General features: G+C 71.6%; 57 protein-coding genes (2 of these 57 only partly in view). 48 read left to right on the top strand and 9 right to left on the bottom strand.

Annotated features, from left to right (window positions below; genetic code table 11):
- The 4 genes from ACZ6JT_RS26730 to ACZ6JT_RS26715 all read left to right on the top strand — a co-directional run.
- Positions 1-546 carry the 3' portion of an MBL fold metallo-hydrolase gene (locus ACZ6JT_RS26730; RefSeq protein WP_469213536.1) on the top strand. It extends 168 nt beyond the left edge of the window, so only the last 546 of its 714 coding nucleotides appear in the window; its start codon lies off the left edge, out of view; its stop codon occupies positions 544-546.
- 10 nt (positions 547-556) lie between these two features.
- The gene (gene hisS / locus ACZ6JT_RS26725) at positions 557-1,810 is read left to right on the top strand and encodes a histidine--tRNA ligase (protein ID WP_469213534.1); all 1,254 of its coding nucleotides are present in this window, start codon (positions 557-559) and stop codon (positions 1,808-1,810) included.
- 121 nt (positions 1,811-1,931) lie between these two features.
- Positions 1,932-2,546: a vitamin K epoxide reductase family protein gene (locus ACZ6JT_RS26720; RefSeq protein WP_376615517.1), complete on the top strand. Its 615-nt coding sequence runs from the start codon at positions 1,932-1,934 to the stop codon at positions 2,544-2,546.
- Between the two features lie 40 nt (positions 2,547-2,586).
- On the top strand, positions 2,587-3,945 hold the full coding sequence (locus ACZ6JT_RS26715; RefSeq protein ID WP_376615519.1) for a replication-associated recombination protein A: 1,359 nt from the start codon (positions 2,587-2,589) through the stop codon (positions 3,943-3,945).
- A 38-nt stretch (positions 3,946-3,983) separates the two neighbouring features.
- On the opposite strand, the gene ACZ6JT_RS26710 is transcribed toward ACZ6JT_RS26715, so the two are convergent.
- Positions 3,984-4,892: a DUF2470 domain-containing protein gene (locus tag ACZ6JT_RS26710; protein ID WP_469213531.1), complete on the bottom strand. Its 909-nt coding sequence runs from the start codon at positions 4,890-4,892 to the stop codon at positions 3,984-3,986.
- A 55-nt stretch (positions 4,893-4,947) separates the two neighbouring features.
- Between ACZ6JT_RS26710 and rpsD the strand changes: the two genes are divergently transcribed.
- Positions 4,948-5,559: a 30S ribosomal protein S4 gene (gene rpsD / locus ACZ6JT_RS26705; RefSeq protein WP_008740451.1), complete on the top strand. Its 612-nt coding sequence runs from the start codon at positions 4,948-4,950 to the stop codon at positions 5,557-5,559.
- A 13-nt stretch (positions 5,560-5,572) separates the two neighbouring features.
- On the opposite strand, the gene ACZ6JT_RS26700 is transcribed toward rpsD, so the two are convergent.
- Complete coding sequence (locus ACZ6JT_RS26700) at positions 5,573-7,870, bottom strand: ATP-binding protein (RefSeq protein ID WP_469213528.1); 2,298 nt, start codon at positions 7,868-7,870, stop codon at positions 5,573-5,575.
- Positions 7,871-8,029: 159 nt separating this feature from the next.
- Between ACZ6JT_RS26700 and ACZ6JT_RS26695 the strand changes: the two genes are divergently transcribed.
- The 14 genes from ACZ6JT_RS26695 to nusB all read left to right on the top strand — a co-directional run bounded on the left by ACZ6JT_RS26695 (position 8,030) and on the right by nusB (position 21,196).
- Positions 8,030-8,473: a DUF948 domain-containing protein gene (locus ACZ6JT_RS26695; RefSeq protein ID WP_469213526.1), complete on the top strand. Its 444-nt coding sequence runs from the start codon at positions 8,030-8,032 to the stop codon at positions 8,471-8,473.
- 8 nt (positions 8,474-8,481) lie between these two features.
- Positions 8,482-8,826, top strand: a complete 345-nt coding sequence (locus ACZ6JT_RS26690; protein WP_469213525.1) for a DUF6167 family protein — start codon at positions 8,482-8,484, stop codon at positions 8,824-8,826.
- On the top strand, positions 8,826-11,495 hold the full coding sequence (alaS, locus tag ACZ6JT_RS26685; protein WP_469213523.1) for an alanine--tRNA ligase: 2,670 nt from the start codon (positions 8,826-8,828) through the stop codon (positions 11,493-11,495). Before ACZ6JT_RS26690 ends, alaS begins: the two co-directional genes overlap by 1 nt.
- A gap of 2 nt (positions 11,496-11,497) precedes the next feature.
- The gene (gene ruvX, locus ACZ6JT_RS26680; protein WP_469213521.1) at positions 11,498-11,968 is read left to right on the top strand and encodes a Holliday junction resolvase RuvX; all 471 of its coding nucleotides are present in this window, start codon (positions 11,498-11,500) and stop codon (positions 11,966-11,968) included.
- A 128-nt stretch (positions 11,969-12,096) separates the two neighbouring features.
- Positions 12,097-13,839 (top strand): endolytic transglycosylase MltG, encoded by a 1,743-nt coding sequence (mltG, locus tag ACZ6JT_RS26675; RefSeq protein ID WP_469213520.1) that lies wholly within the window; start codon positions 12,097-12,099, stop codon positions 13,837-13,839.
- 6 nt (positions 13,840-13,845) lie between these two features.
- Positions 13,846-14,670, top strand: a complete 825-nt coding sequence (locus ACZ6JT_RS26670) for a shikimate dehydrogenase (protein WP_469213518.1) — start codon at positions 13,846-13,848, stop codon at positions 14,668-14,670.
- 201 nt (positions 14,671-14,871) lie between these two features.
- Complete coding sequence (gene aroC, locus ACZ6JT_RS26665) at positions 14,872-16,056, top strand: chorismate synthase (RefSeq protein WP_469213517.1); 1,185 nt, start codon at positions 14,872-14,874, stop codon at positions 16,054-16,056.
- A complete protein-coding gene (locus ACZ6JT_RS26660; RefSeq protein ID WP_365477510.1) occupies positions 16,053-16,571 on the top strand; it encodes a shikimate kinase in 519 nt (172 codons plus the stop codon). Before aroC ends, ACZ6JT_RS26660 begins: the two co-directional genes overlap by 4 nt.
- The gene (gene aroB, locus ACZ6JT_RS26655) at positions 16,568-17,659 is read left to right on the top strand and encodes a 3-dehydroquinate synthase (protein WP_469213515.1); all 1,092 of its coding nucleotides are present in this window, start codon (positions 16,568-16,570) and stop codon (positions 17,657-17,659) included. The genes ACZ6JT_RS26660 and aroB overlap by 4 nt, the downstream gene beginning before the upstream one ends.
- Positions 17,656-18,096, top strand: a complete 441-nt coding sequence (aroQ, locus tag ACZ6JT_RS26650) for a type II 3-dehydroquinate dehydratase (protein WP_362803104.1) — start codon at positions 17,656-17,658, stop codon at positions 18,094-18,096. Before aroB ends, aroQ begins: the two co-directional genes overlap by 4 nt.
- A 92-nt stretch (positions 18,097-18,188) precedes the next feature.
- Positions 18,189-18,959, top strand: a complete 771-nt coding sequence (locus tag ACZ6JT_RS26645) for an AAA family ATPase (protein WP_469213513.1) — start codon at positions 18,189-18,191, stop codon at positions 18,957-18,959.
- 72 nt (positions 18,960-19,031) lie between these two features.
- Complete coding sequence (locus tag ACZ6JT_RS26640) at positions 19,032-20,138, top strand: M24 family metallopeptidase (RefSeq protein WP_376615540.1); 1,107 nt, start codon at positions 19,032-19,034, stop codon at positions 20,136-20,138.
- A gap of 59 nt (positions 20,139-20,197) precedes the next feature.
- Positions 20,198-20,764: an elongation factor P gene (efp, locus tag ACZ6JT_RS26635; protein WP_030706328.1), complete on the top strand. Its 567-nt coding sequence runs from the start codon at positions 20,198-20,200 to the stop codon at positions 20,762-20,764.
- 3 nt (positions 20,765-20,767) lie between these two features.
- Positions 20,768-21,196, top strand: coding sequence for a transcription antitermination factor NusB (nusB, locus tag ACZ6JT_RS26630; protein WP_469213511.1), 429 nt, complete (start codon positions 20,768-20,770; stop codon positions 21,194-21,196).
- Positions 21,197-21,355: 159 nt separating this feature from the next.
- On the opposite strand, the gene bldD is transcribed toward nusB, so the two are convergent.
- Positions 21,356-21,856, bottom strand: a complete 501-nt coding sequence (gene bldD / locus ACZ6JT_RS26625; RefSeq protein ID WP_215018902.1) for a transcriptional regulator BldD — start codon at positions 21,854-21,856, stop codon at positions 21,356-21,358.
- A gap of 289 nt (positions 21,857-22,145) precedes the next feature.
- Between bldD and pyrR the strand changes: the two genes are divergently transcribed.
- The 14 genes from pyrR (at position 22,146) to ACZ6JT_RS26555 (ending at position 38,702) form a co-directional block, all read left to right on the top strand.
- Positions 22,146-22,721, top strand: a complete 576-nt coding sequence (pyrR, locus tag ACZ6JT_RS26620; protein ID WP_030706334.1) for a bifunctional pyr operon transcriptional regulator/uracil phosphoribosyltransferase PyrR — start codon at positions 22,146-22,148, stop codon at positions 22,719-22,721.
- 111 nt (positions 22,722-22,832) lie between these two features.
- Positions 22,833-23,816, top strand: a complete 984-nt coding sequence (locus tag ACZ6JT_RS26615; RefSeq protein ID WP_469213509.1) for an aspartate carbamoyltransferase catalytic subunit — start codon at positions 22,833-22,835, stop codon at positions 23,814-23,816.
- A 2-nt stretch (positions 23,817-23,818) separates the two neighbouring features.
- Entirely contained in the window at positions 23,819-25,105 is a 1,287-nt protein-coding gene (locus ACZ6JT_RS26610; protein WP_469213508.1) for a dihydroorotase, read from the top strand.
- Positions 25,102-25,683 (top strand): PH-like domain-containing protein, encoded by a 582-nt coding sequence (locus ACZ6JT_RS26605; protein ID WP_469213506.1) that lies wholly within the window; start codon positions 25,102-25,104, stop codon positions 25,681-25,683. Before ACZ6JT_RS26610 ends, ACZ6JT_RS26605 begins: the two co-directional genes overlap by 4 nt.
- Positions 25,680-26,843, top strand: a complete 1,164-nt coding sequence (gene carA, locus ACZ6JT_RS26600; RefSeq protein WP_469213504.1) for a glutamine-hydrolyzing carbamoyl-phosphate synthase small subunit — start codon at positions 25,680-25,682, stop codon at positions 26,841-26,843. Before ACZ6JT_RS26605 ends, carA begins: the two co-directional genes overlap by 4 nt.
- A complete protein-coding gene (carB, locus tag ACZ6JT_RS26595) occupies positions 26,836-30,144 on the top strand; it encodes a carbamoyl-phosphate synthase large subunit (protein ID WP_469213502.1) in 3,309 nt (1,102 codons plus the stop codon). The genes carA and carB overlap by 8 nt, the downstream gene beginning before the upstream one ends.
- Positions 30,145-30,234: 90 nt before the next feature.
- A complete protein-coding gene (locus ACZ6JT_RS26590) occupies positions 30,235-31,344 on the top strand; it encodes a quinone-dependent dihydroorotate dehydrogenase (RefSeq protein WP_469213500.1) in 1,110 nt (369 codons plus the stop codon).
- Positions 31,341-32,183, top strand: coding sequence for an orotidine-5'-phosphate decarboxylase (gene pyrF / locus ACZ6JT_RS26585; protein WP_469213498.1), 843 nt, complete (start codon positions 31,341-31,343; stop codon positions 32,181-32,183). Before ACZ6JT_RS26590 ends, pyrF begins: the two co-directional genes overlap by 4 nt.
- Positions 32,184-32,487: 304 nt before the next feature.
- Positions 32,488-32,811, top strand: coding sequence for an integration host factor (locus ACZ6JT_RS26580; protein WP_030008746.1), 324 nt, complete (start codon positions 32,488-32,490; stop codon positions 32,809-32,811).
- Between the two features lie 61 nt (positions 32,812-32,872).
- Positions 32,873-33,436, top strand: a complete 564-nt coding sequence (gene gmk, locus ACZ6JT_RS26575) for a guanylate kinase (protein WP_030706348.1) — start codon at positions 32,873-32,875, stop codon at positions 33,434-33,436.
- A gap of 73 nt (positions 33,437-33,509) precedes the next feature.
- Entirely contained in the window at positions 33,510-33,782 is a 273-nt protein-coding gene (gene rpoZ, locus ACZ6JT_RS26570) for a DNA-directed RNA polymerase subunit omega (protein WP_004948662.1), read from the top strand.
- 107 nt (positions 33,783-33,889) lie between these two features.
- Positions 33,890-35,104 carry a bifunctional phosphopantothenoylcysteine decarboxylase/phosphopantothenate--cysteine ligase CoaBC gene (gene coaBC, locus ACZ6JT_RS26565; RefSeq protein WP_469213495.1) on the top strand — a complete coding sequence of 405 codons (1,215 nt, stop codon included), beginning with the start codon at positions 33,890-33,892 and terminating at the stop codon, positions 35,102-35,104.
- Between the two features lie 196 nt (positions 35,105-35,300).
- Entirely contained in the window at positions 35,301-36,509 is a 1,209-nt protein-coding gene (gene metK, locus ACZ6JT_RS26560; RefSeq protein ID WP_319721164.1) for a methionine adenosyltransferase, read from the top strand.
- A gap of 54 nt (positions 36,510-36,563) precedes the next feature.
- Positions 36,564-38,702, top strand: coding sequence for a primosomal protein N' (locus tag ACZ6JT_RS26555; RefSeq protein ID WP_469213493.1), 2,139 nt, complete (start codon positions 36,564-36,566; stop codon positions 38,700-38,702).
- A gap of 129 nt (positions 38,703-38,831) precedes the next feature.
- Here the strand turns inward: ACZ6JT_RS26555 and ACZ6JT_RS26550 are convergent, their stop codons facing one another.
- The gene (locus ACZ6JT_RS26550) at positions 38,832-39,380 is read right to left on the bottom strand and encodes a hypothetical protein (RefSeq protein ID WP_469213491.1); all 549 of its coding nucleotides are present in this window, start codon (positions 39,378-39,380) and stop codon (positions 38,832-38,834) included.
- Between the two features lie 295 nt (positions 39,381-39,675).
- Here ACZ6JT_RS26550 and fmt point away from each other — a divergent pair, with 295 nt between their 5' ends.
- The 7 genes from fmt to ACZ6JT_RS26515 all read left to right on the top strand — a co-directional run bounded on the left by fmt (position 39,676) and on the right by ACZ6JT_RS26515 (position 45,802).
- Positions 39,676-40,620: a methionyl-tRNA formyltransferase gene (gene fmt / locus ACZ6JT_RS26545; protein ID WP_469213489.1), complete on the top strand. Its 945-nt coding sequence runs from the start codon at positions 39,676-39,678 to the stop codon at positions 40,618-40,620.
- A gap of 191 nt (positions 40,621-40,811) precedes the next feature.
- On the top strand, positions 40,812-42,272 hold the full coding sequence (locus ACZ6JT_RS26540) for an RsmB/NOP family class I SAM-dependent RNA methyltransferase (protein WP_469213487.1): 1,461 nt from the start codon (positions 40,812-40,814) through the stop codon (positions 42,270-42,272).
- A gap of 434 nt (positions 42,273-42,706) precedes the next feature.
- The gene (rpe, locus tag ACZ6JT_RS26535) at positions 42,707-43,393 is read left to right on the top strand and encodes a ribulose-phosphate 3-epimerase (protein WP_469213485.1); all 687 of its coding nucleotides are present in this window, start codon (positions 42,707-42,709) and stop codon (positions 43,391-43,393) included.
- A gap of 138 nt (positions 43,394-43,531) precedes the next feature.
- Positions 43,532-44,548, top strand: coding sequence for a sugar-binding transcriptional regulator (locus ACZ6JT_RS26530; protein ID WP_469213906.1), 1,017 nt, complete (start codon positions 43,532-43,534; stop codon positions 44,546-44,548).
- 114 nt (positions 44,549-44,662) lie between these two features.
- The gene (locus ACZ6JT_RS26525; RefSeq protein ID WP_030012151.1) at positions 44,663-44,884 is read left to right on the top strand and encodes a CarD family transcriptional regulator; all 222 of its coding nucleotides are present in this window, start codon (positions 44,663-44,665) and stop codon (positions 44,882-44,884) included.
- Positions 44,885-44,933: 49 nt separating this feature from the next.
- On the top strand, positions 44,934-45,392 hold the full coding sequence (locus tag ACZ6JT_RS26520) for a guanyl-specific ribonuclease (RefSeq protein ID WP_469213483.1): 459 nt from the start codon (positions 44,934-44,936) through the stop codon (positions 45,390-45,392).
- The gene (locus tag ACZ6JT_RS26515) at positions 45,389-45,802 is read left to right on the top strand and encodes a barstar family protein (RefSeq protein WP_469213481.1); all 414 of its coding nucleotides are present in this window, start codon (positions 45,389-45,391) and stop codon (positions 45,800-45,802) included. Before ACZ6JT_RS26520 ends, ACZ6JT_RS26515 begins: the two co-directional genes overlap by 4 nt.
- A 158-nt stretch (positions 45,803-45,960) precedes the next feature.
- Here ACZ6JT_RS26515 and ACZ6JT_RS26510 read toward each other — a convergent pair whose 3' ends face one another.
- The 5 genes from ACZ6JT_RS26510 to ACZ6JT_RS26490 all read right to left on the bottom strand — a co-directional run bounded on the left by ACZ6JT_RS26510 (position 45,961) and on the right by ACZ6JT_RS26490 (position 49,389).
- Positions 45,961-46,431: a group II truncated hemoglobin gene (locus tag ACZ6JT_RS26510; RefSeq protein ID WP_469213479.1), complete on the bottom strand. Its 471-nt coding sequence runs from the start codon at positions 46,429-46,431 to the stop codon at positions 45,961-45,963.
- Positions 46,428-46,757 carry a putative quinol monooxygenase gene (locus tag ACZ6JT_RS26505; RefSeq protein ID WP_388836446.1) on the bottom strand — a complete coding sequence of 110 codons (330 nt, stop codon included), beginning with the start codon at positions 46,755-46,757 and terminating at the stop codon, positions 46,428-46,430. The genes ACZ6JT_RS26510 and ACZ6JT_RS26505 overlap by 4 nt, the downstream gene beginning before the upstream one ends.
- A 73-nt stretch (positions 46,758-46,830) precedes the next feature.
- On the bottom strand, positions 46,831-47,340 hold the full coding sequence (locus tag ACZ6JT_RS26500) for a hypothetical protein (protein WP_469213477.1): 510 nt from the start codon (positions 47,338-47,340) through the stop codon (positions 46,831-46,833).
- Between the two features lie 55 nt (positions 47,341-47,395).
- Positions 47,396-49,120, bottom strand: coding sequence for an FAD-dependent oxidoreductase (locus tag ACZ6JT_RS26495; RefSeq protein WP_469213474.1), 1,725 nt, complete (start codon positions 49,118-49,120; stop codon positions 47,396-47,398).
- Positions 49,117-49,389, bottom strand: coding sequence for a UBP-type zinc finger domain-containing protein (locus tag ACZ6JT_RS26490; RefSeq protein ID WP_388836452.1), 273 nt, complete (start codon positions 49,387-49,389; stop codon positions 49,117-49,119). Before ACZ6JT_RS26490 ends, ACZ6JT_RS26495 begins: the two co-directional genes overlap by 4 nt.
- A gap of 281 nt (positions 49,390-49,670) precedes the next feature.
- On the opposite strand from ACZ6JT_RS26490, the gene ACZ6JT_RS26485 reads away from it, so the two are divergent.
- The 8 genes in view from ACZ6JT_RS26485 to ACZ6JT_RS26450 are tightly spaced (at most 53 nt apart) and all read left to right on the top strand, a layout consistent with a single transcriptional unit that may run on beyond the window.
- Positions 49,671-50,495, top strand: a complete 825-nt coding sequence (locus ACZ6JT_RS26485; protein ID WP_469213471.1) for a type 1 glutamine amidotransferase domain-containing protein — start codon at positions 49,671-49,673, stop codon at positions 50,493-50,495.
- Between the two features lie 53 nt (positions 50,496-50,548).
- Complete coding sequence (locus ACZ6JT_RS26480; RefSeq protein WP_469213470.1) at positions 50,549-52,186, top strand: thiamine pyrophosphate-binding protein; 1,638 nt, start codon at positions 50,549-50,551, stop codon at positions 52,184-52,186.
- A 50-nt stretch (positions 52,187-52,236) separates the two neighbouring features.
- On the top strand, positions 52,237-52,671 hold the full coding sequence (locus ACZ6JT_RS26475; RefSeq protein WP_365477452.1) for a nuclear transport factor 2 family protein: 435 nt from the start codon (positions 52,237-52,239) through the stop codon (positions 52,669-52,671).
- 23 nt (positions 52,672-52,694) lie between these two features.
- Entirely contained in the window at positions 52,695-53,150 is a 456-nt protein-coding gene (locus ACZ6JT_RS26470) for a nuclear transport factor 2 family protein (RefSeq protein WP_351297091.1), read from the top strand.
- A gap of 14 nt (positions 53,151-53,164) precedes the next feature.
- A complete protein-coding gene (locus ACZ6JT_RS26465) occupies positions 53,165-53,536 on the top strand; it encodes a nuclear transport factor 2 family protein (protein WP_469213467.1) in 372 nt (123 codons plus the stop codon).
- A 9-nt stretch (positions 53,537-53,545) separates the two neighbouring features.
- On the top strand, positions 53,546-55,165 hold the full coding sequence (locus ACZ6JT_RS26460; protein ID WP_469213465.1) for a GMC family oxidoreductase: 1,620 nt from the start codon (positions 53,546-53,548) through the stop codon (positions 55,163-55,165).
- Positions 55,158-55,769, top strand: coding sequence for a DJ-1/PfpI family protein (locus tag ACZ6JT_RS26455; protein WP_469213463.1), 612 nt, complete (start codon positions 55,158-55,160; stop codon positions 55,767-55,769). Before ACZ6JT_RS26460 ends, ACZ6JT_RS26455 begins: the two co-directional genes overlap by 8 nt.
- A protein-coding gene (locus ACZ6JT_RS26450; RefSeq protein WP_469213461.1) for a VOC family protein crosses the window boundary here: on the top strand, positions 55,769-56,036 show its 5' portion. The gene runs 176 nt beyond the window's last position; only the first 268 of its 444 coding nucleotides appear in the window; the start codon lies at positions 55,769-55,771; its stop codon lies beyond the right edge, outside the window. The genes ACZ6JT_RS26455 and ACZ6JT_RS26450 overlap by 1 nt, the downstream gene beginning before the upstream one ends.

Below are 56,036 nucleotides of genomic sequence, written 5' to 3'. Positions count from 1 at the left end.
CATGGCCACATCGATCATGTGGCCTCGGTGGTCCCGGTGTGCGGAGCACACGACGTACCGGCCTGGATCCACCCCGAGGACCGCTACATGATGAGCGACCCGGAGAAGGCCCTCGGCCGCTCCATCGGGATGCCGCTCATGGGCGAGCTGACCGTGGGCGAGCCGGACGACGTCCGCGAACTGGCCGACGGCGCCGCGCTGAGATTGGCCGGAATGGACTTCTCCGTGGCGCACGCGCCCGGGCATACGAAGGGGTCGGTGACCTTCCGGATGCCCGAGCTGGCGGACATCCCGCCGGTCTTCTTCTCGGGCGACCTGCTCTTCGCCGGCTCCATCGGACGTACCGACCTGCCCGGCGGCTCCCACGCCGAGATGCTCGAGTCGCTGGGCCGCGTGTGCCTGCCGCTCGAGGACTCGACCGTGGTGCTGTCCGGCCATGGTCCCCAGACCACCATCGGCCGCGAGCGCGCGACCAACCCGTACCTGCGGGAGGTCGCGGCCGGCCTGGCAGCGGACCCGACAGCCGCTCCACGACGAGGAATGTGACGAGAGTTTCGTGGCTACTTTTCAGGCCCCCAAGGGCACGTACGACCTGATCCCGCCGGTATCCGTGAAGTACCTGGCGGTGCGCGAGGCCATCGCGGCGCCCCTGCGCAACTCCGGATACGGCTACATCGAGACCCCGGGCTTCGAGGACGTGGGCCTCTTCGCCCGCGGCGTCGGCGAGTCCACCGACATCGTCTCCAAGGAGATGTACGCCTTCGAGACCAAGGGCGGTGACCAGCTCGCCCTGCGCCCCGAGGGCACCGCCTCCGTGCTGCGCGCGGCCCTGGAGGCCAGCCTGCACAAGAAGGGCAACCTGCCGGTCAAGCTCTGGTACTCCGGCTCCTACTACCGTTACGAGAAGCCGCAGGCGGGCCGCTACCGCCACTTCTCGCAGGTCGGCGCCGAGGCGATCGGCGCCGAGGACCCGGCCCTGGACGCCGAGCTGATCATCCTTGCCGACCAGGCGTACCGCTCGCTGGGCCTGCGCGACTTCCGGATCCTGCTGAACTCCCTGGGCGACAAGGAGTGCCGCCCCGTGTACCGGGAGGCGCTGCAGTCCTTCCTGCGGGGCCTCGACCTCGACGCGGAGACCATGCGCCGCGCCGAGATCAACCCGCTGCGCGTCCTCGACGACAAGCGGGCCGACGTACAGAAGCAGCTCGTCGGCGCCCCGCTGCTGCGCGACTACCTGTGCGACGCGTGCAAGGCCTACCACGAGCAGGTCCGGGTCCTGGTGACCGCGGCCGGCGTCGCCTTCGAGGACGACGACAAGCTGGTGCGCGGCCTGGACTACTACACCCGCACCACCTTCGAGTTCGTCCACGACGGCCTGGGCATCGCGGTCGGCGGCGGCGGCCGCTACGACGGCCTGTCCGAGATGATCGGCGGCCCGGCGCTGCCGTCGGTGGGCTGGGCGCTCGGCGTGGACCGCACGGTCCTCGCGCTGGAGAAGGAGGGCGTCGAGCTCGACATCCCGGCGTCGACCTCGGTGTTCGCGGTGGCGCTGGGCGAGGCCAAGGCGACCGTGTTCGGCCTCGTGACGCAGCTGCGCAGGGCGGGCGTCGCGGCGGACATGTCGTACGGCGGCAAGGGCCTCAAGGGTGCCATGAAGGACGCGAACCGCAGCGGCGCGCGCTTCGCGGTCGTGGTGGGCGAGCGGGACCTCGCGGAGGGCGTCGTCCAGCTGAAGGACATGGAGTCCGGCGAGCAGACGGCCGTGCCCGTCGACGGGCTGGTCGACACGGTCCGGGCCCGCCTCGCCTGACGGCGGCGGCAAGGGAGCACACAGGACGGGGCCGGGGATCTTTCCCCGGCCCCGTCCGTTCACAGGCTCGTACGGCACAATGGCGCGTGCTTGATCACCTGGCAGATGTGGAGCGGGCGGTATGACGACACGAAGCACGGACGCGGAGACCGCCCGGGGGACCGTCGGCGGCAGCCGGGCGCTGGCCCTGCTGCTGGTGATCACGGGGGCCGCGGGCCTGCTGGCCGCCTGGGTGATCACGATCGACAAGTTCAAGCTGCTGGAGGACCCGAACTTCACGCCGGGCTGCAGCCTGAACCCGGTCGTCTCCTGCGGCAACATCATGAAGAGCGACCAGGCGGCCGTCTTCGGCTTCCCGAACCCCATGCTCGGACTGGTCGCCTACGGCATCGTGATCTGCGTCGGCATGAGCCTGCTGGCCGGAGCCCGGTTCCGCCCCTGGTACTGGCTGACGCTGAACGCGGGCACCCTCTTCGGCGTGGTGTTCTGCGCCTGGCTCACCTACCAGTCGCTCTACAACATCAACTCGCTGTGCCTGTGGTGCTGCCTGGCCTGGGTCGCCACGATCTTCATGTTCTGGTACGTCACCTCGCACAACGTCCGCGAGGGCCTGCTGCCGGCTCCGGGCTGGCTCAAGGGCTTCCTCGACGAGTTCACCTGGGTACTGCCGGTGCTGCACGTCGGGATCATCGGCATGCTGATCCTCACCCGCTGGTGGGACTTCTGGACCTCGTAGTCCCGCCGGCCCTGTCGGTGGGCTCGCTTAGGCTTCCTGTGTGGAACCAGACCTGTTCACCGCAGCTGCCGAAGAACGCCAGGAGAAGGACCCCGCGAGTTCCCCGCTCGCCGTCCGGATGCGCCCGCGCACCCTGGACGAGGTCGTCGGCCAGCAGCACCTGCTGAAGCCCGGATCGCCGCTGCGGCGGCTGGTCGGGGAAGGGGCCGGCGGCCCGGCCGGTGCCTCGTCGGTGATTCTCTGGGGCCCGCCCGGCATCGGCAAGACCACCCTCGCGTACGTGGTCAGCCAGGCCACGCAGAAGCGCTTCGTGGAGCTGTCCGCCATCACCGCGGGCGTCAAGGAGGTACGGGCGGTCATCGAGGGCGCCCGGCGCGCGGCCGGCGGCTACGGCAAGGAGACCGTCCTCTTCCTCGACGAGATCCACCGCTTCAGCAAGGCCCAGCAGGACTCGCTGCTCCCGGCCGTGGAGAACCGCTGGGTCACGCTGATCGCGGCCACCACCGAGAACCCGTACTTCTCGATCATCTCCCCGCTGCTGTCGCGATCGCTGCTGCTGACGCTGGAACCGCTGACCGACGAGGACCTGAGCGCGCTGATGCGGCGCGCGCTCGCCGAGGAGCGGGGCCTGGGCGGGGCGGTGACCCTGCCGGCGGACGCCGAGGCACACCTGCTGCGGATCGCCGGCGGCGATGCCCGGCGGGCCCTGACGGCGCTGGAGGCCGGTGCGGGCTCGGCCATCGCCAAGGGCGAGGCGGAGATCACCCTGGAGACGGTCGAGGAGGCGGTCGACCGCGCCGCCGTCCGCTACGACCGCGACGGCGACCAGCACTACGACGTGGCGAGCGCCCTGATCAAGTCGATCCGGGGCTCGGACGTGGACGCGGCGCTGCACTACCTCGCCCGCATGATCGACGCGGGGGAGGACCCCCGGTTCATCGCGCGCCGCCTGATGATCTCGGCGAGCGAGGACATCGGCCTCGCGGATCCGACGGCCCTGCCGATCGCGGTGGCCGCGGCGCAGGCGGTGGCGATGATCGGCTTCCCGGAGGCCGCGCTGACCCTCTCGCACGCGACGATCGCGCTGGCGCTGGCCCCGAAGTCGAACACCGCCACGACCGCGATCGGCGCGGCGCTGGCCGACGTACGGGCCGGGCTGGCGGGGACGGTCCCGGCGCACCTGCGGGACGGGCACTACAAGGGCGCGGCGAAGCTGGGGCACGCGCAGGGGTACGTGTACCCGCACGACGTCCCGGGCGCGATCGCGGCGCAGCAGTACGCGCCCGACGAGCTGCACGGGAAGCGGTACTACGAGCCGACGCGGTACGGAGCGGAGGCGCGGTACGCGGACGTGGTGGAAAAGGTCCGCGAGCGGCTCCGGGGCGCCGGGCCGTCCTGACCCGCGGCGCCGCCGTCGAGGGGGACGGCCGCCCGCCCTCAGTGAGAGGCCGCCGAGAAGAGCGTGCGCATCGCCCGGCGCAGGCCGCAGACGTCCGCCACCGGCTCCGGGAAGTCGAAGCGGGCGTCGAAGGAGCCGGCGGCGCCGCCGGTGAAGCGGACGCGCAGGCCCAGGCGGTCCAGGGCGAGCGGGACGGCGGTCATGCCCCCGGCCCCGCGCGGGCCGAGCAGGCCGCACAGTTCGCCGATCCGGTCCCCGTGGGCCGCGTGCAGGTGCTGCAGCAGCTCCGTCTCGTGGGCGACCATCGGGTCGGGCTCCGCCGCGGCCAGGTCCTCCGGGTCCACGTGCTCGGCGCCCCACAGGTCGTCCACCGAGATCTCGCCGACCTCCAGCCGCAGCATCATCCACGCCGGGCGGGCCGGGTACGGCAGCTCCGAGGCCTCCGACAGACCCAGCAGCTCGCCCACCGGGTGGCGCTCCGCGAGCAGCGCCGCGCAGGCCGCGCGGTCGTCACCGCGCACCGGGGTGAGCCACCCGGCCAGCCAGGCGCGACCTCGGATACGATGTGGAACGGACACCGGCGCCACATCCGTGATCTCGATCACGGCGGTGAGGTCGTCGTCCTGGGCGTGAGCGGCTGCTCTGGCAGCCGCGGATTCCCCGGAAACAAGGAGAATCACGTCCCCGTCCGGGGTGACGGTCCGTGCGGCCGGCATCCCTGTCCCGAACTCCTCGTGCTCGTGACTGTCACGAGCACCGATGAGCGTGAGGGATACTGAGGCGTTGGACTCTACGAGGGTTCGTACGCGTTCGGCTCCGGTGAGCTGCCGAACGCCTTCCCTGGGACGCGGCTGACCTTGCTTATCGTCGGCGCAAGCGGATTCTGTTTCGTCTGAATCCGAACTGCGCTGCGCACTGGGCAGGGGGATCCCATGTGGTCGAGACATTACGTCCTCCTCGCTAAGGTAAGCCTCACCTAACTTACATGGAGGTAGGTTCCACGTGAACCAGAAGCGACCCAAGGTCAAGAAGTCGCGTGCCCTCGGCATTGCGCTGACCCCGAAGGCCGTCAAGTACTTCGAGGCCCGCCCCTACCCGCCGGGCGAGCACGGCCGTGGCCGCAAGCAGAACTCGGACTACAAGGTTCGTCTGCTGGAGAAGCAGCGTCTGCGCGCTCAGTACGACATCTCCGAGCGTCAGATGGCCCGCGCGTACGACCGCGCCAAGAAGGCCGAAGGCAAGACGGGCGAGGCGCTTGTCGTCGAGCTCGAGCGTCGTCTCGACGCCCTGGTCCTGCGTTCGGGCATCGCCCGCACCATCTACCAGGCCCGCCAGATGGTCGTTCACGGCCACATCGAGGTCAACGGTGACAAGGTCGACAAGCCGTCGTTCCGTGTCCGCCCGGACGACGTCATCACCGTGCGCGAGCGCAGCCGCGAGAAGGTTCCGTTCCAGGTTGCCCGTGAGGGTGGCTACGCAGGCGAGGGCGAGACCCCGCGCTACCTGCAGGTCAACCTGAAGGCCCTGGCCTTCCGCCTGGACCGCGACCCGAACCGCAAGGAAATCCCGGTCATCTGCGACGAGCAGCTCGTCGTCGAGTACTACGCCCGCTGATGCAGGCCTAGTCTCACTGGCTGGTCAGCCCGCCGTCCCCTCCGGGGGGCGGCGGGTTTTCCCGTTCCCGGGCCCACCCGGCCCCCGGACCACGGCGGTCCGCCGCCGCCGCGCGGCGCGGCACCGGGGGGCCGCCCGTCCCGCCGTCCCGTCCCGCCTGCCGGGACACCCGGCGCCCGCGCCCGCGCTCACCGGGGCCGCGCCGGGCCCGCCCGACCAGGGCCTCGCGGCTCAGCTGCCGCCCCTGCGCCGCGTACGCCTCGTACCGCTCGGCGCCCAGCAGCTCGCCGGCCCGCTCCCGGCACATCAGCCGCGGGGCGTTGAAGTACCCCGAACCGAACAGCCGCAGCCCCACCCCGCCCCACATCGGCTCCGCAGCTCCCTGCAGCAGCGCCGCCTCGGCCGGATCGCCCTCCGCGACCGTCACCAGGGCCAGCAGCTCCAGCGCGAGCACCAGCCCGACCAGGTCGTGGAAGGCGTGGTTGATCGCGACGCACTCCTCGAGCAGCCGCCGGGCCTCCTGCGCGTCCCCCGCGTCGAGGGCCGCGTAGGCGAGCACGTACAGGGCGTACGCCTTCGTCCAACGCTCCCCGCGCTCCTCGCAGATCTCCCGGACCTCCCGGCACAGGGTGAGCGCGCCCGGCAGCTCCCCCTGGAAGGCCAGCGTCATCCCCAGCTCCACCTGGCACATCAGCACGTTGCTGTTCAGCTCGCCGACCGCCCGGTACTGCTCCAGGGCCGAGCCCAGCAGCTCCCGGGCCCGGGCCATGTCGTCCGAGACGAGCGCCAGGCAGCCCAGCCGGTGCACCGCGTAGGCCGTGGCGAGGGGGTTCCCGCTGTGCGCCGCCGCCTCCCGGCACTCGTACAGGGCACCCATCGAGGCCGCCGCGTCCCCCTGCAGGGCCGCGACGTAGCCGAGGACCCACAGGGCCTTCAGCCGGGAGCTCTCGTACTCCGTCACCGCACGGCCGGTGGGCTCCAGGACCCGGTCCAGCCAGTGCCGCCCCTCGGTCAGGCGCCCGCACCCCGCCCAGTAGAACCACAGGGTGCCCGCCAGGTACTGGCCCAGGTGCACCTCGTCCGGCTCGTCGAGGCAGCACTCCAGCGCGAGCCGCAGGTTCGCCAGCTCCGTCTCCACCAGCACGGCCACCTCCTGCTGGCGCGGGCTGAACCAGTCCAGCTCGCACCAGGTGGCCAGCCCCATGTACCAGTCCCGGTGCCGCCGCCGCAGCCGCCGGGCGTCGCCCAGCGACTCCAGCCACCCCGCCCCGTACACCCGTACGGTCTCCAGCATCCGGAAGCGCACCCCGGCAGCCGTCTCCTCGCGGACCAGCAGGGACTGCTCCTGGAGCTCGCCCACCAGGTCCAGTACGTCGTCCACCGGCAGGTCCGGACCCGCGCACACGTATTCGGCGGCGTCGAGGTCGAACCGCCCCGCGAACACCGACAGTCGCGCCCACAGCAGCCGCTGCGCGGGCGTGCACAGCTCGTGGCTCCAGCCGATGGCCGTACGCAGCGCCCGGTGCCGGGGCAGCGCCCCGCGCGCCCCGCCCGTCAGCAGCGCGAAACGGTCCTCCAGCCGGGCCAGCACCTGCTCGGGGGACAGGGTCCGCAGCCGGGCCGCCGCCAGCTCCAGGGCGAGCGGGATCCTGTCGAGGCGCGCGCACACCTCGACCAGGGCCTCCCGGTTCGCCTCCGTGACGGCGAAGTCCGGGTCGGCCGCCGCGGCCCGCGCCGCCAGCAGGGCCAGGGCCTCCTCCGGGGGCGGCGGGGCCAGCGGGAAGGCCAGCTCCCCGTCGAGGGCGAGCGGGCGCCGGCCCGCCGCGAGCACCCGCAGCCCGGGGCAGCGGCGCAGCAGCTCCCGTACCAGCTCGGCGGTCTCGTCGACCAGTTGCTCGAAGCCGTCCAGGACCAGCAGCAGCCGGCGCCCGGCCAGGTGCTCGGCCAGGACGGTCCGGGGCGGCCGGGTGGTGTGGTCGGTCAGCCCGAGCGCCTCCGAGACGGTCAGCTCCAGCAGCGCGGGATCCCGTACGCGGGCCAGCTCGGCCAGCCACACGCCGTCGCCGTGCCGCTCCTGCGCCGCCCGCGCGGCGAGGGTCCCCTGCGACCCCTGCGCCGCCTCGGCTGCCGACCAGGCCGCCGCGAGGGCCAGCCGGGACTTGCCCACCCCGCCCACGCCGGTCACCGTGACGAGTCGGGAGGACGCCAGGAGCCGCCCCAGCTCGGCGAGTTCGGCACCCCGCCCGATGAACCGGCCCGGCTCCGAGGGAAGATTGCCCCAGGGCCGCTCTCGCAGGGGTCTGTGTCGCATGGGACACGGAGGGTACTGGTCCGGATGCGCTGCGTTCAAGGCGGTGCCCTCCGACCGCCATTCGGGTACGGCCGGGGATCCCCGGCGCGATAGGGTCGGAGGACCAAGGGGGGAATCGGTGCAGCCGGCAGTTCAGGCGCAGACAGAGAGCGGTGTGACGTGTCCGGTGTAGAGGTGGCCGGGATCATCGTGGCCGTCTTCTGGGCCATCCTGATCTCGTTCCTCGCCGTGGCGCTGGCGAGGCTGGCCCAGGTGCTCAGGGCGACCACCAAGCTGGTGGCCGACGTGACCGACCAGGCCGTCCCGCTGCTCGCGGACGCCTCCACCACCGTCCGCTCCGCGCGCACCCAACTGGACCGGGTCGACGCCATCGCGAGCGACGTCCAGGAGGTCACCTCCAACGCGTCCGCGCTGTCCTCCACCGTGGCGACCGCCTTCGGCGGGCCGCTGGTGAAGGTCGCGGCCTTCGGCTACGGCGTCCGCAAGGCGCTGGGCAAAGGGGATGCCGCGACGTCGGGCGGCGTGCCGCCGAAGACGTCCCGACGTAACGTGATCGTTGGCCGTACGGTGCCGTCCGCCCGGCGCCGGAAGCAGAAGGGCTGAGACCGCCGATGTTCCGCCGAGCCTTCTGGTTCACCGCCGGCGCAGCCGCCGGCGTGTGGGCCACCACCAAGGTCAACCGTCAGCTGAAGAAGCTGACACCGGAGAGTCTCGCGGCCCAGGCGGCCGACAAGGCCGTCGAGGCGGGCCACCGCCTCAAGGACTTCGCCCTCGACGTCAAAGCGGGAATGACGCAGCGCGAGGACGAGCTGAACGACGCACTGGGGCTGCACCAGGACCCCGACCGGCCCGACAACGTCACCGCCCTGCCCGGGCCGCGGCGGCTGCGGGCCATCGAGAACGACCACACCACCCACCGACCAACGTTGTCGTACGACCGGAATGAGGACCACTGATGGAGTCGGCTGAAATTCGCCGCCGCTGGCTGAGCTTCTTCGAGGAGCGCGGTCACGCCGTTGTCCCTTCGGCGTCGCTCATCGCGGACGACCCGACTCTGCTGCTGGTCAACGCGGGCATGGTCCCCTTCAAGCCGTACTTCCTCGGCGAGACCAAGCCGCCGGCCCCCCGCGCCACCAGCGTGCAGAAGTGCGTCCGTACGCCGGACATCGAAGAGGTCGGCAAGACCACCCGCCACGGCACGTTCTTCCAGATGTGCGGCAACTTCTCCTTCGGGGACTACTTCAAGGAAGGCGCCATCAAGTACGCCTGGGAGCTGCTCACCAGCTCCGTGGCGGACGGCGGCTACGGCCTGGAGCCCGAGAAGCTCTGGATCACCGTCTACCTCGACGACGACGAGGCCGAGCAGATCTGGCGCGAGAAGATCGGCGTCCCCGCCGAGCGCATCCAGCGCCTGGGCAAGAAGGACAACTTCTGGTCCATGGGCGTCCCCGGCCCCTGCGGCCCGTGCTCGGAGATCAACTACGACCGCGGCCCGGAGTTCGGCGTCGAGGGCGGCCCGGCCGTCAACGACGAGCGCTACGTGGAGATCTGGAACCTGGTCTTCATGCAGTACGAGCGCGGCGCCGGTGACGGCAAGGAAGACTTCCCGATCCTCGGCGACCTGCCGTCGAAGAACATCGACACCGGTCTCGGCCTCGAACGCCTCGCGATGATCCTGCAGGGCGTGCAGAACATGTACGAGACCGACACCCTGCGCGTGGTCATGGACAAGGCCACCGAGCTGACCGGTGTCCGGTACGGCGCCGCCCAGGGCACCGACGTGTCGATGCGCGTGGTCGCCGACCACATCCGCACCTCCGTCATGCTCATCGGCGACGGCGTGACCCCCGGCAACGAGGGCCGCGGCTACGTGCTGCGCCGCATCATGCGCCGCGCCATCCGCAACATGCGCCTCATGGGCGCCACCGGCCCGGTCGTCCAGGACCTCGTCGACGTCGTGATCAACACGATGGGGCAGCAGTACCCGGAGCTGGTCACCGACCGCAAGCGCATCGAGACCGTCGCGCTCGCCGAGGAGGCCGCCTTCCTCAAGGCCGTCAAGGGTGGCACCAACATCCTCGACACCGCCGTGACCGAGACCAAGGCCGCCGGCGGCACGGTCCTCTCCGGCGACAAGGCGTTCCTGCTCCACGACACCTGGGGCTTCCCGATCGACCTCACCCTGGAGATGGCCGCCGAGCAGGGCCTCTCCGTGGACGAGCCCGGCTTCCGCCGCCTCATGCAGGAGCAGCGCGACCGCGCCAAGGCCGACGCCAAGGCCAAGAAGACCGGTCACGCCGACGTCTCCTCGTACCGCGAGATCGCGGACAGCGCCGGGGCCACCGAGTTCACCGGCTACGCCACCAACCAGGGCGAGTCCACCATCGTCGGCCTCCTGGTCAACGGCGTCTCCGCGCCGGCCGCCTCCGAGGGCGACGACGTCGAGGTCGTCCTCGACCGCACCCCCTTCTACGCCGAGGGCGGCGGCCAGCTCGCCGACCAGGGCCGCATCAAGCTCGACTCGGGCGCGGTCATCGTCGTCCGCGACGTGCAGCAGCCGGTCCCGGGCGTCTCCGTACACAAGGGCTCCGTCCAGGTCGGCGAGGTGACGGTGGGCGCCTCCGCGTACGCCGCCATCGACGTCAGCCGCCGCCGGGCCATCGCCCGCGCCCACTCGGCCACGCACCTGACCCACCAGGCGCTGCGCGACGCCCTCGGCCCGACCGCCGCCCAGGCCGGTTCGGAGAACTCGCCCGGCCGCTTCCGCTTCGACTTCGGTTCGCCGAACGCCGTTCCCGGCTCGGTCCTCACCGACGTCGAGCAGAAGATCAACGACGTGCTCTCGCGCGAGCTGGACGTCACCGCCGAGATCATGAGCATCGACGAGGCCAAGAAGCAGGGCGCCATCGCCGAGTTCGGCGAGAAGTACGGCGAGCGCGTGCGCGTCGTCACCATCGGCGACTTCTCCAAGGAGCTGTGCGGAGGCACGCACGTCGGCAACACCTCCCAGCTGGGTCTGGTGAAGCTGCTCGGCGAGTCCTCCATCGGCTCCGGCGTGCGCCGCGTCGAGGCCCTCGTCGGCGTGGACGCGTACAACTTCCTCGCCAAGGAGCACACGGTCGTCGCCCAGCTCCAGGAGCTGGTCAAGGGCCGTCCGGAGGAGCTGCCGGAGAAGATCGCCTCCATGCTCGGCAAGCTGAAGGACGCCGAGAAGGAGATCGAGAAGTTCCGCGCGGAGAAGGTCCTCCAGGCCGCCGCCGGGCTCGCCCAGAACGCCCAGGACATCCACGGCGTCGCCCTCGTCGTCGGCCAGGTGGCGGACGGCATCGGCGCCGACGACCTGCGCAAGCTGGTCCTCGACGTCCGCGGCCGCATCCCGGGCGACCGCCCGGCCGTCGTGGCCCTGTTCACGGTGGCGGGCGACCGCCCGCTGACCGTCATCGCCACCAACGAGGCCGCCCGCGAGCGCGGCCTCAAGGCCGGCGACCTGGTCCGTACGGCCGCCAAGACCCTCGGCGGCGGCGGTGGCGGCAAGCCGGACGTCGCCCAGGGCGGCGGCCAGAACCCGGGCGCCGTCCCGGAGGCCATCAGCGCCGTCGAGCGCCTCGTCGTCGAGACGGTCTGACGATGACGCTGCGCCGCGGCCGCCGGCTCGCCATCGACGTCGGGGACGCCCGGATCGGGGTCGCCTCGTGCGACCCCGACGGGGTGCTCGCCACTCCGGTGGAAACCGTTCCGGGCCGGGACATCCCCTTCGCCCACCGGCGGCTGCGGCAGCTCGTCGAGGAGTACGAGCCCCTCGAAGTCGTGGTCGGCCTCCCCCGCTCGCTCAGCGGGCGGGAGGGGCCGGCCGCGGTCAAGGTGCGCGCCTTCGCCAGCGAACTGGCCAAGGGCATCAAGCCGGTGACGGTCCGTCTGGTGGACGAGCGGATGACCACGGTCACCGCCGCCCAGGGGCTGCGGGCCTCCGGGAAGAACGCGAAGAAGGGCCGGTCGGTCATCGACCAGGCGGCCGCTGTGGTGATCCTTCAGAACGCTCTTGAGACCGAACGGGTATCAGGTAATCCGCCTGGTGAGTGCGTCGAAGTGGTTGTCTGATCGCGATACGGTAACGTTCCGCGCGATGAGACGGCATTCGAACAGCCGTCGCCCACCGTCAAAGAGGCGGAACCGGGTGCCGCGGACGACGGAGTCCGTGGCCTCCGTCTCGCGGCTCTAGGGGACCGATGACTGAGTATGGCCGGGGCCGTGGCCCCGAACCCTGGCACCCCGAGGATCCCCTTTACGGGGACCAGGGGTGGACCGGGCACCAGACCCAGCAGGGCCAGGCGCCCTACGGCGGTGACCCGCAGCAGGAGTACCCGCAGGAGGCCCGGTACCAGCAGCAGTACCCCGAGCAGTACCAGCAGTACCCACAGCAGTACCCGGAGTACGAGCAGCAGCAGTACCAGCAGCAGTACTCCGACCAGCAGTACGCCGCGCAGCAGGAGGCCTATGCCCCGCAGCAGGCGTACGCCCCCCAGCAGCAGGTCTACGCCCCTCAGCAGCCCCAGCAGCCCCAGCAGCCGGTCTACGACAACCAGGGCTGGGACACCGGCCAGGGCCAGTACGTGGCCGCGGTGCAGGCCGACCCCTACGTGGGCGCGGACCCTTACGCGCAGCAGACCGTCGCCGGCTACCCCGGCGAGGCCCCCGACCTCTACACCACGCCCGAGGCCTACCCGCCGCCGCAGCCGCCGGGCCGGCGCCACCTGGAACCGGAACCGGTCGAGGAGGAGACGGAGGAGCCCGAGACCGGCTTCCTCGCGGGCGGCGGCGACGGCGACGACGATGGAGACGAGCCCGGCCGCCGGGGCGGGCGTTCGAAGAGCGGCAAGCCGAAGAAGCGCAGCGGCATGGCCTGCCTGATCGCGGCCGTGGTCATCCTCGGCGTGGTCGGCGGTGGCGGCTACTACGGCTACTCGTACATCAAGGCGAGGTTCGGCGCGGCCGAGGACTTCGCGGGTGAGGGCACGGACGAGCTGGTCGACGTGGAGATCCCCAAGGGCGCGCTCCTGGGGCAGATGGGCCGGATCCTCAAGGACGCTGGCGTGGTCGCCAGCGCCCAGGCCTTCGTCGACGCCGCGAACACCAACCCCAGGAGCAAGCTGATCCAGCCCGGCATCTACCCGATGAAGAAGAAGATGTCGGGTGCCGCCGCCGTCGCGCTGATGATCGACCCGAGCAAGCTGAACGTCATCACCGTCACCGAGGGCATGCGCAACGCCAAGGTGTACGAGGCGATCGACAAGAAGCTCGGCAAGCCGGAGGGCACCACCCGCGAGATCGCCCTGCGCGACGCCAAGAGCCTCGGCCTGCCGGCCTGGGCCGGCAACAACCCGAAGCTCATGGACCCCCTCGAGGGCTTCCTCTACCCGATGCGCTACGACCTCAGCAAGGACAGCACCCCCGAGTCGCTGCTCAAGGTGATGGTCAAGAACGCGACCGACAAGTACGCGGAAGCGGGCGTCGAGGCCAAGGCCAAGGAGCTCGGCCTGGACAACCCGCTCCAGGTGATCACGGTCGCCAGCCTCGTCAACGCCGAGGGCAAGAACCACGACGACTTCCGGAAGATGTCCGAGGTGGTCTACAACCGCCTGAAGAAGACCAACGACGTCACCAACCAGAAGATCGAGTTCGACTCGACGTACAACTACGCCAAGGGCCAGAGCGAGATCAACTTCAACCTCAAGGAAGCCCAGGCCTTCAACAACCCGTACAACACGCACTTCATCAAGGGACTGCCCGTCGGCCCGATCGGCAACCCCGGCCTGGACGCGCTGACCGCTACGCTCAACCCGGATCACGGCGGGTGGATGTTCTTCGTGTCGGTCGACGGCAACACGACGACCTTCACCAAGACCTACGACGAGCACCTCAAGCTCGTCGCCGAGTTCCAGGAACGGCAGAAGCAGAAGAACGGCGGGTAGCAGGACATGTCACGGATACGGGCCGCGGTGCTGGGTTCGCCCATCGAGCACTCCCTCTCACCGGTGCTGCACCGCGCCGCCTACCAAGAGCTCGGCCTCGACGACTGGTCGTACGACCGCTTCGAGATCGACGAGGCCGCGCTCCCGGAGTTCGTCGCCGGACTCGGCCCCGAGTGGGCCGGGCTGTCGCTGACGATGCCGCTCAAGCGGGCGGTCATCCCGCTGCTGGACGGCATCAGCGACACGGCCGCGTCCGTCGAGGCGGTCAACACGGTCGTCCTCACCGAGGACGGCCGGCGCCTCGGCGACAACACCGACATCCCCGGCATCGTCGCCGCGCTCCACGAGCGCGGCGTCGAGAAGGTGCCCTCGGCCGCCGTCCTGGGCGCCGGGGCCACCGCCTCCTCGGCGCTCGCCGCGCTCTCGCGGATCTGCACCGGCGAGGTCACGGCGTACGTCCGCTCGCGGGCACGCGCCGACGAGATGCGGCAGTGGGGCGAGCGGCTCGGGGTGCCCGTCCGCACCGCCGACTGGTCCGAGGCCGCCGGGGCACTGTCCGCGCCCCTGGTCATCGCCACCACCCCGGCCGGGGCCACCGACGAACTGGCCGCCGCCGTGCCCGATGCCCCGGGCACCCTCTTCGACGTCCTCTACGACCCCTGGCCGACGGCCCTCGCGGCCGCCTGGTCGCGGCGCGGGGGCAAGCTCCTCGGCGGCCTGGACCTCCTGGTGCACCAGGCGGTCCTCCAGGTCGAGCAGATGACCGGGCGCACCCCGGGCCCCCTCGCCGCCATGCGGGCCGCGGGAGAACGGGCGCTCGCCGCCCGCTAGGCCCCGCGGACGATCCTCGCAGTGTGTCAGAAAACGGTCAATTCCGGGCGTCCGGCCGGGAACCGGGGGGATCAGGCGTCCGATAGCTGGACCGGGGCCCGGCAAACCCGTCCGGACATGGGAGGATCGGGGTGAGGCGGGTCCGGGCCGCGCACCCCGATCGCGCCGTCGCTGTACCAGGCGCGAGCATGAGGAGCATCGTTGAGCAGGTTGCGTTGGCTGACCGCCGGGGAGTCGCACGGACCGGCGCTGGTTGCGACGCTGGAGGGCCTTCCCGCCGGCGTCCCGGTCACCACCGAGCTGGTGGCCGACCACCTGGCCCGGCGCCGGCTCGGCTATGGCCGCGGTGCCCGGATGAAGTTCGAGCAGGACGAGATCACCTTCCTGGGCGGTGTCCGGCACGGCCTGTCGCTGGGTTCGCCCGTGGCCGTCATGGTCGGCAACAGCGAGTGGCCCAAGTGGGAGACGGTCATGTCGGCCGACCCGGTGGACCCCTCGCTGCTCAAGGACACCGGCCGCAACGCGCCGCTCACCCGCCCGCGGCCCGGCCACGCCGACCTCGCCGGCATGCAGAAGTACGGCTTCGACGAGGCCCGGCCGATCCTGGAGCGCGCCAGCGCCCGTGAGACCGCCGCCCGCGTCGCCCTCGGCGCGATCGCCCGCTCCTTCCTCAAGGAGGTCGCCGGCATCGAGATCGTCTCGCACGTGGTGGAACTGGCCGCGGCCAAGGCCCCGTACGGCGTCTACCCGACCCCCGCCGACGTCGAGAAGCTCGACGCCGACCCGGTGCGCTGCCTCGACGCCGACGCGAGCAAGGCGATGGTCGCCGAGATCGACCAGGCCCACAAGGACGGCGACACCCTCGGCGGCGTCGTCGAGGTGCTGGCCTACGGCGTCCCCGTCGGCCTCGGCTCGCACGTCCACTGGGACCGCCGGCTCGACGCCCGCCTCGCCGCCGCCCTCATGGGCATCCAGGCCATCAAGGGCGTCGAGGTCGGCGACGGCTTCGAGCTCGCCCGCGTGCCCGGCTCGAAGGCCCACGACGAGATCGTCTCCACCCCCGAGGGCCTCAAGCGCACCTCCGGCCGCTCCGGCGGCACCGAGGGCGGTCTGACCACCGGTGAGCTGCTGCGCGTACGCGCCGCGATGAAGCCCATCGCGACCGTCCCGCGCGCCCTGGCGACCGTGGACGTGGCCACCGGAGAGGCGACCGTGGCCCACCACCAGCGCTCCGACGTGTGCGCCGTGCCGGCCGCCGGGATCGTCGCCGAGGCCATGGTCGCCCTCGTCCTGGCCGACGCCGTCGTCGAGAAGTTCGGCGGCGACTCGGTCCCGGAGACCCGCCGCAACGTCCGCTCGTACCTCGACCACCTGCAGATCCGGTGACGGGCGGACCGCTGGTCGTCCTCGTCGGCCCCATGGGGTCCGGCAAGTCCACGGTGGGGGCGCTGCTCGCCGAGCGGCTCGGCGTCCCCTACCGGGACACCGACGCCGACATCGTCGCGGCCGAGGGCCGGGAGATCTCCGACCTCTTCGTCGACGAGGGCGAGCCGTACTTCCGTGAGCTGGAACGGCGGGCGGTCGCCGCCGCCGTCGCCGAGCACACCGGAGTCCTCGCCCTCGGCGGCGGCGCCGTCCTCGACGAGGGCACCCGCGAGCTGCTCGCCGGCCTGCCCGTCGCCTACCTGTCGATGGACGTCGAGGAAGCCGTACGGCGCGTGGGCCTCGGCGCCGCGCGCCCGCTGCTCGCCGTCAACCCGCGCCGCCAGTGGCGCGAGCTGATGGACGCGCGGCGCCCCCTGTACACCGAAGTCGCGCGCGTCGTGGTGGCCACCGACGACCGCACCCCCGAAGAGGTCGCCCAGGCGGTCCTCGACGCTCTGGAGTTGAAGGACGTATGACAGACCAGGTGACGCGGATCCAGGTCGGCGCCAGCGCCGGACACGACGCGTACGACGTGCTCGTCGGCCGGCAGCTGCTCGGCGAGCTCGGCTCCCTGATCGGTACGAAGGCCCAGCGGGTCGCCGTGATCCACCCCGAGGCGCTCGCGTCGACGGGTGAGGCGCTGCGCGACGACCTCGCCGAGCAGGGACACGAGGCGGTCGCCATCCAGGTGCCGAACGCCGAGGAGGCCAAGACCATCGAGGTGGCCGCCTACTGCTGGAAGGCCCTCGGCCAGTCCGGCTTCACCCGCACCGACGTCATCGTCGGCGTCGGCGGCGGAGCCACCACGGACCTCGCGGGCTTCGTCGCGGCCTCCTGGCTGCGCGGGGTGCGCTGGATCGCCGTACCGACCACCGTCCTCGCGATGGTGGACGCGGCCGTCGGCGGCAAGACCGGCATCAACACCGCCGAGGGCAAGAACCTGGTGGGCGCCTTCCACCCGCCGGCCGGCGTGCTGTGCGACCTCGCCGCGCTGGACTCGCTGCCGGTCAACGACTACGTCAGCGGCCTCGCCGAGATCATCAAGGCCGGATTCATCTCCGACCCGAAGATCCTCGACCTGATCGAGGCGGACCCGGCCGCCGCCCGCACGCCCGACGGCCCGCACACGGCCGAGCTCATCGTGCGCTCCATCCAGGTCAAGGCCGACGTGGTCTCCAGCGACCTCAAGGAGTCGGGCCTGCGGGAGATCCTCAACTACGGCCACACCCTCGCGCACGCCATCGAGAAGAACGAGCGCTACAAGTGGCGGCACGGCGCGGCCGTCTCGGTCGGCATGGTCTTCGCCGCCGAACTCGGCCGGCTCGCGGGCCGGCTCGACGACGCGACCGCCGACCGGCACAAGGAGATCCTGGCCGCGGTCGGGCTGCCGCTCACCTACCGCGGCGACCAGTGGCCCAAGCTGCTCCAGACCATGCAGGTCGACAAGAAGTCCCGCGGCAACCTGCTGCGCTTCATCGTCCTCGACGCACTGGCCAAGCCGACCGTCCTGGAGGGCCCCGACCCGGCGCACCTGATCGCCGCCTACGGCGAGGTGTCGGCGTGAGCCGCCCGGTGCTCGTGCTGAACGGACCGAACCTGGGCCGGCTCGGCTCGCGCGAGCCCGACGTGTACGGGGCCACCTCGTACGCCGGACTGGTCGAGAGCTGCCGCACGCTGGGCGAGGAGCTCGGCTTCGACGTCGAGGTCCGGGAGACCAACGACGAGGGGGAGCTCGTGCGTTGGCTGCACGAGGCGGCGGACGGGAAGATCCCCGTGGTCATCAACCCGGGGGCCTTCACCCACTACTCGTACGCGATGCGGGACGCGGCCGCGCAGCGCACGGCGCCGCTGATCGAGGTGCACATCTCGAACCCGTACGCCCGCGAGGAGTTCCGGCACACCTCGGTCATCGCGGCCGTGGCGACCGGCACGGTGGCGGGCTTCGGGATCGGTTCGTACCGGCTGGCGCTGCGCGCACTGGCGGAGGAGATCTCCGCCTGACACCCTGCCCGGCGGTGCTGGTGGACGGTCTGGCCTCCGTGGTCATATAACGTTCTCGCATCAGTCGCCGGAACGAGACGGAGTGGCAGCGGATGCAGCAAGGAGTGGGGGGCGGGGGAGCGGGCTGGGGTCAGCCGGGACCGCACCCGGCGGCGCCCCCGCAGCCGCCCATAGCCCCGGCGCAGGGCTGGCCGGGCCAGCCCCAGCACCAGCCCCCGCCGCAGCACGGGCACCAGCCCCCGCCGCATCCGATGCCGTCCCTGTCGGAGGCCACCGGTCACATCCCGCTGCCGCCCGCGGTGGCGGGCACCGGAGGGGCCGTCCTCGCCGTGCTCCTGATCGGCCCGGCGGGCGCCGGCAAGACCACCGTGGCCCGGCACTGGGCGAGCACCCGGCCGGTGCCGACCGCCCACGTCAGCCTCGACGACGTCCGCGAGTGGGTGTGCTCGGGCTTCGCCGACCCGCAGGCGGGCTGGAACGAGCACTCCGAGGCCCAGTACCGGCTCGCCCGCCGCACCTGCGGCTTCGCCGCACGCAACTACCTCGCGAACGGCATCTCCTGCATCCTGGACGACGCCGTCTTCCCCGACCGGCCCGTGGTCGGGCTGGGGGGCTGGAAGCGGCACGTGGGCCCCACGCTGCTGCCCGTGGTGCTGCTGCCCGGCCTGGAGATCGTGCTGGAACGCAACGCGGCCCGCTCCGGCAACCGCCGGCTCTCCGACGAGGAGGTCGCGCGGATCCACGGCCGGATGGCCGGCTGGTACGGCTCGGGCCTGCCGATCATCGACAACTCCCACCTCGACGTCGAAGGCACCGCGCGCGCCCTCGACGAGGCGCTGGCCCGGGCCCTGACAGGGCCGTAGGCACGGCCCCGCACGCCCCGTCCGGACGCGCTCACCAGGCCGGATCCGCGGCGCACTCGTACGCTCGAAGACATGTCAGACGTGTACGCCGCCCGCCGGGGCCTGCTTCGCGACCGATGCGCCGCTGCGGGAAACGCCGCCGCACTGATCACGCGTCCGGCGAACGTCCGCTACCTCTCGGGGGCGTCCCCGCTCGGTGCCGTACTGCTGGTCGGGCCCACCGATGACGTGCTGTTCTGCGCCGGCGCACCCACCGGGGAGGCCGACGAGGGGCGGCTCGACGAGCACCTGAGGGTCTCCGTGCTGGGGAACCCCGGTGCCGACCCGGCGGTCGCGGCCGCCGACATGGCCGCCGGAGTACGGGCCGACTCGCTCGCGGTGGAGGAACACCACATCACGGTCGGCCGGCACCGCGCCCTGCGCTCGGTGGCGCCCAGGCTGCGCCTCGCCGACCTCGGCACCGCGGTGGAGCAGCAGCGCCTCGTCAAGGACGAGGAGGAGATCGCCTGCCTGCGGATCGCCGCCGAGATCGCCGACCAGGCGCTCGGCGAGCTGCTGGAGTCCATCCTCGTCGGGCGCACCGAACGGCACCTGGCCCTGGAGCTGGAGCGCCGGCTCGTCGACCACGGGGCGGACGGCCCCGCCTTCCCCACCTCCGTCGGCACCGGCCCCCACTCGGGCCGCTCCCGCCACCGGCCCTCCGACCGACGGGTGGAGGAGGGCGACTTCCTCTCGGTCTGCCTCGGCGCCAACTACCGCGGCTACCGCTGCGAGATCGGCCGCACCTTCGTGATCGGCACCAGCCCCGCGGACTGGCAGATCGCGCTGTACGACCTCGTGTTCACCGCCCAGCGGGCCGGCCGCGAGGCCCTGCTGCCCGGTGCGGCGTACCGGGACGTGGACCATGCCGCACGTTCCGTCCTGGACTCCGCGGGCCACGCGGAAGCCCTGGCTCCGTCGACCGGACACGGTGTGGGCCTCGAAATCGACGAGGACCCGCAGCTTGCACCTACGGCAATGGGTAAACTGGACGCTTGCGTGCCGGTCACCGTCGAACCGGGGGTTCACCTCCCGGGCCGGGGAGGTGTCCGGATCGATGACACGCTCGTCGTGCGCCCCGAGGCGGACGGCGGTCCAGAGCTACTCACCATTACGACCAAGGAGCTGCTCGCGCTCTAGCCCGCTCCGCCGGGCTGTGCGCGCACCCGTGGTCTTCCAGTGCAGGAGATTCCGCAACCGTGGCTTCCACGAACGACCTCAAGAACGGCATGGTGCTGAAGCTCGACGGGGGCCAGCTCTGGTCCGTCGTCGAGTTCCAGCACGTCAAGCCCGGCAAGGGCCCGGCCTTCGTGCGCACCAAGCTCAAGAACGTGCTCTCGGGCAAGGTCGTCGACAAGACCTTCAACGCCGGCGTCAAGGTCGACACGGCCACCATCGACCGCCGCGACATGCAGTTCTCGTACATGGACGGCGACTACTTCGTCTTCATGGACATGGACACCTACGACCAGCTGATGGTCGACCGCAAGGCCGTCGGCGACGCCGCCAACTTCCTGATCGAGGGCTTCACCGCCTCCGTGGCCCAGCACGAGGGCGAGGTGCTCTACGTCGAGCTCCCGGCCGCGGTCGAGCTCAAGATCCAGCACACGGACCCGGGCGTCCAGGGCGACCGCTCCACCGGCGGCACGAAGCCCGCCACGCTGGAGACCGGCTACGAGATCCAGGTCCCGCTCTTCATCACCACCGGCGAGACGGTCAAGGTCGACACCCGCACCAGCGACTACCTCGGCCGGAAGAGCAACTAACCCGTGGCTGCTCGGAGCAATGCGCGCAAGCGCGCCTTCCAGATCCTTTTCGAGGCCGACCAGCGCGGGGTGCCCGTTCGCGAGGTCCTCGCGGACTGGATCCGCCACGCGCGGTCGGACGACCGTCAGCCGCCGGTCAGCGCCTTCACGATGGATCTCGTCGAGGGGTACGCCGACAAGGTGAACCGCATCGACGACCTGATCGTCACCTACGCCGTGGACTGGGAGCTCGACCGCATGCCGGTCGCGGACCGGAACATCGTGCGGCTCGGTGCCTACGAGCTGATCTGGGTGGACGACACCCCGGATGCCGTGGCCATCGACGAGGCCGTGCAGCTGGCCAAGGAGTTCTCGACGGACGAGTCCCCCTCGTTCGTGAACGGGCTGCTGGCCCGGTTCAAGGACCTGAAGCCGAGCCTGCGCCGCGAGTAGCCTCCGGCGGTTCGGCACAGCGGAGGGGCCGCAGCGCATGCGCTGCGGCCCCTCCGCTTTTCTCGTCCTCCCCCGCACGCGAAAACCGGCGGGGGCCGGGAACCCTCTCGGGCTCCCGGCCCCCGCCGGTAACGTTTCTGCTGGTCCTGGAACCGGGGACTAGATGTCCTCGTGCGCCACCGCGCGGCGCGCGTCCGCGTCCAGCACGCCCCAGTTGATCAGCTGTTCGGTCAGGACCGAGGGGGACTGGTCGTAGATGACGGCCAGGGTGCGCAGGTCGTCCTGGCGGATCGACAGCACCTTGCCGTTGTAGTCGCCGCGCTGGCTCTGGATCGTCGCCGCGTAACGCTGCAGCGGGCCGGCCTTCTCGGCGGGAACGCCCGCCAGGCGCTCCAGGTCGAGACGCAGCTTCGGCGGCGGCTCGGCCGCTCCGCCGGGAGTCGTGCCCGGCAGCAGTTCCTGCACCGGAACCCCGTAGAAGTCGGCCAGCTCGGCAAGACGCTGGACGGTCACGGCGCGGTCCCCGCGCTCGTAGGACCCGACCACCACGGCCTTCCACCGGCCCTGGGACTTCTCCTCGACACCGTGGAGGGAAAGGCCCTGCTGGGTGCGGATGGCGCGGAGCTTGGCCCCGAGCTGTTTGGCGTATTCGCTGGACATAACGCTCCCGGACGCTGTGACGCTGTGACGACATGGACGCTGTGACGACATTGACCACGTGCGGCTCCGCCGCGCGGCTGGTAACTCACTGTGAGGTTACGCAGCGTTACTTGGATGCGTCAAGCCGAATGGTCCTCGTCGCCCCCTCACGCGGGGCCCCAGCGGCCCCGTGGGAGCCCCTGCGCCCCAGGCCGGTGCCCGACGACCGGCCGCACCCTGGTACCGTGGGACGCGTACATCAGACGTCCTTTAAGGTCCGTCCCGTGAGGCGGAGAAGGAGGTCCTTTTCATGGACACCCAGCAGCAGCCCGATTCCATGCGCCCGGTACTGGAAGCGCAGGACATCGCGCGGGTCCTGACCCGCATCGCCCACGAGATCGTCGAACGCGCCAAGGGCGCCGACGACGTGGTGCTCCTCGGCATTCCCACCCGCGGTGTGTACCTCGCCCGCCGGCTGGCCGCCAAGCTCGAAGAGATCACCGGCACGAAGATCCCGGTCGGCTCCCTCGACATCACCATGTACCGCGACGACCTGCGGATGAAGCCCGCCCGCGCGATCGGCCGCACCGAGATCCCCGGCGACGACCTCGACGGCCGCCTCGTCGTCCTCGTCGACGACGTGCTCTTCTCCGGCCGCACGATCCGCGCCGCGCTCGACGCCCTCGGCGACCTCGGCCGCCCGCGCGCCGTGCAGCTCGCCGTCCTGGTCGACCGGGGCCACCGCGAACTGCCGATCCGCGCCGACTACGTCGGCAAGAACCTCCCCACGTCGCTGCGGGAGACCGTCAAGGTCCAGCTCCAGGAGGAGGACGGCCGTGACGCCGTGCTGCTCGGCCAGCGGACCGCCCAGGCAGCAGGCCTGTAGCCCGCACGGAGAACGGGCCCCCGACGGGGGTCCGCGCCCGAGCCTGCCCTGCCCGCTCGCACCCGCACGTCAGTCCGCCTGCCTGCCCTCCCGACCTACGGAGCCATCCAGATGAAGCGCCACCTCATCTCGGCCGCCGATCTCACGCGCGACGACGCCGTCCTGATCCTCGACACCGCCGAGGAGATGGCCCGCGTCGCGGACCGGCCGATCAAGAAGCTGCCCACCCTGCGCGGTCTCACGGTCGTCAACCTCTTCTTCGAGGACTCGACCCGCACCCGGATCTCCTTCGAGGCGGCCGCCAAGCGGCTCTCCGCGGACGTCATCAACTTCTCCGCCAAGGGTTCCTCCGTTTCCAAGGGCGAATCCCTGAAGGACACCGCGCTGACCCTGGAGGCCATGGGCGCCGACGCGGTCGTCATCCGCCACCACGCCTCCGGCGCGCCCTACCGGCTCGCGACCTCCGGCTGGATCGACTCCGCCGTGGTCAACGCCGGCGACGGCACCCACGAGCACCCCACCCAGGCCCTGCTGGACGCCTTCACCATGCGCCGCCGCCTGGTCGGCCGCGACGCCGGCCTCGGCAAGGACCTGAACGGCCGCCGGATCACCATCGTCGGCGACGTCCTGCACAGCCGCGTGGCCCGCTCCAACGTCCACCTGCTGCACACCCTCGGCGCCGAGGTCACCCTCGTGGCCCCGCCCACCCTGGTCCCCATCGGCGTCGAGACCTGGCCCTGCGAGGTCTCGTACAGCCTCGACGACGTGCTGCCGAAGTCCGACGCGGTCATGATGCTGCGTGTGCAGCGCGAACGCATGAACGCCGCCTTCTTCCCGACCGAGCGCGAGTACTCCCGCCGGTACGGGCTCGACGGCGACCGCATGGCGAAGATGCCCGAGCACGCCATCGTGATGCACCCCGGCCCGATGAACCGCGGCATGGAGATCACCGCCCAGGTCGCCGACTCCGACCGCTGCACGGCCGTCGAGCAGGTCGCCAACGGCGTCTCCACCCGGATGGCCGTCCTGTACCTGCTGCTCGGAGGCTCCGAGCCCGCCGTCACCACCACCGCCCGCACCCAGGAGAGCAAGTAACCATGAGCAAGATCCTTATCCGTGGCGCGAAGGTACTCGGTGGCGAGGCGCAGGACGTCCTGATCGACGGCGAGACCATCGCCGAGGTCGGGCAGAACCTCTCCGCGGACGGCGCGACCGTCATCGAGGCCGCCGGCCAGGTCCTCCTCCCCGGCCTCGTCGACCTCCACACCCACCTGCGCGAGCCCGGCCGCGAGGACTCCGAGACCGTCCTGACCGGCACCCGCGCCGCCGCCTCCGGCGGCTACACCGCCGTGTTCGCCATGGCGAACACCTTCCCGGTCGCCGACACCGCCGGCGTCGTCGAGCAGGTCTGGCGCCTGGGCAAGGAGTCCGGCTACTGCGACGTCCAGCCCATCGGCGCCGTCACCGTCGGCCTGGAGGGCAAGCAGCTCTCCGAGCTGGGCGCCATGCACGACTCCGCCGCCCGCGTCACCGTCTTCTCCGACGACGGCAAGTGCGTGGACGACGCCGTGATCATGCGCCGCGCCCTGGAGTACGTGAAGGCCTTCGGCGGCGTCGTCGCCCAGCACGCCCAGGAGCCCCGCCTCACCGAGGGCGCCCAGATGAACGAGGGCATCGTCTCCGCCGAGCTCGGTCTGGGCGGCTGGCCGGCCGTCGCCGAGGAGTCGATCATCGCCCGCGACGTCCTCCTCGCCGAGCACGTCGGCTCCCGCGTCCACATCTGCCACCTCTCCACCGCCGGCTCCGTCGAGATCGTCCGCTGGGCCAAGTCCCGCGGCATCGACGTCACCGCCGAGGTCACCCCTCACCACCTCCTCCTCACCGACGAGCTCGTCCGCTCCTACAACGCGGTCTACAAGGTCAACCCGCCGCTGCGCACCGAGCGCGACGTCATGGCCCTGCGCGAGGCGCTCGCCGACGGCACGATCGACATCGTCGCCACCGACCACGCCCCGCACCCGCACGAGGACAAGGACTGCGAGTGGGCCGCCGCCGCCATGGGCATGGTCGGCCTGGAGACCGCGCTCTCCGTCGTCCAGCAGACGATGGTGGAGACCGGACTGCTCGACTGGGCGGGCGTCGCCGAGCGCATGTCCTTCGCCCCGGCGCGCATCGGCGCCCTGGAGAACCACGGCCGACCCGTCTCGGCAGGTGAACCCGCGAACCTGACCTTGGTCGATACCTCGTACCGTGGTGTCGTGGACCCCGCACACTTCGCCTCCCGCAGCCGCAACACGCCTTACGAGGGCCGTGAGCTGCCGGGGCGCGTCACTCACACCTTCCTGCGGGGCCGGGCAACGGTCGTGGACGGGAAACTGGCGTGACACCTGCAGTAATCCAACTGGCCGCCGAGGCCGCCGAACGACAGTCGGCGGAGGTGACCAGCTTCGGCGCCCGCATGGCGTGGGTGATCGGCCTGGCCGTCTTCGTCGCGTTCGTCTACTGGCTGATGCGGCAGGGCTGGAAATGGCGCGGCGCTCTGCAGAACGACCTGCCGGAGCTGCCCGCCGCCCCCGACGGCCTCCCCGAGCATCGGCTGGCCCTGACCGGCCGGTACCACGGGTCCACCACCGCCGGGCAGTGGCTCGACCGGATCGTCGCCCACGGTCTGGGCGTCCGCAGCAGGGTCGAGCTCACGCTCACCGACGCGGGCCTCGACGTGGTCCGTCCGGGGGCCACCGACTTCTTCGTACCGGCCGCGCAGCTGCGCGGCGCCCGCCTCGACAAGGGAATCGCGGGCAAGGTACTCACCGAGGGCGGTCTGCTCGTCGTCACCTGGGCGCACGGCGACAAGCTGATCGACTCCGGATTCCGCTCCGACCGCGCGGCCGAACACGCCGCCTGGGTCGAAGCCATCAACCTCATGAACCAATCCATCACGACGGAAGGCGCCGAACGATGACGACCTCCACCAGGGGAGCAGCCAAAGCTCCCGCCGTACTCGTCCTGGAGGACGGTCGGATCTTCCGCGGCCGCGCCTACGGCGCTGTGGGGGAGACCTTCGGCGAGGCCGTGTTCTCCACCGGCATGACCGGATACCAGGAGACCCTCACCGACCCGTCGTACCACCGGCAGGTCGTCGTGATGACCGCCCCGCACGTGGGCAACACCGGCGTCAACGACGAGGACCCCGAGTCCTCCCGCATCTGGGTGGCCGGCTACGTCGTCCGCGACCCCGCCCGCGTCCCCTCCAACTGGCGGTCGCAGCGCTCGCTGGACGAGGAGCTCGCCCGGCAGGGCGTCGTCGGGATCTCGGGCATCGACACCCGGGCCCTGACCCGCCACCTGCGCGAGCGCGGCGCCATGCGCGTCGGCATCTTCTCCGGCGACGCCTGGACGGGCATCCGCGACGAGGCCCTGCTGGCCAAGGTGCAGTCGCAGCCGCAGATGAAGGGCGCGAACCTCTCCGCCGAGGTCGCCACCAAGGAGGCGTACGTCGTCCCCGCGATCGGCGAGAAGAAGTTCACCGTCGCCGCCGTCGACCTCGGCATCAAGGGCATGACCCCGCACCGGATGGCCGAGCGCGGCATCGAGGTGCACGTGCTGCCCGCCACCGCCACCGTCGAGGACGTCTACGCCGTCTCCCCGGACGGGGTGTTCTTCTCCAACGGTCCCGGCGACCCGGCCACCGCCGACCACGCCGTCTCCGTCATGCAGGGCGTCCTCGCGCGCAAGACCCCACTCTTCGGCATCTGCTTCGGCAACCAGATCCTCGGCCGCGCGCTGGGCTTCGGCACCTACAAGCTGAAGTACGGCCACCGGGGCATCAACCAGCCGGTGCAGGACCGCACCACCGGCAAGGTCGAGATCACCGCGCACAACCACGGCTTCGCCGTCGACGCGCCCCTCGACAAGGTGTCCGACACCGCCTACGGCCGTGCCGAGGTCTCGCACGTCTGCCTGAACGACAACGTCGTGGAGGGCCTCCAGCTGCTCGACCAGCCGGCCTTCTCCGTCCAGTACCACCCCGAAGCCGCCGCCGGCCCGCACGACGCCGCGTACCTCTTCGACCGTTTCACGTCTTTGATGAGCACCGCCCAGATGGAGGCCGAGCGTGCCTAAGCGCACCGATATCCAGTCCGTCCTGGTCATCGGCTCCGGCCCGATCGTCATCGGACAGGCCGCCGAGTTCGACTATTCCGGCACCCAGGCCTGCCGCGTCCTCAAGGCCGAGGGCCTGCGGGTCATCCTGGTCAACTCCAACCCCGCGACGATCATGACCGACCCGGAGATCGCCGACGCCACGTACGTCGAGCCGATCACCCCCGAGTTCGTCGAGAAGATCATCGCAAAGGAGCGCCCCGACGCGCTGCTCCCCACCCTCGGCGGCCAGACCGCGCTCAACACCGCGATCTCCATGCACGAGCAGGGTGTGCTGGAGAAGTACGGCGTCGAGCTCATCGGCGCCAACGTCGAGGCCATCAACAAGGGCGAGGACCGCGACCTCTTCAAGGGCGTCGTCGAGGCCGTCAAGGCCAAGATCGGTTACGGCGAGTCCGCCCGCTCGGTCATCTGCCACTCGATGGACGACGTCCTGGCAGGCGTCGAGACCCTCGGCGGCTACCCCGTCGTCGTCCGCCCCTCCTTCACCATGGGCGGCGCCGGCTCCGGCTTCGCCCACGACGAGGACGAGCTGCGCCGCATCGCCGGCCAGGGCCTCACGCTCTCCCCGACCACCGAGGTGCTCCTGGAGGAGTCCATCCTCGGCTGGAAGGAGTACGAGCTGGAGCTGATGCGCGACACCAAGGACAACGTGGTCGTCGTCTGCTCCATCGAGAACTTCGACCCGATGGGCGTCCACACCGGCGACTCCATCACCGTCGCCCCGGCGATGACGCTGACCGACCGCGAGTACCAGCGGCTGCGCGACATCGGCATCGCGATCATCCGCGAGGTCGGCGTCGACACCGGCGGCTGCAACATCCAGTTCGCGATCGACCCGGCCGACGGCCGCGTCATCGTCATCGAGATGAACCCGCGCGTCTCGCGCTCCTCGGCGCTCGCCTCCAAGGCCACCGGCTTCCCGATCGCCAAGATCGCCGCCAAGCTGGCCATCGGCTACACGCTCGACGAGGTCCCCAACGACATCACCGAGAAGACGCCGGCCTCCTTCGAGCCGTCCCTCGACTACGTCGTCGTCAAGGCCCCGCGCTTCGCCTTCGAGAAGTTCCCGCTCGCCGACGCCACCCTCACCACCACCATGAAGTCGGTCGGCGAGGCGATGGCCATCGGCCGCAACTTCACCGAGGCGCTGCAGAAGGCCCTGCGCTCCCTGGAGAAGAAGGGCTCGCAGTTCACCTTCGTCGGCGACCCGGGCGACAAGGAAGAGCTGCTGCGCACCGCGGTCCGCCCGACCGACGGCCGCATCAACACCGTCATGCAGGCCATTCGCGCCGGCGCCACCCAGGAAGAGGTCTTCGAGTTCACGAAGATCGACCCCTGGTTCGTCGACCAGCTCTTCCTCATCAAGGAGATCGCGGACGAGCTGACCGCGGCCGACAAGCTCTACCCCGAGCTGCTCGCCGAGGCCAAGCGCCACGGCTTCTCCGACGCCCAGATCGCCGAGATCCGCGGCCTGCGCGAGGACGTCGTCCGCGAGGTCCGCCACGCGCTGGGCGTCCGCCCGGTCTACAAGACGGTCGACACCTGCGCCGCCGAGTTCGCCGCGAAGACCCCGTACTTCTACTCCTCGTACGACGAGGAGAGCGAGGTCTCGCCCCGCGAGAAGCCCGCGGTGATCATCCTGGGCTCCGGCCCGAACCGCATCGGCCAGGGCATCGAGTTCGACTACTCCTGCGTCCACGCCTCCTTCGCGCTCAGCGACGCCGGCTTCGAGACCGTGATGGTCAACTGCAACCCGGAGACCGTCTCCACCGACTACGACACCTCCGACCGCCTGTACTTCGAGCCGCTGACGCTCGAGGACGTGCTGGAGATCGTCCACGCGGAGTCGCTGGCCGGCCCCATCGCCGGTGTCGTCGTCCAGCTCGGCGGCCAGACCCCCCTGGGTCTCGCCCAGGCGCTCAAGGACAACGGCGTGCCCGTGGTCGGCACCTCCCCGGAGGCGATCCACGCCGCCGAGGACCGCGGCGCCTTCGGCCGGGTCCTCGCCGAGGCCGGCCTGCCGGCCCCCAAGCACGGCACCGCCACCACGTTCACGGGCGCGAAGGCCATCGCCGACGAGATCGGCTACCCGGTCCTCGTCCGCCCGTCCTACGTGCTCGGCGGCCGCGGCATGGAGATCGTCTACGACGAGGCCCGCCTCGAGTCGTACATCGCCGAGTCCACCGAGATCTCCCCGACCCGCCCCGTGCTGGTCGACCGCTTCCTCGACGACGCCATCGAGATCGACGTCGACGCCCTCTACGACGGCCACGAGCTCTACCTCGGCGGCGTCATGGAGCACATCGAGGAAGCCGGCATCCACTCCGGCGACTCCGCCTGCGCCCTGCCCCCGATCACCCTCGGCGGCTACGACATCAAGCGCCTGCGCGCCTCCACCGAGGCCATCGCCAAGGGCGTCGGCGTCCGCGGCCTGATCAACATCCAGTTCGCGATGGCCGGCGACATCCTCTACGTCCTGGAGGCCAACCCGCGCGCCTCCCGGACCGTCCCCTTCACGTCGAAGGCCACCGCCGTCCCGCTCGCGAAGGCCGCCGCCCGCATCTCGCTCGGCACCACCATCGCCGAGCTGCGCGAGGAGGGCCTGCTGCCGAAGACCGGCGACGGCGGCACCCTGCCGATCGACGCGCCGATCTCCGTCAAGGAGGCCGTCATGCCGTGGTCGCGCTTCCGCGACATCCACGGCCGCGGCGTGGACACCGTCCTCGGCCCGGAGATGCGCTCCACCGGCGAGGTCATGGGCATCGACGCCGTCTTCGGCACCGCCTACGCCAAGTCGCAGGCCGGCGCCTACGGCCCGCTGCCCACCAAGGGCCGCGCCTTCATCTCCGTCGCCAACCGCGACAAGCGCTCGATGATCTTCCCGGCGCGCGAGCTCGTCGCCCACGGCTTCGAGCTGATGGCCACCTCCGGCACCGCCGAGGTGCTGCGCCGCAACGGCATCAACGCCACCGTGGTGCGCAAGCTCAGCGAGGGCGAGGGCCCGAACGGCGAGAAGACCATCGTCCAGCTGATCCACGACGGCCAGGTCGACCTGATCGTCAACACCCCGTACGGCACCGGCGGCCGCCTCGACGGCTACGAGATCCGCACGGCGGCCGTGGCCCGCAGCGTCCCCTGCCTGACCACGGTCCAGGCGCTCGCCGCGGCCGTCCAGGGCATCGACGCGCTCAACCGCGGCGACGTGGGCGTGCGCTCCCTCCAGGAGCACGCGGAGCACCTGACCGCGGCCCGCGACTAAGCAGCCCGTACAGCCCGGAAACGGGAGGGGGGACACCGGTTTCACGACGGGTGTCCCCCTTTCCATGAGCGCAGAGGGATCCTCTCGACGATGTACGAACTCTTCTTCAACCTGGTCTTCAAGCGGATGGACCCGGAGAAGGCCCACTACACGGCCTTCCGCTGGATCCGCCTCGCCGCCCGCACCCCCGTGCTGCGCACCTTCGTCGCGGCCTACCTCGCCCCCCGCCACAAGGAGCTCCGCACCGAGGCCCTCGGCCTGCGCATGCACGGCCCCTTCGGCCTCGCGGCCGGCTTCGACAAGAACGCCGTGGCCATCGACGGCATGTCGATGCTCGGCTTCGACCACGTCGAGATCGGCACGGTCACGGCCGAGCCGCAGCCCGGCAACCCCAAGAAGCGGCTGTTCCGCCTCGTGCCGGACCGCGCGCTGATCAACCGGATGGGCTTCAACAACGAGGGCTCCGCGGCCGTCGCGGACCGCCTGGCGGCCCGCCGCCCCGTCTTCAGGACGGTCGTCGGCGTCAACATCGGCAAGACGAAGGTCGTGCCGGAGGAGGAGGCGGTGGCGGACTACGTCGCCTCCACCGAGCGGCTCGCCCGCCACGCCGACTACCTCGTCGTGAACGTCTCCTCGCCGAACACCCCGGGTCTGCGCAACCTGCAGGCCACCGAGTCGCTGCGCCCGCTGCTGACGGCCGTACGGGAGGCCGCGGACCGCACTGTGACCGACCGCCGGGTCCCGCTGCTGGTCAAGATCGCCCCCGACCTGGCCGACGAGGACGTCGACGCGGTCGCCGACCTGGCCCTGGAGCTGGGACTCGACGGCATCATCGCGACCAACACCACCATCGCGCGCGAGGGCCTCGGCCTGAAGTCCTCCCCGTCCCTGGTGAAGGAGACCGGCGGACTGTCCGGCGCCCCGGTCAAGGAGCGCTCCCTGGAGGTCCTGCGCCGCCTGTACGCCCGCGTGGGCGACCGACTGGTCCTGATCGGGGTCGGCGGCATCGAGAACGCCGAGGACGCCTGGCAGCGGATCCTCGCCGGGGCCACGCTGATCCAGGGCTACAGCGCCTTCATCTACGAGGGCCCCTGCTACGCCCGCGCCATCCACAAGGGCCTGGCCGCGCGCCTGGCCGTCAGCCCGTACGCGACGCTCGCCGAAGCGGTGGGCGCCGAGACCCGAAAGGCCGCGAAGTGAGCCCTGTGACCCCGTTCGGCACCCGCCTGCGCCAGGCGATGGACACCCGCGGCCCGCTGTGCGTGGGCATCGACCCGCACGCCGAGCTGCTGGCCCAGTGGGGCCTGTCCGACGACATCGCGGGCCTGGAGCGGTTCTCCCGCACCGTCGTGGAGGCGCTCGCGGAGTCGGTGGCGGTCTTCAAGCCGCAGGCGGCCTTCTTCGAGCGGTTCGGCTCGAAGGGCGTGGCCGTCCTGGAGCAGACCGTCGCCGACGCCCGCTCGGCCGGGACCCTGGTCGTCATGGACGCCAAGCGGGGCGACATCGGCTCGACCATGGCCGCGTACGCCTCGGCCTTCCTGGACCCGGCCTCGCCGCTGTTCTCGGACGCGCTGACGGTCTCCCCGTACCTGGGCTACGGCTCCCTGAAGCCCGCGGTGGAGCTGGCCCGCACCTCCGGCGCCGGTCTGTTCGTGCTCGCCCTGACCTCGAACCCGGAGGGCGCGGAGGTCCAGCGGGCGGTCCGCGAGGACGGCCGGACCATCGGCGCGACGATGCTGGCGCACCTGGCGGCGGAGAACTCGGACGCCGCCCCGATGGGGTCCTTCGGCGCGGTGGTCGGTGCCACGCTCGGCGACCTGTCCTCCTTCGACCTGGACATCAACGGGCCGCTGCTGGCCCCCGGCATCGGCGCGCAGGGCGCGACGGCGGCGGACCTGCCGGCGGTGTTCGGCAAGGCCGTCCGCAACGTCGTCCCGAACGTGTCGCGGGGCGTCCTCAAGCACGGTCCGGACGTCGCGGCGCTGCGCGACTCCGCGCGGCGGTTCGCCGACGAGATCGGCGAGGCCGTTTCCGCGTAATCGCCCGCCCGTGGAGGCCGCCCGCGACTCCCGCGGCGCGGCCTCTCGCAGTTCTTGGCGAAACCCGAACGCTCTTCATCGGACAAAACAGAGGTATTTTGTCCGTGATGTACGGTTCAGTGGAGGCTGACCAGGACTTTTCGTCCGTTCTCGCTGACTGGAGCGGTGTGGGCCGCTAGTCTCCGAGCAGAGTGAACGTGCAGCGAACGCGTTTCGATCGCTGTTCGGGAGCTCGCCAGGTGTGGTGCCTTCGGGCTGCCCACCGGTCCGTATCCGACAGTTCGACATCCGAGGTGACGTAGGCGTGGCTCTTCCGCCCCTTACCCCTGAACAGCGCGCAGCCGCGCTCGAAAAGGCCGCCGCGGCTCGCCGGGAGCGGGCCGAGGTCAAGAATCGACTCAAGCACTCCGGCGCCTCGCTCCAAGAGGTCATCAAGACGGGCCAGGAGAACGACGTCATCGGCAAGATGAAGGTCTCCGCCCTGCTGGAGTCACTGCCTGGCGTGGGCAAGGTGCGCGCCAAGCAGATCATGGAGCGTCTCGGCATCTCCGAGTCCCGACGTGTCCGAGGTCTCGGTTCCAACCAGATCGCCTCTCTGGAGCGCGAGTTCGGCAGCACCGGCGCCTGAGGCGTCGACTGAAGTTCTCCCGGCGTTCTCAGGCAGTCCCGAGAACCTGGATAATCGCTCTATGGCAGCAGAGGTTCGTCCGCGGCTGACCGTGCTCTCCGGCCCCTCAGGGGTCGGCAAGAGCACGGTCGTCGCGCATATGCGCAAGGTTCACCCCGAGGTATGGCTCTCGGTGTCGGCCACCACCCGCAAGCCGCGGCCCGGTGAGCGACACGGAGTCCACTACTTCTTCGTCAATGACGACGAGTTCGACAAGCTGATCGCCAACGGCGAGCTGCTGGAGTGGGCCGAGTTCGCGGGCAACCGCTACGGCACACCGCGCGGCGCGGTGCTGGAGCGCCTGGACAACGGCGAGCCGGTACTGCTGGAGATCGATCTCCAGGGGGCACGGCTCGTCCGCGAGTCCATGTCCGACGCCCAGCTCGTCTTCCTGGCCCCGCCGAGCTGGGACGAACTGGTCCGCCGGCTCACCGGCCGCGGCACCGAATCGGCCGAGGTGATCGAGCGCCGGCTCGCCTCCGCCAAGATCGAGCTCGCTGCCGAGTCGGAGTTCGACACCACCCTGGTCAACACCTCCGTCGAGGACGTGGCGCGTGAGCTGCTAGCCTTGATGGAAGTCGTCTGATTCGTTGGTCGATTTCATGATCGAACGAATCCTGATCGATTCGGTCTTTCCCACATTCTTCGGAAGGTAGAGCGTGTCCTCTTCCATCACTGCGCCCGAGGGCATCATCAACCCGCCGATCGACGAGCTGCTCGAGGCCACGGACTCGAAGTACAGCCTCGTGATCTACGCGGCCAAGCGCGCGCGTCAGATCAACGCGTACTACTCGCAGCTCGGTGAGGGCCTGCTGGAGTACGTCGGCCCGCTGGTGGACACCCACGTCCACGAGAAGCCGCTTTCGATCGCGCTGCGCGAGATCAACGCGGGTCTGCTGACCTCCGAGGCCATCGAGGCCCCGGCCCAGTAAGGCGCGAGAAATCCTTTCACCACAGGCCCGGCAGAACATCTGCCGGGCCTGTGGTGTGTCATGGGGAGCGACGGTGAACGTCGACAAGGCTCGAAGGGGAGTGCGTGGTGGGTAAGCCGAAGGTCGTGCTGGGGGTCAGCGGCGGGATCGCCGCCTACAAGTCGTGCGAGCTGCTCCGCCTGCTGACCGAGTCCGGACACGACGTGCGGGTGGTGCCCACCGCGGCCTCCCTGAACTTCGTCGGCGAGGCGACCTGGGCCGCCCTCTCCGGTAACCCGGCCTCCACCGAGGTGTGGGAGTCCGTCCACGAGGTGCCGCACGTGCGCATCGGGCAGTCCGCCGACCTCGTCGTCGTCGCCCCGGCCACCGCGGACATGCTGGCCAAGGCGGCCCACGGGCTCGCCGACGACCTCCTCACGAACACGCTGCTCACCGCCCGATGTCCGGTGGTCTTCGCCCCCGCCATGCACACCGAGATGTGGGAGCACCCGGCCACCCAGGAGAACGTGGCCACCCTGCGCCGGCGCGGTGCCCTCGTCATCGAGCCCGCGGTCGGACGGCTCACCGGCAAGGACACCGGCAAGGGCCGGCTGCCCGACCCGGCGGAGATCTACGAGGTGTGCCGCCGCGTCCTGGCGCGCGGCGTGGACGAGCCGGACCTCGTGGGGCGACACGTGGTGATCAGCGCCGGCGGCACGCGGGAGCCGCTGGACCCGGTCCGCTTCCTCGGCAACCGCTCCTCGGGCAAGCAGGGCTACGCGCTCGCCCGTACGGCCGTCGCGCGCGGGGCCCGCGTCACCCTGGTGGCGGCCAACACCGCACTGGCCGACCCGGCCGGGGCGGACGTCGTACGGGTGGGGACGGCGGTGCAGCTGCGGGAGGCCGTGCTCAAGGCGGCGGCGGACGCCGACGTCGTGGTGATGGCCGCCGCCGTGGCGGACTTCCGGCCCGCCGAGTACGCGGGCGGGAAGATCAAGAAGAAGGACGGGCAGGACCCCGCGCCGGTCGCCCTCGTACGCAATCCGGACGTCCTGGCGGAGATCTCGGCCGACCGGGCCCGCGACGGGCAGGTCGTCGTGGGATTCGCCGCCGAGACCGACGACGTCCTCGCCAACGGCCGCGCCAAGCTCCTGCGCAAGGGATGTGATCTTCTCGTCGTGAACGAGGTCGGTGAGGCCCGCACCTTTGGTTCTGAGGAGAACGAAGCCGTCATCCTTTCCTCCGAGGGGTCGGAAATTCAAGTGCCCTACGGACCGAAGGAAGCCCTTGCCGAGGCCATTTGGGACCAGGTGTCCGTCCGGCTGGCGCCGCGACGCGCCTGAGCCGATTGCCCTTCTCCTGATCACCTCCGTGGGTCAGAATGAGGTGCCGCAGGTCACACGGCTCCCATAAGGCGAGACGGGTGGTCCCGGAAACGGTGGCGACCGATAAACTGCACAAGGAACGTGACCGGGCGCAGCCTCCGGTGTGGTTCCGCCAAATGATCAGCCAGCAGCCGCTGCAACCCCAGGGAGCGTTGTGTCCCGTCGTCTGTTCACCTCGGAGTCCGTGACCGAGGGCCACCCCGACAAGATCGCTGACCAGATCAGCGACACGATCCTCGACGCGCTCCTCTCCGAGGACCCGACCTCGCGCGTGGCCGTGGAGACCCTCATCACCACCGGTCTCGTGCACATCGCGGGCGAGGTGACGACGAAGGCCTACGCGCCGATCGCGCAGCTCGTCCGGGAGAAGATCCTCGAGATCGGCTACGACTCCTCGAAGAAGGGCTTCGACGGCGCCTCCTGCGGCGTGTCGGTGTCCATCGGTGCCCAGTCCCCCGACATCGCGCAGGGCGTCGACACCGCCTACGAGAAGCGCGTCGAGGGCGACGAGGACGAGCTCGACAAGCAGGGCGCCGGCGACCAGGGCCTGATGTTCGGCTACGCCTGCGACGAGACCCCCGAGCTCATGCCGCTCCCGATCCACATCGCGCACCGGCTCTCCCGCCGGCTGTCCGAGGTCCGCAAGAACGGCACCATCCCGTACCTGCGCCCCGACGGCAAGACCCAGGTCACCATCGAGTACGACGGCGACAAGGCCGTGCGCCTGGACACCGTCGTGGTCTCCTCGCAGCACGCCTCGGACATCGACCTGGACTCGCTGCTCGCCCCGGACATCCGCGAGTTCGTCGTCGAGCACGTGCTGGCCCAGCTCGTCGAGGACGGCATCAAGCTCGACACCGAGGGCTACCGCCTGCTGGTGAACCCGACCGGCCGTTTCGAGATCGGCGGCCCGATGGGCGACGCCGGCCTGACCGGCCGCAAGATCATCATCGACACCTACGGCGGCATGGCCCGCCACGGCGGCGGCGCCTTCTCCGGCAAGGACCCGTCCAAGGTCGACCGCTCCGCCGCCTACGCCATGCGCTGGGTCGCCAAGAACGTCGTCGCCGCCGGCCTCGCCTCGCGCTGCGAGGTCCAGGTCGCCTACGCCATCGGCAAGGCCGAGCCCGTCGGTCTGTTCGTCGAGACCTTCGGCACCGCCAAGGTCGAGGTCCAGAAGATCGAGGACGCGATCGGCGAGGTCTTCGACCTGCGCCCGGCCGCGATCATCCGCGACCTCGACCTGCTGCGCCCGATCTACGCCCAGACCGCCGCCTACGGCCACTTCGGCCGTGAGCTGCCGGACTTCACCTGGGAGCGCACCGACCGCGTCGACGCGCTGCGCACGGCCGCCGGTCTGTAGGCACCACCGCTCGTAGGCGCTCGGCCCCGGACCTCCTGGTCCGGGGCCGTTCGCATGCCGTGGCTGTCGGTGGGGTTTGGTAAGAATGCTGATGTGAGCAGCGCGAACGATTCCCAGCCGGAGCAGCTCGCACTGATCCGGGAGATGGTCGCCGAGGCGAAGGCCAAGGCGCCCAAGGCGAAGCCGCGCACCTGGCGGGGCGCCGCCCTGGCCGAGGAACTGCCCGTCGCCCGGGTCCTCGTGAACAAGGGCGTGCTCCACCTCGACCGCACCTTCGACTACGCCGTGCCCGCCGAGCTCTCCGAGGCCGCCCAGCCCGGAGTCCGCGTCCGGGTCCGCTTCGGCGCCGGCTCCCACCAGGTGCACGGCGGCCGCCGCGAGGGCGGCGGCCTCATCGACGGCTTCATCGTCGAGCGCCGCGCCGAGTCCGACTACAACGGGGCCCTCGCCGCCCTCGCCCACGTGGTCTCGCCCGAGGTGGTGCTCAGCCCCGGCATGCTGGCCCTCGCCCGTGCCGTCGCCGATCGCTACGCCGGCAGCGTCGCCGACGTGCTCCAGCTCGCCCTGCCCGCGCGGAGCGCCCGCGCCGAGGCCAAGCCCTCGCCGGAGCCGCTGCCCCCGCCCGCCGCGCCCGAGCCCGCCGGCTGGGAGCGGTACGGCGCAGGGCCCGCCTTCCTGGGGGCCCTGGCCGCCGGAGCCGCCCCGCGCGCCGTGTGGACCGCCCTGCCCGGCCCCGGCTGGGCGGACGAACTCGCCCGCGCCATGGCCGCCACCCTCGCCTCCGGGCGCGGCGCTCTCGCCGTGGTCCCCGACGGGCGCACCGCCGCCCGGGTCGACCAGGCGCTGACCGCCCTGCTCGGCGAGGGACGGCACGCGCTGCTGACCGCCGAGTCCGGGCCCGAGAAGCGCTACCGCCAGTGGCTCGCCGTGAACCGGGGCTCGGTGCGCGCCGTCATCGGGACCCGTGCGGCGATGTTCGCCCCCGTACGGGACCTCGGGCTGGTCGCCGTCTGGGACGACGGCGACTCCAGCCACAGCGACGACAACGCCCCCTTCCCGCACGTCCGGGAGGTGCTGGAACTGCGCGCGGTCAGCGAAGGCTGCGCCTTCCTGGCCGGGAGCACCAGCTGCACCGTGGAGGCCGCGCAGCTCGTCGAGTCGGGCTGGGCGCGGCCGCTCGTCGCGAGCCGGGAGACCGTACGGGCCTGCGCCCCCCGGATCCGGACCGTGGGCGACGAACTGCTCGCCCGCGACGAGGCGGCCCGCGCCGCGCGACTGCCCAGCCTGGCGTGGGAGACCGTACGGGAGGGGCTGAAGACCGGCCCCGTGCTCGTCCAGGTGCCACGGCGTGGCTACGTCCCGCGACTGGCGTGCGAGCGGTGCCGGACCCCCGCCCGCTGCACGGTCTGCGCGGGCCCCCTGGAGGCCCCCGACGAGCGGGACCTGCAGTGCGGGTGGTGCGGGCGCGCCGAGCCGGCCTGGCACTGCGAGGAGTGCGGCTCGTTCCGGCTGCGCGCCCAGGTGGTCGGCGCCCGGCGGACGGCCGAGGAGCTGGGCCGGGCCTTCCCGGCCGTGCCCGTACGGACCTCCGGGCGCGACCACGTGCTGGACGAGGTGCCGGACCGGCCGGCGCTGGTGGTGTGCACGCCGGGCGCCGAGCCGATGGCCGCCGGCGCCGGGTACGCGGCCGCGCTGCTGCTCGACGGCTGGGCGATGCTGTCGCGGCCCGACCTGCGGGCGGGGGAGGACGCGCTGCGGCGGTGGATCACGGCCGCCTCGCTGGTCCGGGGCGACGGACAGGTCGTGGTGGTCGCCGAGCCGACGCTGCGCCCGGTCCAGGCGCTCGTCCGCTGGGACCCGGTGGGCCACGCCGTACGGGAGCTCGCGGAGCGGGCCCAGCTCGGCTTCCCGCCGGTCTCGCGGATGGCGGCCGTGGCCGGGCGGGGCGAGGCGGTGGAGGCCTTCCTGGCCGGCGCCGGGCTGCCGCCGGACGCGGAGATCCTGGGCCCGGTCCCGATACCGGGGCGGCGCGGGGAGCGGTCCCCGGGCGAGCGGGCGCTGGTCCGGGTCCCGCCGGGCAGCGGCGCGGCCCTGGCGGCCGCCCTGAAGACCGCCCAGGCGGCCCGGATGGCACGGGGCGTGCCGGCGGCCGACGCGGTGCGGGTCCGGATCGACCCGCCGGACATCGGCTGACCGGCCGGGCGGCACACGCACAAGCCCCCGGCGGGAGACGCTGGGTCGTCCCGCCGGGGGCGGATTCAGGCGCGGCGAGCGGCGGCGGCCGGCCGTCGGGGGTCGGCGTCCCGGCGGCAGGACACGAGGTCAGCCGTTGCGCGGACCGGGAAAGGCGGGGGAGCGCGGGGCCTCCCCGAGGCTCCGGCCGGGGCTCCCCCCGGCCGCCGCCTGGGCCTCCTCGCGCACCGGCTGCGGCGGCACGGAGCGGGCAACCGGCACGGTGGGCAGCGGCCCCAGGGTCCGGGTGGTCGTGCCCTCGGCCAGCGGCTCCGCGGACTCGGCGGACTGCGCCCGCCGGGCGCCGTAGCGGCGGTGCACGGCCTGCTTGGTGACGCCGAGCGCCGAACCGACCGCGTCCCACGAGAAGCCGAGCGAGCGGTCGAAGTCCACCGCGGCGGTGACCAGCGTCTCGACGCTGTCCCGCAGCTCCTGCGCGAGGCGGACGGTGGGCGCGGGCGCCCGGCCGTAGACGACGAAGCCCGTGGAGGGACCGGAGCGGCGCGGGCGGTACACGTTGCCGAGCTGGGCCGTGAGCGTACGCAGGGCATCCACCTGCCGGCGAACCCGCTCGATGTCCCGTACCAGGAGGTGCAGGCTGGCCCGGGCTTGGGCGTCGTGGGTGGCGTGGTCGGCCATGAAGAAGCCTCTCGAACCGGTGCTGAAGGGCGGATCGGGCCGCAGAAACCGTTCACACGCGGCCCGTTTTGGTCAATCTCTCTTGACCAACGCGCCACCCGTCGCCCAGGTCACGCTGTGGGGGCGTGTCGGCATATGCGAGGGGCGCGCGTGTGTGCGTACGCCCCCTCGACGGCGCAGGTGATCCATGGGGGGCGCCGGGCGGACCGGGGCCGGACGCCCTTCGGGCGGCCCCCGGGCGCCCGCCCCATAGACTGGTGCGCTGCTGACAGCCGAGATAGCGAGGTAGGACCCAGTGAAGCTGGTCTTCGCAGGCACCCCCGAGGTCGCCGTACCCGCCCTGGACGCCCTGATCGCCTCCGGGCGGCACGAGGTCGCCGCCGTCGTCACCCGGCCCGACGCACCGGCCGGCCGCGGCCGCCGGCTCGTCGCCAGCCCGGTCGCCGAGCGCGCCGAGGAAGCCGGCATCGAGGTCCTCAAGCCCGTACGGCCGCGCGACCCCGACTTCCAGGCCCGGCTGCGCGAGATCGCCCCGGACTGCTGCCCGGTCGTCGCCTACGGGGCCCTGCTGCCCAAGAGCGCCCTCGACATCCCCCGGCACGGATGGGTCAACCTGCACTTCTCGCTGCTGCCCGCCTGGCGCGGCGCCGCGCCCGTCCAGCACTCGATCATGGCCGGGGACCAGGTCACCGGCGCGTCCACCTTCCTCATCGAGGAGGGTCTGGACTCCGGCCCGGTCTACGGCATCCTCACCGAGGAGATCCGCCCGACCGACACCAGCGGCGACCTGCTCACCCGGCTCGCCTTCGCCGGCTCCGGGCTGCTGGCGGCCACCATGGACGGCATCGAGGACGGCACCCTGCGCGCCGTCGCGCAGCCCTCCGACGGCATCTCCCTCGCGCCCAAGATCACCGTCGAGGACGCCCGCATCGACTGGACGGCCCCCGCGATGCGCGCGGACCGCGTGGTGCGCGGCTGCACGCCCGCCCCGGGCGCCTGGACCGTCTTCCGCGGCGAGCGGCTCAAGCTGATCTCGCTGGGCCTGGTGGCCGACCGCACCGACCTGGCGCCCGGCGAGCTCGCCCCGGGCAAGAACCACGTCCACGCGGGCACCGGCTCGCACGCCGTGGAGCTGCTGTGGGTGCAGCCCCAGGGCAAGAAGCCGATGCGCGCCGCCGACTGGGCCCGCGGGGTGCGGATCGCGCCCGGCGAGCGGCTCGGCGGGGCCGACGTAGGCTGAATCCAGCCGAGCCGAATCCGGCCGCGCCGTCCTCGCGGCGGCGCGGGACCCCGGACCGTAGGGACCGACGCCCCGCCGGGGCGGCGCCCGCTGACCCGCCACCGCGTGACCGCAGCACCCCGTGCACGCGACACCCGGTGACCGCAGCACCTCATGACCGCAGCACCTCGTACACCCGGAGCACCTTTCACGTGAGCGAACAGCCCCGTCCCCGTCGCAACCCCGCAGGCCAGCGGCAGGCGAAGCCGTACCGCCGGCCCCAGAAGGACCCCGTCCGGATGCTGGCCTTCGAGGTGCTGCGGGCGGTGGACGAGCGCGACGCCTACGCGAACCTCGTCCTGCCGCCCCTGCTGAAGAAGGCCCGCCAGGACGCGAGCTTCCAGGCGCGCGACGCGGCACTGGCCACCGAGCTGGTCTACGGGACGCTGCGCCGGCAGGGCACCTACGACGCCGTCATCAAGGCGTGCATCGACCGGCCGCTGCGGGAGGTGGACCCGCCGGTGCTCGACGTGCTCTCGCTCGGCGCGCACCAGCTGCTCGGCACCCGGATCCCCACGCACGCGGCGGTCTCCGCGAGCGTGGAGCTGGCCCGGGTGGTGCTCGGGGACGGGCGCGCCAAGTTCGTGAACGCCGTGCTGCGGAAGATCGCCGCGCACGATCTCGACGGCTGGCTGGAGCGGGTCGCGCCGCCGTACGAGGACGACGCCGAGGAACACCTCGCGGTGTACCACTCGCACCCCCGGTGGATCGTCAGCGCCCTCTGGGACGCGCTGGGCGGCGGCCGCGCCGGCATCGAGGACCTGCTGGAGGCCGACAACGAGCGGCCCGAGGTGACCCTGGTCGCCCGCCCCGGCCGCTCCACCCCGCAGGAGCTGCTGGACGCGGTCGGCGAGGACTCGGCGCTGCCCGGGCGCTGGTCGCCGTACGCCGTGCGGATGGCCGAGGGTGGCGAGCCCGGCGCGCTGGAGGCGGTCCGCGAGGGGCGCGCCGGCGTGCAGGACGAGGGCAGCCAGCTGGTGGCGATGGCCCTGGCGGCCGTACCGGTCGAAGGCAGCGACGAGCGCTGGCTCGACGGCTGTGCGGGCCCCGGCGGCAAGGCGGCGCTGCTCGCCGCGCTCGCCGCGCAGCGCGGAGCCTTCCTGCTCGCCTCGGAGAAGCAGCCGCACCGGGCGCGGCTCGTGGAGCGCGCCCTCGCGGGCAACCCGGGCCCCTACCAGGTCATCGCGGCGGACGGCACCCGGCCGCCGTGGCGGCCGGGCTCCTTCGACCGCGTCCTGATGGACGTCCCCTGCACGGGCCTGGGCGCGCTCCGCCGCCGCCCGGAGGCCCGCTGGCGCCGCCGCCCGCAGGACCTGGAGGGCTTCGCGCCGCTCCAGCGCGGACTGCTGCGCGAAGCGCTGTCGGCGGTGCGGGTCGGCGGCGTCGTGGGCTACGCGACGTGCTCGCCGCACCTGGCCGAGACCCGGGTCGTCGTGGACGACGTCCTGAAGGGGCGCGGCGCGGGCGCCTCGCCGGTCTCCGCGGAGCTGATCGACGCGCGGCCGTTCATGTCGGGCGTACCGGGTCTGGGCGACGGCCCGGACGTCCAGCTGTGGCCCCACCTGCACGGAACGGACGCGATGTACCTGGCCCTGCTGCGGCGTACGGCGTAGCGCCGGGCCCCGGCCCCCTGGGTACGCGTACTCATGAGCCGCGCTGCGGTGCGAGGTAGCGTCCCGGCTGGTGTGATCAACGGGACCATCGGGGGCTGCGCGCATGGCGTGGGACGGGTGGGAACAGATCAAGACCGGTGCGGGCGAGGGGCACGTGGGCATGAGGCACCCCGGCCGTCCTCGCCGGCCACCCCGGAGACCGCACGGTCGCGCAGGTCGCGACCTCGGCCACCGGGGCGGTGCGCGTCGCGGTGACGACACCCGCCAACGGTCCGGCATCCGCCGACGCGTGACAGCCGGCGGGACGGGGGTTCCGTCCCGCCGGCCCTTAAGGGCAGATGAAGCGTCGGCCGGGATGGGTTAAGCGTTGCTAAGCCCGTCCCGACTTGCGGGGTCGTGGCCGGAACCGGGTGTAGGCATGGCAGGCTTGGGGCATGGCCGCGCAGATTTATCCCAGCATCCTGTCCGCCGACTTCGCCCGTCTCGCCGAGGAGGCGAGGGCCGTCAAGGGGGCCGACTGGCTGCACGTCGACGTCATGGACAACCATTTCGTCCCGAACCTCACCCTCGGCATGCCCGTCGTGGAGTCCCTGAGCCGGGCCACGGACATCCCGCTGGACCTCCACCTGATGATCGAGAACCCGGACCGCTGGGCCCCGCAGTACGTGGAGGCCGGTGCGGGTTCGGTCACCTTCCACGCCGAGGCCGCGGCGGCGCCCGTGCGCCTCGCGCGGGAGATCCGGGCCAAGGGGGCGCGGGCGTCGATGGCGCTCAAGCCCGCGACGCCCATCGAACAGTACGAGGACATCCTCCCCGAGCTCGACATGCTGCTGATCATGACGGTCGAGCCCGGCTTCGGCGGCCAGCCCTTTCTCGACATCATGCTCCCCAAGATCCGCCGGACCCGGGAGCTGATCGCCAAGCACGGCCTGGAGCTGTGGCTGCAGGTCGACGGCGGGGTCTCGGCCTCGACCATCGAACGCTGTGCCGAGGCCGGCGCCGACGTGTTCGTGGCGGGCAGCGCGGTCTACGGAGCGGTCGATCCGGCCGCCGCCGTACGCACGCTGCGTGAGCAGGCGGGTGCGGCGATCGCCGCGGCGCCGTGGGCTTGCGACCACTGAGCCAAGGGTTGATGAACAGCTCGGTGAACGGGAGCTGTCCAGGCTGATCAACGGCCGTCGGATCTGACAGGATGAACGGCGAGTCGAGAGTGTGAACACGAGAGTGTGAACAGCAGTGAGGAGAACGCGGTGTCTGCAATGTCGGCGGGACGGTCAGCCCTGCGGATGGGACCCGCGGAGCTGGTGCAGGCGGCGGCCATGGCGCGCCGTTTCTACCTCGAGGGCAAGTCCAAGATCCAGATCGCCGAGGAGTTCGGCGTGAGCCGCTTCAAGGTGGCCCGGGTCCTGGAGACCGCCCTGGAGCGCGACCTCGTACGGATCGAGATCCGGGTACCGGCCGAACTCGACGCGGAGCGTTCGGACGCGCTCAGGGCCCGGTACGGGCTCCGGCACGCCGTCGTGGTGGAGTCGCCCGCCGACGCCACCGAGGACGCGCCCGACCCGGAGAACCTGGGCGCGGTCGCCGCCGACCTCCTGGGTGAACTGGTCAACGAGGGCGACGTACTGGGCCTCGCGTGGGGGCGGTCGACCATTCACATGGCCGCCTCCCTGCACCGGCTGCCGCAGTGCACCGTGGTCCAGCTGACCGGCGTGTACGACGCGGGGACCGCCGAGCGCGGTTCGGTCGAGGCCGTGCGCAGGGCCGCCCAGGTCTCCGGGGGCGACGCGCACCCGATCTACGCGCCGATGCTGCTGCCCGACCCGGCGACGGCGGCCGCGCTGCGCGGCCAGACCGGGATCGCGCGCGCCTTCGAGTACTTCGACAAGGTGACGGTCGCGGCCGTCTCCATCGGGTCGTGGGAGACGGGCATCTCCACGGTCCACGACATGCTGACCGACGAGGAGCGGGCCCACTACGCCTCGCTCGGCGTCGCGGCCGAGATGTCCGCCCACCTGTTCGACTCCGAGGGTCGGCGGGTCGGCCGGGACCTCGGCGAGCGGTGCATCACCGTCGAGGCGGACCGGCTGCGGCGGATCCCGGAGGTCGTGGCCATCGCGGGCGGGCTGCGCAAGGCCTCCGCGATCGGTGCGGTGCTCCGGTCCGGGCTGGTGACCAGCCTGGTCACGGACACGGCGGTGGCCGACTACCTGCTGACCGAGTCGGCCCCCGGACTGCGGCCCGCCCTGGAGCGGGCCGATCCCGACGACCTGTAGCGGCGGATCGGCGGTCGGTCGCGGCCCGGCATGCGGCGGCCGGTGCGGATGGTGCCGGAATTGAGATCCGAACAGCGGACCGCGCGGCGGCCCGCTGGGCGCATACTGGTTCCAATGACAAAGTCAGCAGTACCTCGCCGCCATTTGCCGTCCAGCCCGTTCAAGGCCCCCGTGGAACAGCCCATCAGGCAGTTCAACGTAGGCGACCGGGTCACTCACGATGAGCACGGTCTCGGCCGTGTCGTCGGAATCGAGGAGGGGATCGCTGTTCTCGTCGACTTCGGTTCGGTCCAGAAGCGAATCCTGAGTCCCTACACCAAGATGGCCGCGCTCTGAGGCCACCGGGCGATTCGCGAGCGAATCGGATATTTGGCACGATCGGTGCATGATCTTTCGGAACGTGCCCCGATCGTTGCTGCGTGTGCTGGGGGCCGTGTTCCTCTGTGCCGCGCTGGTCGGCGCGGTGGGCTGTGGCGGGCAGAAGCCCGCGCCCGCCGCCGCCAGCGCCAGTGCCAGTGGCCGTGGGGTCGGCCCCGGCAGTAGTACCGCCCCCGCGTGGGCGAAGGGGATGGCCGCCGTACGGGCCGACGAGCTGCCGCGGCAGGCCCGGGACGTGCTCGCGCTCATCGACCAGGGCGGGCCGTATCCCTACCGGCAGGACGGCACCGTCTTCGGGAACTTCGAGAAGGCCCTGCCCCGGCAGAAGCGCGGCTACTACCACGAGTTCACGGTGCCCACGCCCGGGGAGCGGGACCGCGGGGCCCGGCGGATCGTGACGGGTGAGGGTGGGGAGCTCTTCTACACGGACGACCACTACGACACCTTCAAGGCGGTTCTCCGATGAGCCTGGACCCGCAGCCGATCGCCCCCGCGCTCGCGGCGGCGGATGCCGCCGGCTGGACGACCGTACGGCTGGACCTGGAGGGTGTACGGGGCAAGGCGGAGCTGATGCGGCGGTGCGGGGTCGCCTTGCGGCTGCCGGAGTGGGTCGGCGGGAACTGGGACGCGCTGGCGGACGCGATGCGGGACCTGTCGTGGCTGCCGGAGGCCGCGGGGCGGCTGGTGGCGGTGACCTCGTGGCGTGACTATGCCGCTGCGCGGCCCGGCGAGTGGGAGACGTTCGTGGAGGTACTGGAGGAGGCGGTCGACTTCTGGCGGGAGCGGGAGCGGGAGGGTGGGCCGGGGCTCACCGTGCTGCTGGCCGAGGCCGGACCGACCGCCGAGGCTCCGCGGCCCAAGCGCCGGCAGGCCTGAAGATCGGGGCTCCGCCCCGGACCCCGCGCCTCAAACGCCGGCGGGGCTGGAATGGTGCGGCGGGACTGAAGGTCGGGGCTCCGCCCCGGGCCCCGCGCCTCGAGCGTCGGCGGGGCTGGAATGGGCGGAGCCCCGGTTCCTTCTCGGTCAGGTGTGACTCAGTCCGTCTTCGGGATCCACGGTGGGGTCTGGCCCCACGACCAGACCGGGATCTTGGCCGCGTCCACCGGAGGCGGGTTGGGGCCCGAGTAGATCAGGGCCATGCGGGTGCCCCACTCGATGTAGTAGGCGAAGACCCCGCGGAACTCCGGGTCCGTCGGGAGCCCGACCTCGTCGGCCGTGTCCATCAGCAGGTCCACCCAGCGTCGGCGCTGCTTCTCGGTGATCCCGCGGCCCAGGTGCTTGGTGGCCATGTGCTGGTGGCCGCCGTGGTGGGCGGTGTAGTCCGAGGGTCCGCCGAACACCTCCGACAGCCAGATCGCGACGTGCTGCGGGTGCTCCGCGTCCATGCCGGCGAAGACCGGGGCCAGGATCTCGTCCTGCAGGGCGTGGGCGTAGAAGGCGTCGGTGAGACGGTTCATCGCCTCCGCGCCGCCCATCCACTCGTAGATGGTGGGTGTGGTGCTCATGACTGTCCGGCGGCCTTTCCCGTGCCGACGACGCCCGTCACGAGGTAGTGCTGCATCTCCTCGATGGCCGTCACGTACGGACGGATCGCGCTGAAGAAGGCCGGGAAGTGCTCGCCCTTGCGGAAGCCGCCCAGGTGGGCCTCGATCGAGGTCCAGCGGATGCGCAGGATGTAGCGCTCCTTCTCCTCCTCGCACCGGGCCAGTTCGTAGTCGATGCACTCGGGCGACGCGGCCAGGGCCTCGGCTGCCCGGGCGTACGCGTCCTCGAAGGCCGGCTGGTCGTCCAATGCGATCCGGTAGCGGATGTATTCGACGGTGGTGGTCATGGGTGCGTGCCTCTCCCTGGTTGGTGGTCTCGGCCAGCCTTACGCGATCATGCGCCGGAGTGGGGCCGATCGGTCATTCGGACCCGGACTTCCTGGAGTCGGTCCCGCCGGAGACGTCCGGGCCCTGCTCACGGACCTGGCGGACCTTGTCCAGCGAGTCGCGCAGTTCCGTCAGCCAGGTGTCGGTGTTGCGTCCGACGAGGCGGACGCACCAGGCCAGGGCGTCGGCCCGGCTGCGGGCGACCCCGCCGGCGACCAGGGTGTCGAGGACCTGGCGTTCGGACTGGCGCAGGCGGGTCATCACCGGGACGGCGAGGTGGGTGAAGAGCGTCGTCTCCTCACCCACCCGCACGCCCCAGGCGACCTTGCGGCGGTAGAGGGACTCGGCCTCGCGGGCCACCTCGATGCGCTGTTCGCGGGTGCGTTCGCGGAACTCCTTGACCGACTCGGTCGCCGGTATGACGCCGACGACCGTGATCTCCTCGCGGTCGGCCGTGACGGAGAGGAGGGACTCGTAGACGTCCACCGGCAGGCGCTCGGCGAACCACGCGCGGAGCTGTTCGCTCTGTTCGGCTGTAATCATGTAATCAACGTTGCATCCGCTACCTTCTTGATCGCAAGGACCGGGACGTTCGCTCTCAGCCCATCGAGCGGTAGCGGTGGATCAGGGAGACGGCCATCGCGCCCTCGCCCACGCCCGAGGCGACCCGCTTGACCGAGTGGGCGCGCACGTCGCCGGCCGCGAAGACGCCGGGCACACTCGTCTCCAGCGGGTAGGGGGCCCGCTCCAGGCTCCACTCGGCCGGGAGTTCCCCGCCGTTCGCGATCAGGTCCGAGCCGGTGAGGACGAAGCCGTACTCGTCCCGTTCGACGACCCCGGCGAGCCAGTCGGTGTGCGGGCGGGCGCCGATGAAGGTGAACATGAACCGGGCGGGCACCTCCGCGTCCTCACCCGTGTCCGCGTCGTGGAGGGTCAGCCGCTCCAGGTGCTCGTCGCCGTCGAGGCGGACCACCGTCGTACGGACCTTCACCTCGATGTTCGGGGTGCGGTCGATCTCGTCGATCAGGTAGCGGGACATGCTCGCGTCCAGGGACGCCGCGCGGACCAGGATCGTCACCCGGGCGGCGTACTTGGCGAAGTGCACCGCCGCCTGGCCCGCCGAGTTGGCCCCGCCCACGATGAACACGTGCTGCGAGATGCAGGCGGAGCTCTCCGTGGTGGCCGCGCCGTAGTACAGCCCCGCGCCCTCGAAGCGGTCCGCGCCCGGGGCCTCCAGGCGGTTGTACGAGACGCCGGTGGCCAGCAGCACCGTCTCCGCGCTGATCTCGGTGCCGTCCGCCAGGGTCAGGATCTTCGCCGGGTCGTCCCGGGTCAGCGAGACCACCTCCACCGGGTGCAGGATCTCGGCGCCGAACCGGGAGGCCTGGATCGTGGCCCGGCGGGTCAGGTCGCCGCCGGAGAGGCCCGACGGGAAGCCGAGGTAGTTCTCGATCAGGCTGGAGGTGCCGGCCTGCCCGCCCGGGGCGCGGGAGTCCAGCATCAGGGTGGACAGGCCCTCGGAGGCCGAGTAGACGCCGGCCGCCAGGCCCGCCGGGCCCGCGCCGACGATGACGCACTCGTAGTGCGGGCGCGAGGCGGTCGTGGCCAGGCCCAGGCGCTGGGCGAGCTGGGTGTCGGTGGGGGCGGAGAGCACCGTGCCGTCCGGGAAGCGGACCAGGGGCAGCGCGCCGTCGGGCTGGGCCGCGATCAGCGTCAGGGCCTCGGGGTCCCGTTCGACGTTGAGGAAGCGGAACGGCTGGCCGTTGCGGGTGAAGAAGTCCCGGACGGCGTGGGTGCCGGGGGAGACCAGATGGCCGGCGACGATGATGCCGTCGTACGCGGGGCGGTAGGTGGCCAGCCAGTCGGACAGCAGGTCGTCCAGGACCGGGAAGAGCCGCTCGTGCGGTGGGTCCCACGGCTTGAGCAGGTAGTAGTCCAGCCGGACCCGGTTGATGGCGGTGATCGCCGCGTCGGTCTCCGCGTAGGCCGTCAGGAGCACGCGGCGGGCGTCCGGGAACCGGCTGACCGCCTCCAGCAGGAACTCGACGCCGGTGACGTCGGGCATCCGCTGGTCCACGAGGAACAGCGCGGGGTCGTGGCCGCGCTCGTCGAGGGAGTCCAGGATCTTCAGGGCGTCGGCCGCCGAGGAGGCGCCGAGCACCCGGTAGCGGTCGCCGTAGGCGCTGCGCAGGTCGCGCCGGACGGCCCGCAGTACCTGCGGGTCGTCGTCCACGGCCAGGATGACCGGCTTCCTGTGCTCCGCGCGCTCGGCGGCCGCCGCGCTCACCGCGGGGGCCGCGGAGCTCTCCGGGGCCGCGCTCATGCCGGGTCCAGCATCAGCTTGTCGGCGTAGCACCAGGCCCAGGCCTCGCCGGGCTCGTGGGAGGCGGCTATGGCGTGCTCGGTGGTCCGGTAGTGCCGGGTGGCGTGACGGTTCTTCGACGAGTCGCAGCATCCGACGTGCCCGCAGCTGAGGCACATCCGCAGGTGCACCCAGGTGTCACCGGCCGCGAGGCACTCCTCGCAGCCGGCGGCGGTGGGTTCCACCGGACGTATCTGATCGATGTGTGTGCACAACAGGTCCATCGTCATCGTCCCCGTCCCTCTCTCGTGCTCGTTCACCAACACGGCCCGCGCGCCCGTGATTCACGGCGCGTCCAGACCATAGGGCGGGGACCCGGTAATGGTTCATCGAATCGGCCGAAGTCAGGTAGTCCTGAAGCTACTTCATGACGTCCGCGGGCGACTTCCTGAGGTGCCGCCACGACCTGGGCCGCTACCTCACGAAGTCGCATACCAGCGCTTTGACGCACGCCCCGGGCGCGGCCAGTGTGGGGGACGCCAACGACAACAGGCGGCGCCTGGAGGAATTCGTGAGCAGAAAGATTCTGGTCATTGTCTCCGAACACGGTTACTGGGCCGAGGAACTGATAGGGCCCGTGTCGACGTTCGACGAGCGGGGCTACGAGGTCGTATTCGCCACGCCGACCGGGAAGCGTGCACACGCTCTTCCGCCGAGCCTCGACGCGAACTACATCGACCCCCCGCTGGGACGCTCGGTCACCACCGAGGAGAACGCCCGGCTGGGGCGGGAGTTCGAGCAGTCGAGCCGGCTGGACTCGCCGCTCGACATCGAGGCGTGGGTCCCCGAGCGTCCGTACACGAGCGACGAGGGCTACCTGCGCAAGCTGGAGCAGTACCACCGGGATCTGGACAAGCTCGACGCCGACATAGCCGACTACGACGCGATCCTCATCGTCGGCGGCAGCGGCCCGATCGCGGACCTCGCCAACAACGAGCGCGTGCACGCCCTGATCCTGGCGTTCGAGAAGGCCGGCAAGGTCGTGGCCGCGGAGTGCTACGGGGTCGCCTGCCTGGCCTTCGCCCGGGACTGGAGCGACCGCAGGAGCATCATCCGGGGCAAGCACGTGACCGGCCACTGCAAGGAGTACGACTACAAGGACGGCACCGGATTCCTCGGTACCGACTTCAACATGGGGCCGCCGCCGTATCCGCTGGAGTACATCCTGCGCGACGCGACGGGTCCGCGCGGTGCGTATCACGGGAACTTCGGCAAACCGGTCTCGGTGATCGTCGACTTTCCCTTCGTCACCGGACGTTCCACTCCCGACTCCTATCTCACGGGGCAGAAGATCGTGGAAGTCCTGGAGGACGGTCTCACCCGATACGGCTGGTGATCCCGGAGGCCGCGCAGAAGCCGCAGGGAAGTCGGAGAGCAGAGGGGGAATTCATGGAAGCCACTCCCGGACGGGAAAGGCTGATCGAGCAGTTCAAGGCCGACGGCCTGAATGTGATGTTCGGAAATCCGGGGACGGTGGAACAGGGATTCCTCGACGCGGTGGACGCGGCGGAGGACTTCACCTACGTCCTCGCCCTCCAGGAGACCGTGGCCGCCGGCATCGCCGACGGGTACGCCCGGGCGACCGGCGGCGCGGCGCTGCTCCAACTGCACTCCGGAGTGGGGCTGGGCAACGGCATCGGGATGCTCTACCAGTCGCTGCGCGGCCACACCCCGCTCGTCGTGGTCGCCGGTGACGCCGGGGTGCGCTACGACGCCATGGACGCGCAGATGGCGTCCGACCTGGTGGCCATGGCCAAGCCGGTGACCAAGTACGCGACGCGGGTCACCGACCGGCACTCCGTGCTCCGCACCGTCCGGCGCGCCGTGAAGATCGCGCTCACCCCGCCCCGGGGACCCGTGTTCGTGGCGCTGCCGATGGACGTGCTGGACGAGCTCAACTCCGAGCCGGTCCTGCCGGCCACGGTGCCGCTCACGGACGTGGCGCCCTCCCCGGCGTCGGTGGGACGGGCGGCCGAGCTGCTCGCCTCGGCGCAGCGTCCGGTGGTCCTCGTCGGTGACGGGGTCTCGCTCTCCGGGGCGCAGAACGAGCTCGCCGCCGTCGCCGAGCTGCTGGGCGCCGACGTGTACGAGGTCGACTCGTCCGAGGTGAACATCGCGGCCTCGCACCCGCTGCGGCGCGGCCAGACGGGCCACATGTTCGGCCCGCACAGCAAGGAGCTGGTCGGGGACGCCGACGGGGTGCTGATCGTCGGCACCTATGTCTTCCCGGAGGTGTTCCCCGAGCTGGAGAGCCCCTTCCGGGCCGGCGCGAAGGTCGTCCACATCGACCTCAACGCCTACGAGATCGCCAAGAACCATCCGGTGGACCTGGGCCTGGCCGCCGACCCGAAGCAGGCGCTGCGCGCGCTGGCCGGCGTACTGGACCGGCTGCTCACCCCGCCGCAGCGGGCGGCGGCGGCCTCCCGGCTCGACGTCCGGGCCCGGGAGCGGGCCCGCGAGGCGCAGGTGGCCACGGACGACGGATCGCCGATGGCCGTCTTCCTGAAGACCCTGGCCGAGCGCACCGGCGGGGACCTGATCGTCTTCGACGAGGCGCTGACCACCTCGCCGCTGGTCACGCGGTTCCTGCCGGCGGAGCGCCCGGGCGACTACCACCTCACCCGGGGCGGTTCGCTCGGGGTGGGCTTCCCCGGTGCGGTCGGCGCCAAGCTGGCCCGCCCGGACCGGCTCGTCGTCGGCTTCGCGGGCGACGGCGGGTCGATGTACACGTACCAGGCGCTGTGGACGGCCGCCCGGCACGGCATCGACGCCAAGTTCGTGGTCTGCAACAACCGCAAGTACCGGCTGCTGGACGACAACATCGCCGAGTACTGGCGGGAGCGGGACATCCCGGCGCACGAGTACCCGGGCTCCTTCGACCTCTCGCACCCCGAGATCGACTTCGCCGGGCTGGCCCGGTCGCTCGGCGCCGGCGGGATGCGGGTGGAGAAGCCGGACGAGGCGGTCTCCGCCGTGGGCCGGATGCTGTCCCACCCCGGACCCTTCCTCGTCGACGTCCAGATCTGACAGCCGACAGCCATCCGACGCAAGTCCCAGCACGGACAGGAGGAGACCGCATGCCCGCCGAGCGGCAGCTGACCGAGGACGCGATCCGCAGTTTCGCCGAGAAGTGGTACGTGGCGCTGGACCGGCACGTGGGGGCGGCCGAGGTGCTCGCCCTGATCACCGAGGACCTGGAGTTCAAGGTCCCCGAGGACACCTTCCTCGGACACGAGGGCTTCGGACGCTGGTACGAGGCCGTCACCCACCGCTTCTTCGACGAGGTGCACACGGTCACGAAGGTGGAGCCCGTCATCGAGGGCGACCGGGCGGTCGTCCGGGTCCTCGTCAACTGGCAGGCCAAGATCTGGAACCCGCCGGCCGCCCGCAGTGAGTGGCTCGGCTTCGACGCCGATCAGACGTGGACCGTGGTCGCCGGTCCCGACGGACCGCTGATCAAGCAGTACACCGTCAACGACCTGGCACCGATGCCCGGTTCCGGCTCCCTCTGACCGCCGGCGAAGGAGAAGCGACCATGACCGAAGTGACGCAGGAGCGGGTGCGGGCGGCCTACGCCGCCCTCGGCTCCGGCGACCGGGCGCGCATCCTCGAGTACTACTCCGAGGACCTGCGCTGGCTGGTGCCGGGCAACCACCCGCTGGCCGGCTGGTACGAGAGCCTGGACGCCTTCCTGGAGCTGATGGGGCAGACCCACAAGCTCACGGGCGGCACCTTCCGGATGGACCTGGAGGCGGTCCTCGTCGGCGAGGACTGTTCCGCGGACGTGTGCCGCAACGTCGCCCTGCGGGCCGGCGCGGCCGAGACGAGCGGGTCCCCGTACGAGCGGATGGACTACCCGGTCTTCCACTACATGCGCTGGCAGGACGGCCGGATCGTCGAGGGCCGCGACGGGCTCTTCGGGGACTCGGCAGCAGCCTTCAGCCAGTTCTGGGCGCCGTTTGCGCCGGACGGAACCCGCAGGGACCGATAGGGGGGATGAGCGCGATGGACGCACGACAGATCCTTCAGAAGTACTACGACTACGCCAACGCCGGGGACTGGGAACGCTGGTGCGACCTGTTCGCCGACGACCAGGTCATGGACGAGCAGCTGGCCGGCCACATCGAGGGACTCGAGGTCCTGCGCTCGATGATGAAGGGCATGGGCACGATGTACCGGGTCTTCCGGAACGAGCCCGTGCACTTCCTCGTCGACGGTGAGAAGGCCGCGGCCGTCTCGCACCTGACCGCGGTCAGCGCCTCGGGCGAGCCCATCGAGGCCGAGGTCATGAACTTCTTCCGGATCGTGGACGGAAAGATCGCCTACATGGCGAACTACCACGACACGGTTCCCTTCCAGGTGCTGAGCCAGGACTGAGGGGGATCCGTGAGCGCGGAAGAGTACGACTACATCGTCGTGGGATCCGGCACCGCGGGCAGTGTCCTCGCGGGCCGGCTCTCCGAGGACCCGGACGTCTCCGTCCTCGTCCTGGAGGCGGGCGGCTCCCGGATCCCGCCCGAGGTGGACGACCCGTCCTCCTGGTACAAGCTCCTCGGCGGGCCCGTGGACTGGGGCTACACCAGCACCCCGCAGCCCGGTCTGGACGGCCGCCGCACGTACGAACCGCGCGGCAAGGCCCCGGGCGGCAGCAGCAACCTCTACATCATGATGCACATCCGCGGCCACGCCTCGGACTTCGACAACTGGGCCTACCAGGGCGCCGCCGGCTGGGCGCACGAGGACGTGCTCCCGTACTTCGCCCTGCTGGAGGGCCAAGAGGACGCCACCGCCGCCACCACCGGCACCCGGGGTCCGCAGCGGATCACCAACGCCGGGCGGCACGGCCCCAACCCGGTCTCGCGCGCCTTCATCGACGCCGCCGTCGAGCTGGGCCACGAGGAGATCGCCGACTTCAACACCGACGGCCCCCGGCGCGGCCTCTTCGGCACCGGCTGGCACCACATCGACGTCGCCGACGGCCGCCGCCAGGGCGTACTGGCCGCCTATCTGGAGCCCGCGCTCGGCCGGCCGAACCTGACGCTGCGCACCAACGCGCAGAGCACCCGGCTGCTCTTCGACGGGGACACCTGCACGGGCGTCGAGTACGCCCAGCTCCGGGCCCCCGCCGCGCTTTCGCACGCCGCCGCCCCCGGCCGGACCGTGGGCGACGGGCACAGCAGTGCCGCGGAACCCGGGCTGCACACCGTACGGGCCCGCCGCGAGGTGATCGTGGCCGCCGGGGCGATCGAGTCCCCGAAGCTGCTGCTGCTCTCCGGCATCGGCCACCCCGAGCAGCTGCGCGAGCACGGCATCGAGGTCACCGCGGCCCTGCCCGGGGTCGGCGAGAACTTCCACAACCACGTCCTGACCGGGCTGATGGCCGAGGTCACCCAGGAGCTCCCGCCGCCGGCGCAGAACTTGTCCGAGAGCGCTCTTTTCCTGTCCTCGCGGCCCGGACTGCCCGCGCCCGACCTGCAGATCGCCTTCGTCCACGTGCCCTTCGACGTGATCGTCGGCCAGGACCACCCCAACACGGTGTCGATCCTGCCCGGTGTCGTACGGCCGGTCTCGCGCGGCTGGATCAGGCTGGCGAGCGCCGATCCGCTGGCCCATCCGCTGATCAACCCGAACTACCTGGGCGACCGCTGGGACCTGGAGCGGATGGTGCAGGGCGTCAAGACCGCCCGGGAGATCTTCGCGACCTCCGCCTTCTCCCCCTGGTACAAGCAGGAGCTCCAGCCCGGACCCGGCTACGTGTCCGACGACGACCTGCGGACCTTCGTGAAGCAGAAGTCGGAGAGCTACCACCACCAGGCGGGCTCCTGCCGGATGGGCATCGACGACCTCTCCGTCGTCGACCCCGAGCTGCGGGTGCACGGCGTACGGAACCTGCGCGTCGTCGACGCCAGCGTGATGCCCGCGGTCCCGTCGGGCAACTGCCACACCGCCATCGCGATGATCGCCGAGCGCGCGGCGGACTTCCTGAGGGGGACCTCCCGTGCCTGATGCCGTCCTGCGCGAGGGCGCGCTGTCCGGGACCCGGATCGCGGTCCTGGTCGAGAGCGACTACTACGAGCCGGAGATCTTCTACTACCAGCACCGGTTCGCGGAGGAGGGCGCCGAGGTCGACTTCCTGACCCGGCTGTGGGGCAACGACTCCATCACCTTCTCCGGGCACGAGTACCGGGCGCCGTTCACCGCCGACAAGTCCCTGGAGGGGCTGAGCGACGAGGACCTGCGCCGGTACGCGGCGATCATCGTGCCCTCCGGCATGGTGGCCGACCGGCTGCGTTACACCGAGGACGTCGACGTCCTCGCCCCGGCGACCGAGCTGCTGCGCCGGGCCTTCGAGGAGCCGACGGTCCTCAAGGGGATCATCTGCCACGGCATGTGGCTGGCTTCCTCGATCCCCGGCAAGATCCGCGGCCGCAAGGTGGTCTGCCACAACAACCTGATCGGCGACGTCCGCAACATGGGCGGGGAGTACGTCGACGAGGACGTGGTGGTCGACGGCGACCTGGTCACCGGCCGCACCGGCGCCCACCACCACCTCTTCGCCCGCCGGATCATCGAGCTGATCGCGGCCGGGCGGGGCCGGGGGACGGCCTGATGGCGGGCCCGGTCTGGTCGCACGTGGGCCTCAACTGCGTGGACCAGAAGACCACGGAGGACTTCTACACCCGCTACTTCGGCTTCTCCCGGGCCCGGGTGGTCGACCTCGGGGAGTCGCAGATCGTGTTCCTGCGCAAGGGGGACGCGTACCTGGAGCTCTTCGCGGCGGGCACCGAACCGGCCCGCCCCGCACACCAGGACGGGCCGCAGGCCCCGGGCCGGATGCGCCACCTGGCCTTCCAGACCGACAGCGTGGACGCGTTCC

This window comes from Streptomyces sp. NPDC046308 (assembly GCF_055588065.1).
The sequence above is the reverse complement of the archived record's forward strand: the minus strand, read 5'-3'. Positions and strand labels throughout refer to the sequence as shown.

Coding starts and splice junctions, on each gene's coding strand:
- ACZ6JT_RS26720 (WP_376615517.1), top strand. CDS start 1,932: ATGACGACACGAAGCACGGACGCGGAGACCGCCCGGGGGACCGTCGGC.
- ACZ6JT_RS26710 (WP_469213531.1), bottom strand. CDS start 4,892: ATGTCTCGACCACATGGGATCCCCCTGCCCAGTGCGCAGCGCAGTTCG.
- ACZ6JT_RS26700 (WP_469213528.1), bottom strand. CDS start 7,870: ATGCGACACAGACCCCTGCGAGAGCGGCCCTGGGGCAATCTTCCCTCG.
- ACZ6JT_RS26690 (WP_469213525.1), top strand. CDS start 8,482: ATGTTCCGCCGAGCCTTCTGGTTCACCGCCGGCGCAGCCGCCGGCGTG.
- alaS (WP_469213523.1), top strand. CDS start 8,826: ATGGAGTCGGCTGAAATTCGCCGCCGCTGGCTGAGCTTCTTCGAGGAG.
- ruvX (WP_469213521.1), top strand. CDS start 11,498: ATGACGCTGCGCCGCGGCCGCCGGCTCGCCATCGACGTCGGGGACGCC.
- mltG (WP_469213520.1), top strand. CDS start 12,097: ATGACTGAGTATGGCCGGGGCCGTGGCCCCGAACCCTGGCACCCCGAG.
- ACZ6JT_RS26670 (WP_469213518.1), top strand. CDS start 13,846: ATGTCACGGATACGGGCCGCGGTGCTGGGTTCGCCCATCGAGCACTCC.
- aroB (WP_469213515.1), top strand. CDS start 16,568: ATGACAGACCAGGTGACGCGGATCCAGGTCGGCGCCAGCGCCGGACAC.
- ACZ6JT_RS26645 (WP_469213513.1), top strand. CDS start 18,189: ATGCAGCAAGGAGTGGGGGGCGGGGGAGCGGGCTGGGGTCAGCCGGGA.
- ACZ6JT_RS26640 (WP_376615540.1), top strand. CDS start 19,032: ATGTCAGACGTGTACGCCGCCCGCCGGGGCCTGCTTCGCGACCGATGC.
- bldD (WP_215018902.1), bottom strand. CDS start 21,856: ATGTCCAGCGAATACGCCAAACAGCTCGGGGCCAAGCTCCGCGCCATC.
- pyrR (WP_030706334.1), top strand. CDS start 22,146: ATGGACACCCAGCAGCAGCCCGATTCCATGCGCCCGGTACTGGAAGCG.
- ACZ6JT_RS26615 (WP_469213509.1), top strand. CDS start 22,833: ATGAAGCGCCACCTCATCTCGGCCGCCGATCTCACGCGCGACGACGCC.
- ACZ6JT_RS26610 (WP_469213508.1), top strand. CDS start 23,819: ATGAGCAAGATCCTTATCCGTGGCGCGAAGGTACTCGGTGGCGAGGCG.
- carA (WP_469213504.1), top strand. CDS start 25,680: ATGACGACCTCCACCAGGGGAGCAGCCAAAGCTCCCGCCGTACTCGTC.
- ACZ6JT_RS26590 (WP_469213500.1), top strand. CDS start 30,235: ATGTACGAACTCTTCTTCAACCTGGTCTTCAAGCGGATGGACCCGGAG.
- gmk (WP_030706348.1), top strand. CDS start 32,873: ATGGCAGCAGAGGTTCGTCCGCGGCTGACCGTGCTCTCCGGCCCCTCA.
- ACZ6JT_RS26555 (WP_469213493.1), top strand. CDS start 36,564: ATGCCGTGGCTGTCGGTGGGGTTTGGTAAGAATGCTGATGTGAGCAGC.
- ACZ6JT_RS26550 (WP_469213491.1), bottom strand. CDS start 39,380: ATGGCCGACCACGCCACCCACGACGCCCAAGCCCGGGCCAGCCTGCAC.
- rpe (WP_469213485.1), top strand. CDS start 42,707: ATGGCCGCGCAGATTTATCCCAGCATCCTGTCCGCCGACTTCGCCCGT.
- ACZ6JT_RS26530 (WP_469213906.1), top strand. CDS start 43,532: ATGTCGGCGGGACGGTCAGCCCTGCGGATGGGACCCGCGGAGCTGGTG.
- ACZ6JT_RS26525 (WP_030012151.1), top strand. CDS start 44,663: ATGACAAAGTCAGCAGTACCTCGCCGCCATTTGCCGTCCAGCCCGTTC.
- ACZ6JT_RS26520 (WP_469213483.1), top strand. CDS start 44,934: ATGATCTTTCGGAACGTGCCCCGATCGTTGCTGCGTGTGCTGGGGGCC.
- ACZ6JT_RS26515 (WP_469213481.1), top strand. CDS start 45,389: ATGAGCCTGGACCCGCAGCCGATCGCCCCCGCGCTCGCGGCGGCGGAT.
- ACZ6JT_RS26510 (WP_469213479.1), bottom strand. CDS start 46,431: ATGAGCACCACACCCACCATCTACGAGTGGATGGGCGGCGCGGAGGCG.
- ACZ6JT_RS26505 (WP_388836446.1), bottom strand. CDS start 46,757: ATGACCACCACCGTCGAATACATCCGCTACCGGATCGCATTGGACGAC.
- ACZ6JT_RS26500 (WP_469213477.1), bottom strand. CDS start 47,340: ATGATTACAGCCGAACAGAGCGAACAGCTCCGCGCGTGGTTCGCCGAG.
- ACZ6JT_RS26495 (WP_469213474.1), bottom strand. CDS start 49,120: ATGAGCGCGGCCCCGGAGAGCTCCGCGGCCCCCGCGGTGAGCGCGGCG.
- ACZ6JT_RS26490 (WP_388836452.1), bottom strand. CDS start 49,389: ATGACGATGGACCTGTTGTGCACACACATCGATCAGATACGTCCGGTG.
- ACZ6JT_RS26480 (WP_469213470.1), top strand. CDS start 50,549: ATGGAAGCCACTCCCGGACGGGAAAGGCTGATCGAGCAGTTCAAGGCC.
- ACZ6JT_RS26475 (WP_365477452.1), top strand. CDS start 52,237: ATGCCCGCCGAGCGGCAGCTGACCGAGGACGCGATCCGCAGTTTCGCC.
- ACZ6JT_RS26470 (WP_351297091.1), top strand. CDS start 52,695: ATGACCGAAGTGACGCAGGAGCGGGTGCGGGCGGCCTACGCCGCCCTC.
- ACZ6JT_RS26465 (WP_469213467.1), top strand. CDS start 53,165: ATGGACGCACGACAGATCCTTCAGAAGTACTACGACTACGCCAACGCC.